We start from the raw sequence: 40,802 nt of genomic DNA on the forward strand, positions 1-40,802 counted from the left end.
ACGCTGGCCTGCAGCCTACGTGGTATGCGGCAATACTTTTCGTACAAAACCTAGTGAACGTGTGAAACGTTTTTTCGGTGTACGCATCATAAAAAAGTGCGTAAGCAGGTATGGTTTCCGGGGCGGTTGCTTCACATTGGGGCGAGGCGTATAACTTGATTATTCGCCAACGCCTTAGAGTTGAGGGCGAAACTGGATGAACTATTAGGCTAGTAGCAACGAAAAAGCTTTAGCGATTGAAATAGCTTATCCATACAGAGACTGGCGTCCCCTGTGCAGTGTTAACAGAGGCCGCCGCAGGAGGATATCGCTCATGATCGCATGTACCCTGTCGAACCTTGAACTGCGCAGTATTATAGAAAGCGCATTTTTGCCCAAGCGCTGCAACTGCACGATCATTGATGACGCTATGACCGTTGAGGTTATTGACCCTGTTACCGATCGCGTCGACCTACTGGCGAGTGGTATCAGGCTCGACACGCTGGACACCAGCCGCGCGCTTTGCGAGCTTATCTTGAAGCTGCGGGCCGATATAGGAGCACCGCAACACGTACAGCGGCATACCCTGGTAGGCTGATTGCTTAGCCGCCATAAATAAGTTCTTGCCTCTCATGCCCACGACATATCCGTCGTGGGCTTATTACATAGCGACGCGCTAGACCTCGGGGATTATTAACTTCAATCGTTATAACTGAGCTGAGTATTCAGTCCAGCAACCGGGTATAGGGTATTCGCGGCGAAACGATCATTGTAATGACAGACAAATCGGTTATATCGAGCGGCACTGATATTATTAGCCGCACTTCATACCTGAAAGGTTCGGCCATTGTACGCACGTACAGCATCCGGTATCCGACAGCTTACCGGGGGGGATGCATCAAAAGCCGTTGGCAATGCGTCCATTACCTTTTATCTTAAGGCCGCACGCTGCGGCGCAACGCCATAACGATTTCAAGGGGAATGCATGGCTGAGAATCAGTCCGAGGGCATCAGGGTAACTGCACAAGGTGCGCATACCCGGCGCATGCTACGCCGACGCAAAGTAGTGCTTGGCGTGGCGCTGCTGCTAGCTATCGTTATTGTATGTGTCACGGCCATCGGCTTTATGTTGCAACGCCTGGAAAGCCGTAATGCCTCTTTTCAGCCACCGATGACTGCATTGGAGCGCCAGCGCCTTTTGCCGCCCGACCCGGTGCTGGACGCCGCACCCCGCCTTGACGGCTTGCGATACCGTCAGCAAGTTGAACGTAAAGTCGAAGGCTACGCTCCCGTTGATGTCGAGCGGGCTGACGTGCAGGGTCCGCTCAGTCCTGCATTGATGCTTGACGGTGGGAATCTGCATGCCGACGCCCATTCCGGCCTGCGACCGGGCATGCGGTCGCAATAACCTGCTCGTGCACCGATCATCATACGCAGGCGTCCGTCCTGCGCAGGTGGCAATCAATGCACTCGCTGCGGATGTTCGTCCTCGAACAGCAGCCTGAATTGCTCTTCGCCGCTGTCCTGAGTCGCGTAATGATCACGGACCGGACCCGCCTCTATCCTGCCATCCAGCGCTACCCGAATGATGGACGACTTGGATAGGAAGTCAGGAACGTCGCCAATTATCGTCAGCTCGCGCAGCGTGTGACCGTCTTGTTCGATAGTGGCCAGCCTCACCCGGCAGGTCGCCTGCATGGGAATCGGACCGAAAAGGGTGTCTCGGGAATAATCGATTTCGGCAATGCTAGACCGGCGGTTTTTTTCAGCATTCATGTCTGCGACCTCAATGTCCATTCGAAAGTGAGCGTAAGCCTGATAATGGAGGCGGATGCGATTGAAATAGTTCTCTTTTTTCGGCGAACGTTCTGACCGTTCATCGGTTGCAAAAATGGCGTCAGCTGATTGCTAGGTCATTGCTGATAGATCGCTGACGTCATTATTTTGATTGGGCGGATATTACAGTCGATAAATCGAGAGTCTTTTGTAGCGTTGAACTAACGCCGGGAAAAGTGTCAGATTTATGTCTTTAGCTTAAAAAGCGGGGTGCGAACTTAATGGATGATAAGTTAGGCAGCAATAAACCATCGATTTCGATTTTAAAAAAGCATGGCCGTCGAGATGAGCGCCTTTAATATGGCGCCAAGAAAAATAAAGGTTTAAATATCAACAAGTTAAACGTACCGTCGTTGGTTTTTTGGGTTTTCTCGAAAATTTGACACTTCCCCGCTTTTTTGAAACTATCGCTTTACAGTTTTAAGTTGTAACCATTTGTGGCAAACCTGGTTTGTTCATGATTTTCTCTCATGCCAGCGCTCCAGGCATTCTGTGTAACGGCAGTAGTGCCTCCGGGATCCGAGTGAGTCAACTCATTGATTGGCGAGGTTTTTTACCATTGCTTGTCGATCGGATCAGGTGGCCGGGTTTGCGTGCCAAGCGCGCGGCCCCACGCCGAATAAACTTGAGCGAATAACAACTCGATCTTTTTCGACCGGTGCGCGCACGCTCATCGTGCCATTAATGCCCCACGTTGCATCAACTTTGCCAGTCAGTATCCAGTGTGAATAAAAGGAAGTTAGGTCAGGGCGGGCGTCCAGGGATGCCTGTCACTCAGGGTCAGTCGTTAGGCTGCACTCAACGCATCGACTAAGTTCGGAGTCAAGATTATGTATGGAGATCATCTGGAAACCGTATGCGGTTGTGTTGTCGGAGGGGCCGGACCGGCAGGGATGGGGCTGCTTTTCAATGCGTTGAAAAGTGGAGCAATGCCTGAGCTGGCCAAGGACGGGCTGATCATTGTCGATGCAAGTCCCCATCCCGGAACGGGCCGACTGGGGGATTACCGGATCACCGCTAACTCGGTTGGCGATGTGTTCCTTGACTGTCTGCGCGACCCGGCGCTGCGCGATGTATTCGAGCCTCTCGAACATTCCCCGGCGTACTGGCGAATCCGACGCCAGGCGCACAGTGCGCCGCAGCTCGCCGATGTCGCCGAGCTGCTGGCGGAAGCGTCGACCCTGGTGCTGAACTTCGTCGTCGAGCACTACGGCGTGAAACTATGGACCAGTACCACCATCACCGAAGTTGTCAGCCAGGATAATGAGTATCAGGTTTGGGTTGAGTCCGAAGGACGCTCTCGGCGCATTCGTTGCCGCTCAGTGGTCTTGAACCTGGGTGGGCGGCAGGATCCGCAGCACCTGCTCAATAGCCTTGCCGACCAAGGCTTGGCAGTGCCACCTGCAGCCAGGGTGTTGAGCGCCGACTTGCTGTTGCGCATGAACGGCGTGCAACTGCGCGATTATTTCGCACCCATGCTCGCGTGTAATGGCCGGGTAAGCGTGGTAGGCGGTTCTCACAGTGCTTTTTCCGTACTTGAAAACCTTGCCGATGCGCTGGAGTTCGCCGGGTTGCGTGAAGTAACGCTGGTACACCGCTCCCCCATCCGGCTGTTCTACGAAACAGCCGAGGCGGCGCTCGCTGCCGGTTACATGTTCGATCTAATCAAGGACGTATGCCCGGTCTCCGGCAGGGTCAATCGTTCAGGGGGCCTGCGTTATCGCGCGCTGGACATTGGACGGGAAGCCTTGGCAAATGGGCATATCGGCAAAACCGGCGTGCGCGTGCAGATGCTGCAGACCCGGAACGGCCCCGAGGGTCATTTCGACAGAGCGCGCCAAGCCCTGGCTGAGTCCGACGTGGTGGTGCAATGCACCGGTTATCAGCCGTTGCTGCCTGCTTTGAGCTACGCCGGTGGCGAGGCCATCAACCTGATGGCGGTCAAGGGCGGCGTGGATTCGGACCCCTCCGGCTGTCCGCTGGACAGCACCGGGCAACGTCTTCATGGGCTGCATCTGTTCGGATTGGGCGCAGGCCTGGGCGTCGATCCGCGCCTGGGCAGTGAAGCGTCTTTCGACGGACGCATCTATGGCGTTTGGCAGTTTCACCATGACGCCAGCGGCGCAGTGATCGATGCAGTGCTGGCGCGGCTGCAGCAGCCAGTCCTCCAGCCGACCAGCGTCAGCCGCAAAGGGGGAGCCGATTGCGAAGAGCCGAGACAGCCGTTCCTCTGGCCGGCACTGATGGCCAACGCACAATCCTGATATTCATTTTTCGCACCTGCTTGCTTTCGATCGGCATGGGAGGTTCGGGAATTTCCCTTGGATCAAACAGGACGATGTACTGGACCAGATTCTATAGTCTGGCCGTCATCATGCTTTTGATAGAGTCCGGGCCGTGGCCTATGCTGGGGTCTTCGCACACCTGCGAGCGACTCGATAAGGAACCGGCACAAAATGCGTATTTTGATTGTGGGTGCAGGTGCTATAGGCGGCTATTTTGGCGGCCGGTTACTGGAAGCCGGACGCGATGTAACGTTCCTGGTGCGCCCCGGGCGGGCAGAGGAGCTTGACCGCGACGGCCTGGTCGTGCGCAGCCCGTTGGGCAATATCCTGTACCCGTCGGCGCCCCACGTCATGGCGCCGATGCTCGATCAGGTATTCGATCTGATCATCCTGTCCTGCAAGGCTTATGACCTGGATGCGGCGATGGACGCCTTTGCCGCTGCGGTGGGCCCCGATACGCTGATCCTGCCGTTGCTCAATGGCATGGCGCATCTGCAGCGCCTGGGCCAGCGTTTTGCGCCTGATAATGTGCTGGGCGGGCAGTGCCTGATTTCCCTGGACCGCGATGCCTCGGGGACGATCCTGCATCTGAACGAAACCAATCAGTTGTCATTCGGTGAGTTGAGCGGTGCCTTGACGCCGCGTATTCAGGCAGTGACGCACGTCCTTGCCGACGCAGGATTCGACGCCAGGCTGAGTCAGCAGATCGTTCAGGAAATGTGGGAGAAGTGGTGCTTCATCGCCACTGCTGCTGGCATCACGGGCGCCATGCGTGCCAGCATCGGGGATGTAATCGCCAGCGACGGCGAGGCTCTGGTGCTCAGACTGCTTGCCGAATGCGCCGACATCGCCGAAGGCGCAGGCTATACACTTCGAAGTGATGTGCGCGAGCGTTTCCAAAGCATGCTGACCACCCAGGGTTCGAAGATGACCGCTTCCATGCTGCGTGACATCGAGCGCGCAGCGCCGATCGAGGTCGAACACGTGATAGGGGACATGATTGCGCGGCGCTGCGATCCTGATAAGTCGCCCGATCAGCTGTCGGTGCTGGATGTCGTCTATCTAAATCTCAAGTCCTATGAGGCCCGGCGCTTGCGCCAGCAAGGCTAGGCTGGAATGGTCCGGTGCGGCAGCACGGCTTGCCGGCGGTGCTCGATGCCGGGGCACCGCTGGCAAGCGTGCTGCTAGGGACGGTCGCGAGTCGGCAACTGACTCGGGTTACGCATTACTTTGCCTTGGTCAGCTCCATGATCATCCGCGTCAGCAGATAGATCCTCGGCGAAACGCTGTCTACTTCGGCATATTCCTCGGGCGTATGAATGTTGCCACCAACGATGCCAAAGCCATCGAGCGTCGGTACGCCGACACCGGCCGAGAGGCTGGCATCCGCCGCGCCACCACTGCCTTCGACGGTCAGCTTGCGACCGATCTCACCGTAGATGCCCTGAGCGATGTCGACCAGCTTGTCGGATTCGGCCGTTTGCGGCATCGGTGGCAACCCACGCTCCAGGCGAGTCGTCACTTCGATTTCCGGTATCAGCTTGTCGGCCGACACCCGCGCCAGATCTTTCTCGATGCGATCAAACTCCTCCGGCACTGCCACGCGCACGTCTGCCTTGGCGGTGGCTTGATCTGGAATTACGTTGACCCGGTCCCCGGCGTTGAGCACCGTGAAATTGATCGTGGTTTTCTTCTCCAAATCGCCCAGCTTGCCCAGTTGCAGAATCTGATGCGCGGCTTCCATTGCGGCGTTACGTCCAAGCTCCGGCGCCACGCCTGCGTGGGATGCCTTGCCCTTAACCTCGACCACGGCGGTACCGCTGCCTTTACGCCACACCACCAGGCCATCGGCCGGACGCCCCGGTTCGAGGTTCAAGGTAACGTCATGCGCTTTTGCAACTTTTTGAATCAGCTCGGTGGCGGCCTTGGAACCGGTTTCTTCACTGGCATCCAGCAGGAATGTGATCTGCGCGTAATCCTTGAAGTCCAGGTTCTTGAGAATTTTCAGCGCATACAGGCCAGCAACGATCCCGCCTTTGTCATCCATCACGCCCGGGCCGTAGGCGCGGCCATCCTTGATAGTGAACGGGCGCGCGGCGGCGGAGCCTTCCTTGAACACGGTGTCCATGTGCGCCATCAGCAGGATTTTCGCCTTGCCGGTGCCCTTGAAGGTGGCGACCACATGGCTGCTTTTGTCCGGCGCGGTATTAGGGACGGTCTCGATGGTTGCGCCGAGTTTTTTCAACTCGTCCACAACGATGTCGCGCACCTGTGTCAGACCTGGTTCATAACCCGAGCCGGTGTCGATATTGACCAGCCGCTCCAGCAGTTTTAGCGCTTGTGCCTTGTATTGCTCGGCATCGGCCTGCACCTGTTTGTTGGGTTCGGCGAAGACGGGCCCGGCGCAACCGAAAGCCAGGCCCAGCGTCAGGGCACTGGCAAGTACGGAACGGGCAAACGGTGAAGTCATGAGTCGATCCTTGTTGTATGAAATTGTGTCCAACAACCCTATCGCGTTGAACAGGATCATGCATGTCCAAATGCGACGACGTTCGCCATCGACCGGCTGGCCGGCAAAAAGGTCGAACCTTCTGGGCCAGCAACCCTCAATAATTCATCATCAGTCGTCAGAGGAGCAGCGCACTATGCCGGTCAAGCACGATTTGTACGCGGATTTGGGCATCACCAGAGACTCTCTGGGCAAGCATCGCAGCGAGGATGCCAAGCTCAACAAGCTGGTGGAGGATTACGAAACGGTCGATGCAGACATTGTTAAAGCAGAAGAGGGATCTGCAGGCGACGTTTCGGATGATCAGCTCAAAAAACTCAAGGAGAAACGCTTGCTGGCCAAAGATAAGATTGTCCAGCACCTTCCTCCTTCAAGCTGATTGATCAAAACGATTAGTCTGTCCCAAGGGCTGGTTTTCCACGGAATGCCGGCCCTTTTTGTTATAAAAGCTGCTCGGGTTAGTTACAGGGATAAGGAAGGGCACAAGTAGAGATAATGGATCCAACATCAAGACGAAAAAAAACGGCGTCGCAGACTACGCCGTTGATTCCTGTCTGCTGCCGGGAAGCAGCAGACGAACTTGCTAAGAAGATGAACCGGTTGGTTCACTGCGGCTCTTGATTAGGCGCGATCTCGGCTTGGATACGTTTGTAGATTTCTTCACGGTGTACCGAAACGTTCTTCGGCGCGTTGATGCCGAGCCTGACTTGAAGGCCCTGTACGCCCAGAATGGTGACGGTGATTTCATCACCAATGTTTATGCTTTCGCCGACTTTGCGGGTGAGTATCAACATAATCTTTTCCTTGATGGCCTCTTGAAGCGCCTCTACCAGGAGGCTGGCGTTAGCCTTTGGGTGGTGGTGATTGCCGAGTGCATCCAAATGCGGTCATCAGTATGACGCCATTGGTACGAGTTTAATTCCCCAGGTTCATCTTCTTGTCATTGGCATGCTGTCTCCTGAGGCCAAACGACACGCGAATTTTGCCTGCTCTTTGGCATTACACCTCGAAATAATTGGCTATGACCTTGATAGCCGGATCCGAGGCGGCGCCTATTGCACACTCCTTTTGCACTTAATGCAAAGAACTCGTGCCGGGCGGCCATGAAATTTTCATTAAGCAGGCTGTAGGTGATTTCCTAGAGGATTGTAGGAGACTTCTGAAATGTGTGAGGGCGAACTGATAACGCTTGGAGAGAAATAGCCGCTAGCCAGTCGTTTGCAGGTATTGGCGGGGTGGTTATGAACGTTATGGTGCCTGTTTGAGGGACATTCAAGCGAAAGGCGGCTGCCCTAGGTTTTGTACGAAAAGTATTGCCGCATACAACGTAGGCTGCAGGCCAGCGTGACCATGGCTGCAAAGCTCCTGGCCAGCTTGTCGTAGCGAGTCCCTATTCTGCGGTTCTCTTTTAGCCAGCCAAACATCCGCTCAATGATGTTCCGCTGTCGATACTTTGGACGATCAAAGAGTCGGGACAAGCCCGGTCGGGGTTTGCGTGGCATGGCGCGCAGCGGGATCACCGGCTGCATTCGGTAACGGTCGCAGTAATGACGCAGGTGTTCTGCGTCATAGCCTTTGTCAGCCAGTAACCAGCGACTACGCTTGCGTGGTCGCCCCGGCTTACCGGGAATTCGCACCTGATCCAACAGCGGTTGGGCGTGGGCGATATCGCTGGCTTGTCCCGATGAAAGGATGAAGCGTAAGGGAACGCCATTGGCGTCGCAGACCATGTGGATCTTGGTAGTAAGGCCGCCTCGACTGCGTCCCAGGGCATGGTCTAGCGGTTCTTCAGGCCCCCCTTTTTCCCGGCGCCTGAAGAGGCTCGGGTTGCACGTACCGCTGTGGAATCGATCATCCAGGTGTCCAGATCAATCAGTCCTTCGCGGTTCAGTCGAATATGCAACCGCTCCAGTATTCGGTCGAATGTGCCGTCGTCGCGCCAGTCACGAAAACGCTGATACACCGTTGACCAGGGCCCAAAGCGTTCCGGCAGGTCACGCCAGGCTGCGCCAGAGCAAAGCACCCAAAGGATTCCGTGGAGTACCAGACGATCATCACTGCGTGGTCGACCCATTTTCTGCTCTGGAGAAACCAGATCCCTGATCAATTCCCAGGATGCATCGGAGAGTTCGTAACGCTTTGCCATGCGGGCCTCCAGCCAATCATGGCGGCAATTCTACCCGCACCGACTTTTCGTACAAAACCTAACAAAATGCCCACCGCGAGGGTGGGCATGGGTGCAGCAGTCAGCGAATCAAACCACCAGCGACAACAGCATGATCAGAATGATACCGACCACCGAAAGGATCGTTTCCATCACGGTCCAGGTTTTCAGGGTTTCGATCACGGTCATGTTGAAGTACTGCTTGACCAGCCAGAAACCGGCGTCGTTCACGTGTGACAGGATCAACGACCCCGCGCCGGTGGCCAACACCAGCAACTCGCGGTTGACACCCGGCACCAGGGCTACGACCGGCGCGACGATGCCGGCACCGGTGATGGTTGCAACGGTCGCCGAGCCGGTGGCCACACGAATCACCGCTGCGACCAGCCAGGCTAACAGGATCGGCGAGATCTGCGCCTGAACCGCCATGTGACCGATCAGGTTGCCGACACCGCTGTCCACCAGCATCTGCTTGAAGCCACCCCCGGCACCCACGATCAAGACGATCGCAGCCACCGGCGCCAGGCTCTGGTCCAGCAGCTTGATGATCTGCTCGCGGCTGAAGCCACGGGCCGAACCAAAGGTGTAGAACGCCAGCAACAGTGCGAACAGCAAGGCAGCGATCGGGTGGCCGATGAAATCCATCCAAATGCGAAAGATGTGGCCATTGGGCAACGCAACGTCGGCAAAGGTCTTGAGCAGCATCAGGAACACCGGCAGCAGGATGGTCACCAGTGTGACCCCGAAGCTTGGCAGGTTCTCGTTTGTCGACTCCTTGGCAATCTGGTCCATCAACTCCTTATTGGGGTTGCCAGGGATGCGTTTGGCAATCCACTTGCCGAAGATCGGACCCGCGAGGATCGCTGTCGGGAAGGCAACGATCAGACCGTAGAAAATGGTCTTGCCGATGTCCGCGTTGAAGATGCCGATAGCCAGCAACGGACCTGGATGCGGCGGCACCAGGCCGTGAACGGCGGACAGGCCTGCCAGTAGCGGAATACCGATCTTGACGATGGGCACGCCGCTGCGACGGGCAACGATGAACACCAGCGGGATCAGCAGCACGAAGCCGATTTCGAAGAACAGCGGGATACCCACCAGAAACGCCGAAAACATCATGGCCCAGTGCACCCGCTCCTTGCCGAAGCGACGGATTAGGGTCTGCGCGATCTGGTCGGCTCCACCAGAGTCAGCCATCAGTTTGCCGAGCATGGTGCCAAGGCCGAGGATGATACCGACGAAGCCCAGTACGCCGCCAAAACCGTCCTGAAACGATTTCATGACCTTGTCTACAGGCATGCCCGAGGTCAGGCCGAGGAAACCGGCGGCGATGGTCAGTGCAATAAAAGGGTGGACCTTGAACTTGGTGATCAGCAGCACGAGGCCAATGATGGTCACCAACGCATCGACAAGTAGATACGTGTCTTGAGTCATACCGAACATGGGGTGTCTCTCCGTTGTATTTTGTTTTTTTGGAGCTACTGCTCAGCGCTGGTGTTCACTGCCTTGTGTACATAAAAAGACAGCGCTGTCTTCGTCGCTCACGCAGGCTTGAAGATCAAGAGCCCGTCAGAGCGGTGGCAGATGAGGTTTGCGAGGCGTTCCACCACGTGGCCGCTTCGGCGCCGATGGACTCAATCGATTTGGTCGCGTCCACGACCAGCGTGCGATCTTCGCCATAGGGGGGTTCAAGGGTTGCGAATTGACTGTCGACCAGACTGGCCGGCATAAAGTGTCCTGGTCGATGCGAACAGCGCTCGGCGGCCAGTTCGCGGGTCAGCTCAAGAAACACGAAGCCCAGGCCCGGCACTGCGGCACGCAGACGGTCGCGATAGCTGAGCTTGAGGGAAGAGCAGGTCAGGATAGGTTTTTCACCGTTGCGCACGGCAGTCGCAACTTCTTCGCCCAGGCGCGTCAGCCACCCGGCGCGGTCTTCGTCATTAAGAGGATGGCCAGCGCTCATTTTGTCGATGTTGGCTTGCGGGTGAAAGGCGTCGCCCTCGATCAGGCGGCCGCCGCTGTTCTGGGCGATTTCAGCGCCAACGGCGCTTTTGCCGCAACCGGAAACACCCATCACCACGACGGCGGAAATAGCATGTGGAGCAGTAGTCATAAAAACCTCGTCCCGAAGACAGCGCTGTCTCTGCCGCAAGGTGTGCAAAACCGGCAAGACTGTTTCCGGGTGTAGTCATTGTTATGGGTATCTCGCTGATCCATGAGATGCACCCTCCGGCGTGGTTAACACGAGCGAAGAAAGTTGCGGGCCTCCGTGAGATAGCGCTACCTTAGAGCCCATCCCACGCAATCGCAACCCCCTCGGCTTATCCTTCCAACCAGTTGGCAACGCATGACACGCATTGGTTCCCGATCCACCGGTCGTCCTACCCTAAACGAAGTCGCAAGGCTGGCCGCTGTCTCGCCCATCACAGCCTCGCGAGCCCTGCGCGGCGTGGCGACGGTCGCCCCGGAAATGGTGGCGAAAGTGCGCGCTGCTGCGCAGAGTCTAGGCTACGTCGCCAATCCTGCAGCGCGGGCGCTGGCCTCCTCGCAGAGTCAAACGGTGGTGGTGCTGGTGCCATCGCTGTCCAACCAGTTGTTCATCGAGACACTTGAGGCCATCCAGAACGTTCTGCGCCCCCGTGGTCTGGAAGTGGTGATCGGTAACTATCACTACTCGCCCGCAGAGGAAGAAAACCTGCTGCGCAGCCATCTGGCAAACCGGCCACGGGGCATCATCCTGACCGGCTTTGACCGCAGTCAGGCGGCGCAGCAGTTGTTAGCGTCCAGCGGCGTGCCGTGCGTACACATGATGGAACTCGATCCGAGCCGTGCCGAGCCTTGCGTAGGGTTTTCCCAGCAGCAGGCCGGGGCGGCTGCGGCGCGGCATCTGTTGAATCGCGGGCGGCGGCGCCTGGCCTATGTGTCTGCTCAGCTGGACCCGAGGGTGATTCAGCGCGGCGCGGGTTTTCGCAGCGCGTTAGAAGCAGAAGGGCTGTACGACGAAGCCCTGCAGATGGCTTCGCCACTGCCGTCGTCGATCGGTCTGGGAGGGGAGTTGTTTGCTCGTCTGCTGGCCGAGCATCCGGACGTGGACGGGGTGTTTTTCTGCAACGACGACCTCGCCCAGGGTGCCGCTTTGGAAGCGCTTCGCCGCGACATCAAGATTCCTGAGCGGGTGTCGCTGATCGGCTTCAACGACTTGCCCGGCTCGGCGCACATGGTGCCGCGTCTGACCTCGATCCGCACTCCCCGCGAACAGGTTGGCCAGCGTGCCGCGCAATTACTGCTCGGGTTGCTGGACGGTAATGTGCAGCAAGCACAGGTGGATCTGGGCTTTGAGCTGGTGGTGCGGGAAAGTACCTGAGACGGTGGAAGCGTCTGCGCGCACGGTGAGCGCAATGGAGGCGCTTCTACACGTTACGACGGCGACGACGGCGGTCTGTCTGACACCGCGCTCGATCATTCCCTCGTTCGCAGGGGTAGCGCAGCCCGGTACACTGCGCGTGGCTTGACGCTGAAGGAGAATGTCACGGGATGCATGCCCACCCATAGCGTGGGCATGATCGGCAGATTGATGCTGATTATTCCTCCTTTTTGAACGCCAGGCGGAACTTGTGCAGCAATGGCTCTGTGTACCCGCTCGGTTGCTCGCGCCCTTTGAACACCAGCGCGCATGCGGCCTGGAACGCTACCGACTTTTCGAAGTTCTCCGCCATCGGCGTGTAGGCCGAGTCACCGGCATTCTGCTTGTCCACGATCTTGGCCATGCGTTTGAGCGTTTCCAGCGCTTGATGCTCGTGTATCACGCCATGGCGCACCCAGTTGGCAATGTGCTGGCTGGAGATGCGCAAGGTGGCGCGGTCTTCCATCAGGCCGACGTTGTGAATGTCCGGTACTTTCGAACAGCCAACGCCTTGCTCGACCCAACGCACTACATAACCGAGCAGGCCCTGCGCGTTGTTTTCGACTTCTTCAAGAATCTGCTCTTCGGTCCATTTCGGGTCGGCGGCTACCGGAATGCTCAGCAAATCCAGCAGGATATCCTCGCTGACGCTGTCTAGGTCGACCTGTTCCAGTTCCTGTTGTACCGACTTTACGTCCACCTTGTGGTAGTGCAGCGCGTGCAACGTTGCGGCGGTCGGTGATGGCACCCAGGCTGTGGTCGCGCCCGCTTTGGGATGAGCGATTTTCTGTTCCAGCATGTCCGCCATCTGATCCGGCATCGCCCACATGCCCTTGCCGATCTGTGCCCGGCCACGCAGACCGCAGGCCAGACCCACCAGCACGTTGCTGCGCTCGTAAGCCTTGATCCAGGGCGTAGCTTTCATATCACCCTTGCGCAGCATCGGCCCCGCTTCCATGGAGGTATGCATCTCGTCGCCGGTGCGATCGAGGAAGCCGGTATTGATGAACGCCACCCGGGCCGATGCCGCAGCGATGCACGCCTTGAGGTTGACGCTGGTGCGCCGCTCTTCGTCCATGATCCCCATCTTCAGGGTGTTGCGCGGAATCTTCAGCACGTCTTCGATACGGCTGAACAATTGATCGGCGAACTTCACTTCGTCCGGGCCGTGCATCTTCGGTTTGACGATGTATACGCTGCCCGCTCGCGAGTTGCTGCGGTTGTGCAGGTCATGCAAGGCGATAAGGCTGGTGATCACACCGTCGAGAATGCCCTCGGGGATTTCCTTGTTGCCGTCGTAGAGAATCGCCGGGTTGGTCATCAGGTGGCCGACATTGCGAATGAACAGCAATGAGCGACCGTGCAGCGCGATGTGACTGCCATCGGCGGCAGTGTATTCCCGGTCGGGATTGAGCCGGCGCGTCAGGGTTTTGCCACCCTTGACCAGTTCTTCGGTAAGGTCACCCTTCATCAGGCCCAGCCAGTTACGGTAGATCACCAGCTTGTCGTCCGCGTCGACAGCGGCTACCGAGTCTTCGCAGTCGATGATGGTCGACAGCGCCGCTTCCAGCAGCAGGTCCTTGATGCCCGCAGGGTCCGTGCTGCCGATCGGGCTGTTTGGGTCGATCTGGATTTCGATGTGCAGGCCGTGGTTCTTCAACAGAATCGCATTGGGCTGCGCCGGTTCACCCTGATAACCGACGTATTTTTCCGGCTGCGCCAGACGTGACTGGCTGCCATCGGCGAGCGTGACCAGCAGTTCGCCGCTGTCTACGGTATAGGCCTTGGCATCGAGGTGGGAGCCGCTCGACAAAGGTGCCGCTTCATCCAGCAGCGCGCGGGCGAAGGCGATGACTTTGGCGCCCCGCAGCGGGTTGTAGCCCGCCTTGATTTCCGCACCGTTGGCACTTGAAATCGCATCAGTGCCATACAGCGCGTCGTACAACGAGCCCCAGCGCGCGTTGGCGGCGTTCAGCGCATAGCGTGCGTTGGCGGCGGGCACGACCAGTTGCGGACCCGCCTGTTCGCTGACCTCAATGTCGACCTTGCTGGTGGTCGCCTGAACTTCGCCCGGTACCGGTTGCAGGTAGCCGATGGAATCCAGAAACGCGATGTATGCGGGCATGTCGGTGACCGGGCCCGGATTGGATTTATGCCACTTGTCGAGCTGGGTCTGCATGCGCTCGCGCTCAGCCAGCAGCTCACGATTGATCGGCGCGAGGTCGTGAACCAGGGAGTCGAAATCGGCCCAGAAAACCTCCGCGCTCAGCCCTGTTCCGGGAAGCACGTCCTCGTCGACAAAGCGTTTCAGATCGGCTGCCACCTTGAGGTTGTGGCAGTTGACGAATTCGGTCATCTCGGGCTCTCCGTTAAAAAACATGTGATGTGACGCCAGGCTCGCATCTGCCCCGCAGGGCGCGGAAGCTGGCTTGCCTGCGACCCGTCGGTAACCGGCAGTGAAATTCAGGCGCCGGGTTTACCTGACGCTCGGCAGCCTCTGGGTGCTCAACCGGTTCGCAGCGAATCGCAGGCAAGCCGGGTTCCTACGCCCTGCAGGCAGAATCTGGCACTACTGCGCGTTTACTGCCGCGACACCGGCCTTGGCCACCTGAGCATCCTGATCGGCCTTCACCCCGGACACGCCCACCGCGCCGATGGTCTGGCCATCGACAATCACCGGCACGCCGCCTTCCAGCGAGGTCAGCAAGGGCGCGCTGACGAACGCGGTTCGGCCGCCATTGACCATCTCTTCATAGCCTTTGGACTCGCGACGACCGAGGGCCGAGGTGCGGGCTTTTTCGATAGCGATATAACCGCCGATCGGTGCACAGTCGTCCAGACGCTCGAAACCCAGCAGGTGGCCGCCGTCGTCGGTGACGGCGATGGACACGGCCCAGCCGTTGGCCTGGGCCTCTTTACGGGCGGCGGCGAGAATTTGGGCGACTTCGATCTGGGTCAGTATGGATTTGCTTTTCATGCAGCTCTCCTTAGGGGGCGTGTGTGGTCAAGACGGCCTGCGATCAACTTGGATGCAGGGCGTCCTCGATGAGTTCGATCCAGTGTTTGACGGGTGTGCGTCCCGCGCTGGCAAGGTGGGTCTGGCAACCGATGTTAGCGGTAGCGATGACTTGCGGTCTGCCGCTCTCCAGCGCATTCATTTTATTGTCACGCAGCTGCCTGGCGAGCGCCGGCTGGGTAATGGCATAGGTACCCGCCGAGCCACAGCATAGGTGACTGTCGGGCACCGTGGTCAGATTGAAGCCCAGCCGGCTCAATACCGACTCCACCGCGCCGCCGAGTTTCTGCGCATGTTGCAGGGTGCACGGGCAATGGAATGCCAGCTTGGCGCTGGTACAGGCGCCGAGCATTTCCAGCGGTTCGGCACGCAGCACTTCCACCAGGTCTTTGGTTATTGCGCTGACCTTCGCGGCTTTTTCGGCGTACTCCGGGTCGTCGCGCAGCATATGCCCGTAATCCTTGACGAAGGCGCCGCAGCCGCTGGCGGTCTGCACGATCGCTTCGGCGCCAGCCTGAACGCCAGGCCACCAGGCGTCGATGTTACGCCGGGCACGCTGCAGGCCCTGCTCCTGTGCATTAAGGTGATAGTCCACCGCGCCGCAGCAACCGGCCTGGGCGATGGATCGAACGCTGATCCCCAACCGGTCCAGCACTCGCGCCGTTGCTGCGTTAGTGTTCGGCGACAGGCCAGGCTGCACGCAACCTTCCAGAATCAGCACCTGGCGTGCATGTTGCCGGGTCGGGCGCGCTTTGGCCGGGCGAATATCAGCGGGCAGCTTGGCTTGCAGATTGCCGGGCAGCAGCGGCCGGAACGCATTGCCAATCTGGGTCAGGCGCTTGAACAGCCCGGGATTTGGAACCACCGCGCGCAGGCTTTCGCGCAGCAGGCGCTGACCGATTGGCCGGGGTACGGCGGCATCGACCACGGCACGGCCGATGTCCAGCAGGTTGTGATAGTCGACCCCCGAAGGGCAGGTGGTCTCGCAGTTGCGACAGGACAGGCAGCGGTCCAGGTGCAGCTGGGTTTTTTCGGTGACTTCGCACCCCTCGAGCACTTGCTTGATCAGATAGATACGTCCACGCGGGCCATCCAGTTCGTCGCCCAGCAACTGATAGGTCGGGCAGGTGGCATTGCAAAAACCGCAGTGCACGCAACTGCGCAGGATGCTCTCGGCTTCTTCGCCACGGGGCAGGCTTTTGGCGTATTCACTCAGGGTGGTCTGCATGATTCAAATCTCTGCGTACATCCGGCCCGGATTGAACACCCCGTGCGGATCGAGTTGCGCCTTGAGCTGGCGGTGATAGCGCAGCAGCGGGGCGGGCAGGGGCTGGAACGGGACGTCGTCCAGGCCGTGGCTGTAACAGGTGGCATGGCCGCCGACGGCGCCGACGATGGCGCGAATCTCGCTGCCGCAGGCGCAGGTCTTCAACCAGCGTTGCGCGCCGCCCCAATCGATCAACTGATCGCCCGGAAGGTTTAGCACACCGGTGCTGGTCGGCAGCGACAGGCGCCACAGCGGTCGGCCATCGGTAAAAAAGTCCAATCGATGTTCGTTCAAAGTGCGCCAGTACACCGGATCGATGGCATCGCCACCCAAACGATCCTGGGCTGCCGTCACCGACCCTTCACCTCCCTCAAGACGCAGGCGCAGCAGCCGGCCGTCGTGACTGGCGGCGCTGATGGGTAATGGCTGTTGACCCCATTCGGCCAGGCGGGCAAGAGCACGGGGCAGGTCCATTTCCATGGCAATGCTGGTGCACAGCCGCGGCTTGGGCAATACCTTCAACGAGACTTCTGTGATCACGCCCAGGCAGCCAAAACTGCCGGCCATCAAGCGCGACAGGTCGTAACCGGCGACGTTTTTCATCACCTCACCGCCGAATTTCAGATGCTTGCCCAGGCCAGTGATCACTCGGGTGCCCAGCACGAAATCGCGCACCGAACCGGACCACGGTCGACGCGGGCCGGACAACCCGGCTGCGATCATTCCACCGACAGTTGCATCGCCGACGCCGCCGTCGCTAAAGGTCGGCGGCTCGCAAGGCAGCATTTGTCCGGCCTGTTCCAGCGCCGCGTTCAGCTCGCTAAGGGGCGTGCCAGCCCGGGCGGTGATCACCAATTCGGTCGGGTCATAGGTAACAATGCCGCGATGAGCCCGCGTATCGAGCACTTCCCCAGCCACTTCGCGACCGAGAAATGCCTTGCTGTTAGCACCCTGGATGCGCAGTGGCAAGCCGAGTTGAATCGCCTCGTTGACCTGTTCCAGCAGTCCCTCGCTGGCGTCTCGATCCTGAGCGCGGATATAGGATTGTCGTTCGCCACCCATCAGAAACGCTCCAGTTCAGGGAAGGGCAGCTTGCCCATGTGTACATGCATCGCGCCGAATTCCGCGCAGCGGTGCAGGGTTGGAATGTTCTTGCCGGGGTTGAGCATGCCGCTGGGGTCGAACGCCGCTTTCACGGCGTGGAATAGCGTCAGTTCGTCGCCGTTGAACTGCGCGCACATTTGATTGATCTTCTCGCGGCCTACACCGTGCTCGCCGGTGATGCTGCCGCCGACCTTCACGCACAGTTCGAGAATCTTGCCGCCCAGCGCTTCGGCGCGGTCCAGCTCGCCGGGCTGATTGGCATCGAACAGGATCAGCGGGTGCATGTTGCCGTCGCCGGCGTGGAAAACGTTGGCAACGCGCAGGCCGTATTCCTCGGACAGTGCGGATATGCCCTTCAACACGCCCGGCAATTCCCGACGCGGTATGGTGCCGTCCATGCAGTAGTAATCCGGCGACAGCCGACCGACCGCAGGGAAGGCATTCTTGCGTCCGGCCCAGAAGCGCACCCGTTCGGCTTCGTCCCTTGCCTGGCGCACTTGCGTGGCGCCGGCCTTTTCCAGCACCGCGCGGACCCGGTCGCAATCGTCGTGAACGTCGGCTTCCACACCATCCAGCTCGCACAGCAGAATCGCTTCGGCGTCTACCGGATAGCCCGCGTGGATAAAGTCCTCGGCGGCGCGTATTGCCAGGTTGTCCATCATTTCCAGGCCGCCGGGGATGATGCCCTCGGCAATGATGTCACCCACGGCACGACCGGCTTTTTCCACGGAATCGAACGCAGCCAGCAGCACCCGCGCGACTTGCGGTTTGGGCAGCAATTTCACGGTGACTTCGGTGATGACGCCGAGCATGCCTTCGGAGCCGGTAAACAGCGCCAGCAGGTCGAAGCCGGGGGTATCCAGCGCGTCCGATCCCAGCACCAGACGCTCGCCTTCAACCGTGAGAATCTCGACGTTGAGCAGGTTATGCACGGTCAGGCCGTATTTGAGGCAATGCACACCACCGGCGTTTTCGGCAACGTTGCCGCCGATGGAGCAGGCAATCTGCGAGGAGGGGTCAGGGGCATAATACAGGTCATAAGGGGCCGCAGCCTGGGAGATAGCCAGGTTGCGAACGCCGGGCTGGACTCGAGCGAAGCGACCGGCCGGGTCGATGTGCAGGATCTTGTTGAAGCGCGCCATCACCAGCAGCACGCCTTTTTCCAGCGGCAAGGCGCCGCCCGAGAGCCCCGTGCCCGCGCCACGCGCCACCACCGGAACGCCGCGCTCGTGGCATACCTTGAGCAGTGTCTGCACTTGCTCGACCCGCTGCGGCAGTACCACCAGCATCGGTGTGGTGCGATAGGCGGACAAGCCGTCGCATTCGTAAGGGCGCAGTTCTTCCTCACGGTGGAGAATGTCCAGATCAGGCAGCCGCGCCTGCAAGGCCTGCAGCAATTGGGTCTTGTCAATGACGGGCAATGCGCCATCGACGCGTTCGTCGTACAGAATATTCATGATGGGCTCGCGATCCCTCTTGTTTTTATAAAGGGTTTTATATGAGGCCCGTCCCTGAGCGGAACGTTCTACGGCTGACTTGCATCATTGGCCGTACGGCCTTTACTGTCCATGTCTGAACGCACTGGTCGAACCAGTTTATTTTGGCATTTGCACAACGATTTTTAACAAAAACGAACTAATTCAAAGAGTTGTTGTGCGTAGGTGCGTTGGTTATTCGTGAGGGTAGTACTGGTCATACCAGTGAAGGGCCCTTGCCAGTCTCCGCTTGCTGGTTCATTGCGGCTCGCCAGCGGCAGCGGCAGCGGTTGAGTGAACGCCATTGCCGGCGATTGATACAGCTACACGATTGGCGCAGTTCGTTTGCCTTGCCTTGGAGCCAAAATCCCATGGAACCCTCCGTCAAAATACGCCCTCAACAAGTGGCTGACGTGGTCAGCGAACGCATCGAACGACTGATCGTCGATGGCGTGCTCAAGGTCGGGCAGTTGCTGCCTTCCGAGAGACGCCTGACAGAAAAGCTCGGCGTCTCGCGCACGGCATTGCGCGAAGGCCTGAAGCTGCTGCGCGCCCGCGGAATCATCGAAACCCGACACGGTCAGGGCTCATTCGTCGCGCGGATGGGTGGGCTGGGAATCACTGACGCCTCGCCGCTGATGCACTTGTTCGCCTCGCAACCTCGCACCCTGTATGACCTGTTTGAAGTGCGCAGCCTGCTAGAGGGCGAGTCCGCGCGGCTGGCAGCGCTGCGTGGTACCGATGCGGACTTTGTACTGATTACCCGCGCCTATGACGCCCTGGTCGCCGCCCACGATCACCCACTGGCTGCTTGCGAGCATGCGCGACTGGACCACGCTTTCCATCTGGCGATCAGCGAGGCTTCGCACAATCCGGTGTTGGTGCAGACCTTGCGTTCCCTGACCGACCTGCTGCTCAACACGGTGTTCGCCTCCGTCAACAATCTTTATCACCGAGATGCGCAAAAGCGTCAGATCGACCGGCACCACGCCCGGCTCTACACTGCCGTCATCGGGCGTCTGCCGGAGCAGGCACGCAAGGCCGCTGTCGCCCACATCCAAAATATCTGCGAAAACCTGCGGGAAATCGAAAACGAAGAGCAGCGTCTGGTCAGAGCAACATTACGGTTGGAGGGTTGGACCTGACCTTGACAGTCGGCAGGGAATCGCGCAGTTTACGCGTTGCGTAAGTCGTTTACGAAAATAACAACAATGACAGGCCATGCCGTGGATCTTTTTACCTACTACCGCTCAACCTCCAGTTATCGGGTGCGCATTGCCCTGGCGCTGAAGGGCCTTGAGTTCAACTCGATTCCAGTCAACCTTATCCGTGACGGCGGCGAGCACCGCAAAGCCGCGTATCTGGCAATCAATCCCCAGGGGCGGGTACCGGCGCTACGAGTCGACGCGGGCGAGGTGATCATTCAGTCGATGGCGATCATCGAGTACCTGGAAGAGCGGTCGCCCACGCCGCCCTTGCTGCCCGTCGATCTGCTAGAGCGTGCGCGACATCGTGAAGTGGCCGCGTTGATCGGCTGCGATATTCACCCTCTGCACAACGCTGCCGTGCTCAACCGCCTGCGCGGCCTGGGCCATGGCGAAGGGGACGTGACCGCCTGGATCGGCCATTGGATCAGCGAAGGGTTGTCGGCCGTAGAGGCGTTGATGGGGGATGAAGGTTTCTGCTTCGGCGCGGTCGGTCTGGCAGACGTTTACCTGTTGCCGCAACTGTATGCAGCCCGCCGTTTCAATATCGATTTGAGTGCCTTCCCGCGCATCTGTCGAGTAGAGGCGCTGGCGTTGCGGCATCCTGCTTTCCAGCAAGCCCATCCTGACGCCCAGGCCGATAAGCCGGAGTAACGCTTCCTCAATGAAAATTCTCGGCTTGCAACTGATTTTCGGCGACTTTCTCGCCCGCAGCGTTCGGGGTATTCCGTGCGCGCCACCCGCTGAACAGTGATCTCCGCCGCCGTGCATTTCACTTTTTAGCAGGAGCAGGACCGTGACTGATCTCTACGAAAATCCAATGGGCCTGATGGGCTTTGAGTTCATCGAGTTCGCCGCACCGACGCCTGGTACCCTGGAACCGGTTTTCCAGATGATGGGCTTCACCAAGGTTGCCAATCACCGTTCCAAGAACGTGGCGCTGTATCGCCAGGGTGCGATCAACATCATTCTCAATAACGAGCCCAACAGTGAAGCGTCCTACTTTGCCGCTGAGCATGGTCCTTCCGTGTGTGGCATGGCCTTCCGGGTCAAGGATTCGCAGGCCGCCTACAAACGCGCGCTGGAACTGGGTGCGCAACCGATCGAAATCGCCACTGGCCCGATGGAACTGCGTCTGCCAGCGATCAAGGGCATCGGCGGCGCGCCGCTGTACCTGATCGACCGCTTCGGCGAAGGCACATCGATCTACGACATCGACTTCGTGTTCATCGAAGGCGTCGACCGTGACCCGCAAGGTGCAGGCCTGAAGTTCATCGACCATCTAACCCACAACGTCTATCGCGGACGCATGGCGTACTGGGCCAATTTCTATGAAAAGCTGTTCAACTTCCGCGAGCTTCGCTACTTCGACATCAAGGGCGAATACACCGGCCTGACGTCGAAAGCGATGACGGCCCCCGATGGCATGATCCGCATCCCGCTCAACGAGGAATCTTCGAAAGGCGCCGGGCAGATCGAAGAGTTCCTGATGCAGTTCAACGGCGAAGGTATCCAGCATGTCGCGTTCTTCACCGAGGACCTGATCGATACGTGGGATCGCTTGAAAGCCTTGGGAATGCGCTTCATGACCGCGCCGCCGGACACCTACTACGAAATGCTTGAAGGGCGCCTGCCCAATCATGGCGAGCCGGAGCACGAACTGAAGGCACGGGGCATTTTGCTGGATGGAACGTCCGAAAGCGGCAGCCGGCGGCTGTTGTTGCAGATTTTCTCGGAAACCCTAATGGGCCCGGTGTTCTTCGAGTTCATTCAGCGCAAGGGCGATGACGGCTTCGGTGAAGGCAACTTCAAGGCGCTGTTCGAATCGATCGAGCGCGATCAACTGCGCCGTGGCGTGCTGACAGCCGACTGATTGAAAAGCCCTGCTCCGCAACCCCCTGTAGCAGCGCGGCCGTGCTGCTACAGGGCATAAGGCCAGCCTTGGCTCAGGCGTGAGCGAAGCCTTCCATCAATGAGCCGCTCCTCGGTAGAACCGCCCCTGACGCTCACCTTGCAGTATTCCGTCGGCGTAACTCAAATGTCCGTTCACCCACACACGCTCGATGCCCTGCGCGGCGCGCTGGGGTTGCTTGAAGTCGGCAACGTCGCGAACGGTGGCTGCATCGAACAGCACCAGGTCCGCCCAATAGCCTTCACGAACGAAACCGCGCTGATGCAGGCCGAAGCGCGTGGCGCTCAGGCCGGTCATCTTGTGGATGGCCCTGTGTAGCGGGAACAGCCCCAGATCACGGCTGAAATGCCCCAGCACCCTGGGGAACGCTCCCCACAGGCGCGGATGTGGAAACGGGTCTTCCGGCAGGCCGTCCGAGCCGATCATCGACAGCGGGTGTTTCATGATGTTCTGCACATCGTTTTCATCCATGCCGTAATACACCGCGCCAGCCGGTTGCAGTTTGCGCGCGGCTTCCAGCAGTGACAGGCCCCAATCGGCAGCGATCTGCCCAAGGTCGCGCCCGCCTTGATCTGGGTACGGTGTGGACCAGGTAATGGTGATAGGAAACGCGTCGGTGACTTGCTTCAGATCAAGCGTCGAAGAGCTGGCCGCGTAGGGATAGCAGTCACAACCCACCGCTTGAGTCAGCGCGGCTTTTTCCAGCGAAGCGAGCAGCTGTGGGCTGCGGCCCCAGTTGCCCGCACCTGCGCATTTGAGGTGTGAAACCACGACAGGCGAGCGGGCGTGTCGGCCGATATCGAATGCTTCGTCCATTGCCTCCAGTACCGGCTCGAATTCGCTGCGCAGATGGGTGGTGTACACCGCGCCAAACGCCGTCAGCTCCTCGGCCAGTTGCTTGACTTCATCGGTTGCTGCCGAATAAGCCGACGCGTAAGCCAGACCGGTCGACAGCCCCAGCGCGCCTTGCTGCAGACTTTCGCGCAGCTGTTCGCGCATGGCGCTAATTTCTCCAGCGCTTGCGCTGCGCAACAGATCGTTCATATGGTTGCTGCGCAACGCTGTATGGCCGACCAGCGCCGCTACGTTAACGCTGGGGCGCGCCCGATCCACGGCCTGGCGATAGTCGCTGAAGCGCGGATAAGCAAAGGCGGCGGCCGAGCCAAGCAGGTTCATCGGGTCCGGCGGATCGCCCTGCAGCGTCACCGGCGAAGCGCTGATGCCGCAGTTGCCGACGATGACCGTGGTCACGCCCTGGGTGATCTTCGGCAGCATTTCGGGGTGGCGAATCACCACCGTGTCGTCATGGGTATGAACGTCGATGAAGCCCGGTGCCAACACCCGGCCAGCGGCGTTCAGCTCTTCCCGGGCCGGCACACCGTCGAGCTCGCCGATGCGTTGAATACGCCCGTCGCCGATGGCCACGTCGCTGCGGTAGCCGGGGCTGTCGCTGCCGTCGATCACCAGCGCGTCGCGAATGATCAGGTCGTAAAGCATGCTTCAGTCTCCAAGCGGCAAGCCGTCTTCGCCGCCGCGGTAGTCGTCGAGTGCCAGCTTGATGCGGCGCAGACGTTCCTGATTGTCATCAGGGGCGATCAGCGCCAGTTCCGTGGCCAGCACATCGATGGTCAACAGCATGCCGTAGCGTGCCGCCGTCGGTTTATAGATGAAATTGGTTTCGGCGATCTGCAGTGGCAGCAGCACATCGGCAAGCTCTGCCAACGGTGAGCCGGGCAGGGTGATCGCCAGAATCTTCGCGCCGTAGCTGCGGGCCAGTCCCACGGCGTCCAGCAGCTCCGGCGTGCGCCCGCTCAGGGAGCAGACGATCAGGCTGTAATCGGGGCCAAGGGTGGCGGCGATCAAGCGCATCATGACCGGGTCGCGGCAGGCAGCAATGGGATAGCCGAGACGCACGAGGCGGGTCTGCAATTCTTCGCTGCACAGGCTGGAGCAGCCACCCATGCCGAAACTGTGGACCATGCGTGCTTGGGTTAGCAGGGCGACCGCGGCCTTGAAGCGGGTGTCGTCGAAACCCGCCAGATGCTGGCGCAGGGTGGATTCGATATCGCTGACGATCCGGGTGAAAAACGCTGACTGATCCGGCGCCTGTTCAGGCTTGAGAAAGCGACTGCCCACGCCGCTGGCCTGGGCCAGTTGCAGGCGCAGGTCGCGCAGGTCCTTGCAGCCAACCGAGCGGGCGAACCGCGACAGCGTGGCGCTGCTGACTTCGGCGCGCGTGGCCAGCTCGTCAAGGCTGGCGCCGGCGCAAAAGGCAACGTCGCTGAGAATCAGCCTGGCGATTCGCCCTTCGCCGGCGCTGAATGCGTCCTGGCGCGCGCGGATCTGATAAAGAATGTCCACTTAAAGCACCTGTGCCAGACCCAGGGTCAGGACGAAGGCGATCACCGAGATCAGCGTCTCCAGCACCGTCCATGTCTTGAAGGTTTGCGCCACGGTCATGTTGAAATACTCCTTGATAAGCCAGAAACCGCCGTCGTTGACGTGGGAAAAGATCACCGAACCGGCGCCGGTGGCCAGCACCAGCAACTCGGGGTGCGGGTAGCCAAGCCCCGTCGCCACGGGTGCCACGATACCGGATGCAGTGGTCATCGCGACCGTCGCGGAGCCCGTCGCTACCCGCATCAACGCTGCAAACAGCCAGCCCATGAGCAGCGGCGAAAGGTGGAAGTCCTGTGCCAGCCCGACGATTTCGTTGGTTACACCGCTGTCGACCAGGATTCGGTTCAGGCCGCCACCGGCGCCGACTAGCAGGGTAATGCTGGCAGTAGGCGCCAGGCATTGCTGGGTGAACTTGAGGATCGAGTCACGATTGAAGCCTTGGGCGATGCCCAGGGTCCAGAAGCTCAGCAAAGTCGCCAGCAGCAGGGCGATGACCGAATTGCCGACGAACAGCAGCAAACTGTTGAAGGCGCTCCCGGGTGTAGAAATCAGATTGGCCCAGCCGCCCAACAGCATCAGCACCACCGGCAGCAGGAGGGTCGCCATGGTAATGGTGAAACTCGGCAGTTGCTGGCGTGGCTCGCGTTCCAGAAACTGTTTGGCCAGCGGGTTTTCATCAGGCAACTGAATGCGCGGGGCGATGAATTTGGCGTAGACGGGGCCGGCAATGATCGCGGTAGGGATGCCGATCAGGATCGCGTACAGCAGCGTCTGGCCCACCGAAGCCTGATACACCTGCACGGCCAGCATCGCTGCGGGGTGGGGTGGCACCAGCGCATGGACCACCGACAGACCGGCGACCATCGGCAGGCCAACCATTAGCAGTGAAACCCCTACCTGGCGCGCCACTGTGAACGCAATCGGTACCAACAGCACGAAGCCGACTTCGAAAAACAGCGGCAGGCCGACCAGAAAGGCGATGCAGACCATTGCCCAGTGTGCATTTCGCTCACCGAAGCGGGCAATCAGCGTGCGCGCCACCTGCTCGGCGCCTCCGGACTCGGCCATCATTTTGCCCAACATAGTGCCCAGGGCAACCACCAGCGCGATATGCCCGAGCGTCTTCCCGACCCCGCCTTCATAGGAGGCGACCACTGACGTTGCAGGCATTCCGGCAACGAGCGCCAGCCCGACCGAAATGAGGGTGATGACGACGAACGGGTTAAGACGAAAGCGCGCGATCAGCACGATCAGGGCGATGATGGCGACGGCGGCATAGATCAACAGAGACAAGCCGGTAGAGGGAGGCATGCGACGGTTCCTTGCAGAGAAAGTGAGGAGTCAGGGCTTGGCACGCCACTCAGGTCGGGCGCGGACAAGCGGTGAAAACAGTCTCGGCAGTAGGTCTCGCAAAGGGTTCGCAAAGCGCAATAGCAGGTAGGGAGCGACGATCACAGGCAGTCATTATTGTTATCTCTGATTTCGTGGTGAAAATTAAATTACACGAAGGCAGATAAATATATCAATTTATGAAAATTAATTTCTTTCTTTGGCCGGGATTCCGGTGGCAGCGCTGGTTGCCGACGAGCATGGGTCGCAGATTGTCACCGTCGGCCAGCAGCACCGCTGGCCGGGATCACCCTGGCGGATGGATCATCCTGCGCTGAACCTGTCGCGATAGGCCTGCGGCGTCACCGATACAGTGCGCAGGAAGCTGCGGCGCAGCGTCTCTTCGGTGCCGAAGCCGCACCGGGCGGCGATACGTTTGATAGGCAACGCGCTGTCTCCCAGCAGGCGGCGCGCCGCCTCAACGCGCAGTTGTTCGATCGCCCTCGCCGGGGTATGGCCGGTGTGGGCGCGGTAGTGGCGCACGAAGCTGCGTTCGCTCATCCCGACCTGCGCGGCGAGGGTCGCAACCGACAGATCGCTGGCCAGGTTGTCGAGAATCCACGCGTGCAGATCACCGAAACGGCTGTCCTGGCCCCGCGTGGCGTGTTGCATCGACAGCGCGGTGCTGAACTGGGACTGACCGCCGGGGCGCTTGAGGAACACCACCAGATCCCGCGCCACTGCCAGGGCGACACCGCGCCCCAGATCGGCTTCCACCATTGCCAGCGCCAGATCGATGCCCGCCGTCACGCCGGCTGAGGTCCACAATGCGCCTTCGTTGATGAAGATCGGCTCGGGATCAACCTGCACACCCGGGTAGCGGCGGGCCAGCTCGTCGCAGCTGTCCCAGTGCGTGACCACCCGGTGCCCCTCCAGGATGCCCGCTTCGGCGAGCAGGAATGCGCCAGTGCACACCGAGGCGATCCGCCGCGCACTTGCCGCTCGATCGCGCACCCAGCGCAACAGGTTTTGATCCCGCACCGCGGCGTGCACCCCGCGGCCGCCAGCGATGATCAGTGTGTCCGAGGGCGTTGCCGGCAGCGGGTGGGTGTGCAGCCCCAATCCTGCAGAAGAGACGACGCAGCCCTTTTGGTGGGCAATGACGCTGAGTGAGTAGGGCGCCGCACGTCCGTGTTGCGCCGCATGAACATTGGCCGATGCGAAAACCTGCAGCGGCCCGGTGACATCGAGCAACTGCACGTTAGGGAAGGCCAGGATGTGAATCGACCTGAGTGCGATAGTCATGGGTGAGCGCCGCCTGGAAAACAGAAATATCCTACGTCAACACTGTTTTTGTACAGACCACATCCACCGAGCATAACGATAAGCGCCTCATTGTTCGTGGGTTATACCTGCTCCGAGCCGTCGTATGGCGACGGAGAGAAACCCCATCAGGCAAACGAGTCCTCCAACGATCCCCATCACAACAAATAGCCAGCGTATGTCGATCAGCTCCCCCAAAGGGGTGATCAATGCCAGTCCGAGCGGAGCACCCAGTCCCAGCAGCATATTCATCAACGAAAGAACCCGCCCCTGCTGGTGATTGGGAATACTGCTTTGCAGAAGGGCCGTCAGCGGAGCCTCTCCCAAAATAAAGGTCAGACTGCTAAGCATCCAACAGACAGTGGCAATTCCAAACAGACTGGCTGGCATCAGACCCGTCAGCGCGATGGCAAAGCTTGAGACTGAAAGTCCCAGCATCCAGGAAATTTTTTTGCGTGGCGCGAAGAAGGCCACAACGAGCCCCCCGACGATTATCCCTGCGCCCGCCATGCCCTCAATTAGCGCAACATCCGGCGCGCTACCGCCAAAGTGCGTCTTCACAAGCAAAGGAGCTAATGTGAATGCGGGCGAGGTCGTCAGCATCAAAACGCCAATCATCAGGTAAAGGCGCCGTAAGCCGGGATGACCCCAGACCACATTCAAGCCTTCTTTAAACTCCCCCCATAGGCCTGACAGGCCAGCACGACTGTGGGTCAAGATTTGCGGAATACGGTAGATAAGCAAAGGCAAACATCCCAGCAGCGCTGTAAAGACGTCGATGGACAACGCCCAGCCCAATGGCATCACACTCATGGCGAGTGCCCCCAAAGGGGCGGCCGCAACCAGCGTTATTCCCTGCATAGTCTGGTTCAGACCTGCGGCTCGGGATAAGAAGCTGCGCGGTACCAGCATGGCAACACTGGCTGATGCGGCCGGCATCTGAAAGGATTGCATGGAACTGCGTATAAATAGCATGGTGAAAACGTGCCATAACTCAATACGTTCACTCAGAAACAGCGCTATCAATACCAACATACACAGGGCGCTTACTGTATCAGCGACGATCATCAGCATACGCCGGCTATAACGGTCAGCGAATGTGCCACCCAGCGGACTTATTAGTGCCTGTGGCAATAACGCTGCCGTACCGGCAATGGCCAATGTCGCGATACTGCCGGTGGTATCTGTTATCCACCAAATAAGAATAAATTGGGTTAATGCTGAGCCAACCAAGGACAGCGCTTGCCCGGAGAATATGGCCCAGAAGCGCAGCCGCCACTCGGGATTGGAATCGTAAAACGAATCCGCGAGCGACGTATCTTTTGCTCCGGAAATACTGGGTGTGGTCATGCTGGGAAAGCCTGTTAATCATCGTAGGCAGAAAGTGCAAACACATAGATGTCCGCATTCGATTCGGCATGTTGATAACCCGTCCGGCCTGGGAGCGGTGAGCTGATTGTCAGATAATTAAATTCGCCAACATGCAAACCTCGACAGTAAGAAAATGCGTTGGCGATGATAACAGCGGAGTTCCATGATGAAAAAAGCGATTTATTGTAACGAGCCTTATCGGTAAAAATCACATAGGTGGCAGCCAACCAGCCACGTTTAAGAACAATGCAGAAACGCGTTATCTGTGCCTTTAGTTCAGGAACTTCCGTTTTCCAGGCGAACCTCGGGCGATATCTTCGCTGAATTGGCGGAAACTGTTGGGTTAATGGCGTAACCGCCAAAATGGATCTGGCTACAGTGAGCGCGTTCACTGACTCAAGTACGAAAATCCCCACCCTACAGGAGCGCACTTTATGACTCTGCACATCGGTCTGCTGGTATTTCCCAAGGTTCAGCAGTTGGATCTGACCGGTCCTTACGACGTTTTTGCCAGCATACCCGGCGTGACCGTGCACCTGGTCTGGAAGAACCTCGATTCGCTGCTGTCTAGCACCGGACTGAATCTGCTGCCGACCCGGACTTTCGACGATTGCCCCGATCTGGACGTGATCTGTGTGCCAGGCGGCCTTGGCATTGATGCCTTGCTGGAGGACGCAGAGACACTGAACTTCATCAAGCGACAGGCAAACAATGTGCGCTACGTGACGTCAGTGTGTACCGGGACGCTGGTATTGGGGGCGGCCGGCCTACTTGAAGGCAAGCGTGCGACCACGCACTGGGCGTCTCATGATTTGCTAGAGCAATTCGGCGCGATCCCGGTTCAGGAGCGTGTGGTGCGCGACGGCAATCTGATGACCGGTGGCGGGGTGACGGCAGGCATTGACTTCGCGCTGACCCTGATCGGCGAGCTCTTCGATACCGACATTGCCCAGACTATCCAGCTGCAAATCGAATATGCCCCGGCGCCGCCTTTTGATGCTGGTCGTCCGGACACCGCGCCTGCCGCTGTGCTGGCTGTCGCAAAAGAGCGTGCGGCGCCAGGGCTCGAAGCGCGTCGACGGATCGTCGAACGAGTAGCGGCAGTGCGTGGTCAAGCCTTTGGCGGTTGAGCCTTGATCTCGTACCAGCAAAGAAACAGATCCAGGGCCGACTCCACCACGGGCAGCTGTTTGTCAGGTGCCAGTAGCGGTTCGTTCAGGGTGACCTGAGGCCAGAAGGCAAACGCCTTGAGCAGCGCGTGAATCTGAGACGCGGCGAAACCCGGGTCGACGGCCTTGAGGCGGCCGTCCTGCTGGGCACCGCGGACCCAGACGGTGAAGGTCTCTTCGCGCTCATTGAGGCGATTGACCCAGGCCTGCGCACGTTCGGGAGAGTGGATGGTGGCGCCAATAGCGACCCGCGCAAGGTCAATGAAGTTGCTGTCACCGAGCGTTTTCATCTTGGCGCTCAGCAGTTCGCGCAGTTGATCACGCAGCGGGACGTCGCAGCGGTAGGCGGCATCAGGTTGCGCGGTGGCCCTGGCCCAAAGACGCTGGAGCATCTCCGAAAACAGTTCTTCCTTGCTCGGGAAATGGTTGTAGACCGTGCGTTTTGAAACTTCCGCCCGGGCCGCGATGCGGTCCATGCTGGTGACTTCGAAACCGTTGTCACGGAATTCGGCAATGGCCGCCTGCACGATGGATTCGCGTTTACGGTCGGTCAGGCGCAGCGGAAGAGTCATGGCATCGCTTCTAAGGGGTTGGGTCAGGCCAGGGGATCACTGGATACACTGACAGTAAATTACACCGAGCAGTTTACTTCCGTTTGCGGATCGTTCAAGCTAGAAACTACACCGTGTAGTGTAAAATCCTGTTACAACTTCCTCCTTACTTCTTCGCGTCGTATGCAACATTCTGCAACGCCTCCGCCGTTGCAGAAACCTCCACCCGTTTCATGGAGTCAGCACCTCATGGCCTCGCTCGAAAAAAACCTCGATAACGTTGCTCCGTTGCCCGTCCTTTCCCGAAAGGAGGGCCGCTATCGCAATCACAAGCCGATGAAGCGTTCCGGGTTCTTCAAGACCATGCGTATTTTCTGGAACGCCATGGTCAACAAGCCTCGGCACACGCGTCCGTTGGGCGAGATTCCGGTCCAACCGCTGTCCCGCCAACAGTTGCTGGCCGCGCCAAACAACACGGTGTATCGGCTTGGTCACTCCACGGTGCTGCTGAAACTGCGCAATCAGTATTTCCTTACCGACCCGGTGTTCGCCGAACGCGCATCGCCCATTCAGTGGGCCGGCCCTCGGCGTTTTCACCAGCCGCCCATCAGCCTGGAAGATTTGCCGCCATTGAAGGCCGTGATTCTTTCGCACAATCATTACGATCACCTCGACCACATGAGCATTCAGGTGCTCAAAGACAAGGCTGAGCACTTCATCGCGCCGCTTGGGGTGGGCGACACGCTGATCGAGTGGGGTGTTCCTGCAGCGAAGGTGCAGCAGTTGAACTGGTGGCACTCAACGGAAATACACGGCATTCGTTTCGTTGCCACGCCCGCCCAGCACTTTTCCGGGCGCAGCTTGCGCGACGCCAACCAGACGCTGTGGGCATCGTGGGTGATGATCGACGGCCAGCAGCGGATTTTCTTCAGTGGCGACACCGGCTACCACGACGGCTTCAAGATGATCGGCGAGCAATACGGGCCGTTCGACCTCACCCTGATGGAAACCGGCGCTTACGATGCCGAGTGGCCTGATGTGCACATGCAGCCGGAAGAAACATTGCAGGCGCATATCGACGTGCGCGGCAAATGGCTGCTGCCGATTCATAACGGCACGTTCGATTTGGCCATGCACGCCTGGCACGAGCCGTTCGACCGGATCCTGAACCTGGCCTGGGACCGCAGCATCAGTATCACCACGCCGCAAATGGGCCAGGCGTTCTACATCGATTATCCCAGTCGGGGCGAAGCGTGGTGGCTGAAAGTCGAGAACGCGGTCGAAAGCGGCAATCCGACATCACCACGTTGTGGGCGTCGTTGCAATCGCCGGCCAGAACGGGCTGCCAGTCGCGGATAGGCTGCGAGATTCCAGAATGGCGTTGCTCATGCAACGCTCTGTCGCCATTCAGGGGTGTGAAACATTGATTCCGGCCATCCTGATTTTTAAATCGCTCTCGGCAGTTTTCAGTTTGTCGCGTACCTGACCCTCGCTGCCTAATGACGATCCGATCATTTCAAGGCGAGCACTATGCAAAGCAGCGACATGGAAAGTACGCAACGCACACATACTGGCCTATCGTCTACTCAAGCCTTGTGCCTGATGAGCGCGGTCGTGCTCGTGGCATTGAATCTTCGTCCGTCGATGGCTGCCGTCGGGCCGCTGCTGTCGGCTATTCGGGATGACGTGCCTTTGAGCTTTGGCGCGGCATCGCTACTCACCATGCTCCCGGTCATGGCCATGGGCGGGGCAATGTTCTTTGGGCTGCGCATCGGCCAGTGGATGGGGCAAGACCGCGCCATCGCGGTATCGCTGTTGGCCATCGGCGTCGCGACGCTGGGTCGGCTGTGGCTGGACAGTGCCTTTCAGTTGATTCTCAGCGCAGTGCTTGCCGGTCTCGGTATTGCCCTGATCCAGGCGCTGATGCCGGTGCTGATCAAGTCGCGATTCAGTCAAAATATTGCGTTGTGCATGGGCCTGTATGTCAGCTCGATCATGGGCGGAGCGGCGTTGGCGGCGTCATTTTCCCCGTTGGTGCTGCAGAGCACCGGCAGTTGGCGCGCCGGCATGGCGATCTGGGCCGTGCTGGCGTTGGTCGCTCTACTGGTCTGGATGGCGCAGCGTTCAGCACCTGCACAGCTAAAACCCTCGTCTGCCAAGGTTGGTGAGTCATTTTTCCGTAGTCCCCGGGCCTGGTTGCTGGGCCTGTTCTTCGGCCTGGGCACTGCGTCTTACACCTGCGTATTGGCCTGGCTGGCGCCGTACTACGTCGAGCAGGGCTGGAGCGAACAGGACGCGGGGCTGGTGCTGGGGTTTCTGACTGCGATGGAAGTCCTGTCCGGCCTCATAGCGCCTGCCCTCGCCAACCGTAGTCGCGACCGGCGGTTGGTCATAGCGGTACTACTGATCTTGATGGCTGCCGGTTTTTGCGGGCTGACCCTCATTCCCCGGACACTGCCGCTGATCTGGCCGTGCCTGTTGGGTATGGGTATTGGCGGTCTGTTCCCGATGAGCCTGATCGTCTCGATGGATCACCTTGATGAACCGCGTCGGGCAGGCGCACTGACTGCGTTCGTTCAAGGCATCGGTTACCTGATTGCCGGGCTGTCGCCGTTGTTGGCAGGGATGATTCGCGACATCACCGGCAGCTTCGAAGGCGCTTGGTGGTCGCTGCTGACAGTGATCGTGCTGATGTTGTTGATCGTTGTGCGTTTCGATCCAAGGCACTACCGGCAACGTCTTGAATGAAGGGTCGGTGGCTGCGGGTTTGATGCTATGGTGCGCCGTTTCTACCCAGCCTCGCAGCCGGGGGGGCTCAAAGGACGGATACGATGCTGAGCAGTAACTCCCTGAGGAAAATCGACGTTCAAGACCTGATGGTGTTCGTCGCGGTGTACGAGCGCGCCACGCTCACCGAAGTCTCCGACGTCTTGCACGTTAGCCCGTCGACGGTCAGTTATTGTCTGAAAAAGTTGCGAGTGGGCTTTGAAGACGAATTGTTCATCAGCACGCGCAGCGGGATGCAGCCACGCGCAAGGCCGCGGCGATGTTCGGCCATGTACAGCAGATCCTGCACTCGCTCAACCTATGCCACTCAGGCCTGCGCACGTTCGATCCCGGCAGCCGGGCGTGGACCTTCAGTGTGAGCGCTCCGGAATATTTTGAGCTGCTGATTCTGCCGCCCTTGGTGCGCCGCTTTGTTGCCGGCGACCATCAGGTGGTGATCAACGTGCTTCAACCCGAGAAGGATCTGCCGTTAGACGCACTCAATGACGGGCAGCTCGATCTGGCGCTGTGTTTCGGACCGGGTTTCAATCGCTTGCCCAATGGCCTGAACTCTCAGACTCTGCTGAAGGATGACCTGGTCTGCGTGGTGGACAAACATTACGCACCGCAAACCGCGGTGGTGACTATCGACACGTTTGTCACGCGTCACCACGTCTATCCGACACCTTGGGTGTCCGACGCCAATCTCATCGACCGCTGGCTGACTGGTCAGGGCAGAGAACGGCACATCGCGGCCCGCGCGAATACCTATGGCTCGGCGCTGCAACTGGTGGAGGGCACCGACCGCTTCCTCACGCTGCCCCGACGTATTCTCGCCGTACTGGGCACGCCGCCATGGCTGGCGGTGCGAGAGTTGCCGAACGATCTGCCCACGTTTTCACTGGAAATGGTCTGGAGCGAGCGTGCCAACCAGGACCAAGCCAATGGCTGGCTTCGCGAGCAGATTCTGGGCGTGTGCGCAGATCAGGGTTTGTTCTGATTGCGCTCCTTATCCTGATCCTGGACTTTAGGCGGTTCTGGACGTCGAGTTTGTTCGCCTTGCTGGTTGGCCTGCTTGTGTTTTTCGCCGACCTTGCTGGCATTTTCCGGTTTGTGGTCCAGGTCTTCACGGTTTGATTCTTTGGGCATCATTCACTCTCCTGTAAGTGTTGCGACCCGCGACCTTACGCACAGTCGCTCAGCCGATTGATCAACATCAGCGCTTCGTCTTTGAACAAGGGTTGCTTCATACGTTCGGCGAGTAGGGCCAACTCGCGTTCGTGCTGGCAGCCAACCACCGCTGCCACCACGCCCTGTTTGCAGATCAGCGCAAGAAACTCGAAGGTCTCCGGCTCACCCAGATAGACGATCTCGTCCCATTCATCAGCGTGCCCCAGATAGTCCAGGCGCTTGCCGAAATGAAAGGTCCAGAAGAACGGCACGTCGGTGTAGTGCTTGTCCTCGCCTAGCATATTGCTCGCGGCGATGCGCGCATGTTGCTGAGCCAGACGCCAATGCTCGATCCGTTGAGGCTGGCCGTTGATGGGGAAAGTGGCGATATCGCCCGCCGCCCATAAATCCTTGCCGGCCTTCATCCCGGAATCCACCGCCAGCGATCCGTCCTTTTCAAGCTCAAGACCGTCGATGAATTGTGTGGAGGGCGTGACGCCGATGCCGATCAGTGCGAGGTCCACCGGCAAACGCTCACCATTATTGAGCACTGCAATCTTCAGGTTTCTGTCTTGCGAATCCGCATCGCTTTCGAACCGGCTGACGTCGACGTGGGTGCGGAACAGCACGCCGTTTTGCTCATGCAGCGAACGAATAGCCTTGCCAATCCGCTCACCCAGTTGTGCAGCGAACGGCACCTCGTGACGGGCGAGTACAGTGACGTTGACCCCATGCTTGCGCAGGGCAGATGCAGCCTCCAGCCCGATAAAGCTGTCGCCGACGATCAGCGCCTGTTTGCCAGGGGTGGCGGCAGTGAGAATCTTTTTCGCATCGTCCCGGGAGCGCAGCGTTAGCACTTGCGCAAGATCGGCGCCAAGCAGAGGCAGGGCGCGAGGCTCACCGCCGGTCGTGATCAGCGCCGCGTCATAGTCAAAGCGGCGACCATCGGCCAGTGTCAAACGCTTGTTGACGACATCCAGTTTCATCACCTCGCCCTGAATGCGCTCGATCCGGTTCTCAGCATAAAATGCATCTTCGCGCAGAGGCGGTGTGTCGTCAGGGCCCATGTCTGCCGAGAGTACGAATTTGCTGAGCGCCGTTCTGTCGTAACCGGGCGTGGTCTCTCGATCCATCAGCAGCAGGCGGCCGTTGAAGCCTTTTTCACGCAGGGCGCAGGCGGCTGCCGTTCCTGCAGCTCCGGCGCCTATCACGATAAAGCAACGTGGGTCGTCCGGCAGAAGGGTGCGTTGTGTTTGCATGGCCTGATCGTCGACGTGAATCTGATCGTCGACGATCTGCAGGGGGTAGCGGGTAAGGGCATCCAGTGCAGGCGGTTCGCACAGATGCCCATCGGAGATGGCGAACTCTGCCTTGTGCCACGGACAGATCAGGTGACCGTTGCAGACCGCGCCGTCGGCCAACGGTGCGCCCGCGTGCGGGCATTCGGCTTGATAGGCACGGACCTCTTCGCCATGGCGCACCAGCAGGATTTTTCTTTCGCCAGCTTCAACCTCAATTCCACGATCTTGACGAAGATCGGCCAGGCTAGCGACTCGATGCATTGGCATTGTAAGTTCCTCCCAGGCTTTATTCTGGGAGTAGGCGGTCGATAAGGAGGTTCAGCGAATTTGATGGACCGTCGAGCGGTTGGCTCAAAGCCTTTGACGACAAGCTCGATCGCACGTATTTCGCCTGCAACGTGCCGCTTGCCACTCATGATTGTCGTGAGCTGTCAGCGCACTAACCCCAATCGCTCATGCCATTGGGCAATCGACTCTTGCGGATACTGCTCGAACTGCTGATCGTTCGGGGCCTCCTGCACTTCGACCCACGATGCCTTCGAATCCAGCAACAGGTGCGTGTGCTCGGGCGGGGTCGGCAGGGGCGTATCTATGGCCGAGGCGAACGGATGGATCAGGTCTGGCCATTGCGGGCTGAACAGCCATAACGCGCTGCCACAATGCTTGCAGAAATGCCGCTCGGCACTGCTGGTGTGAACGTGCTTATGCTCCGCGTCGCGCATTTTCGCGTGGTAGATGGCAATGCTGTCCTTGCCCTTGATCTTCAGGCTTTTGGCGTCGCCGCCCAGGTTGATCGAGTAACCGCCTCCGCCCTGCGTCTTGCGACAGATCGAGCAGTAGCAGCGTTGATAAGGGTAGGGGTGGGCGCTGGTCAGACTGAACTCTACTTCGCCGCAATGGCATGAACCTTCCAGATGCATGGTGGCCTCCGCGTTAAGGGACAGGATCTCTTAGCTCTAGACCGCACCCGGCACCGGGGTTCGATGTTTTCTCGAACGCTCGTTCGGTTTGTTGCCTGACGCAGTTGCATGAACCACGCTGCTTAAAGGTTTCACCTCAATCGCTTGCCTGCACCCGGCCTTGGCTTGCATGATTCTCCCCGACTAATAATTCCTGGCGGGCTGAACCTGCCGAACAGATAGGTGACAAGGCAATGGACGATGTGAATCGTGATTTCAGCAGCTGGCTGCGTTCCCCGGGTCACCAGGCCTGGCTGGCGCAAGAGGGCAATCGCCTGCTGGCGTTCGCCAAGGCAGCCAGGCTGCCCCAAGGGTTCGGCAATCTGGACGACCAAGGGCGGCTGCCAGCAGACGCGGTCGCCGAGACCATGAATACCGCGCGCATGACCCACAGTTTCGCCCTGGCCCATATCAACGGTATCCCCGGCTGTGCCGAGCTGGTCGATCACGGTATCGCCGCGTTGGCCGGACCGCTGCGTGATGCCGAGCACGGCGGCTGGTTTGCCAAACCTTTGCAAACGGGCGACGACACAGGCAAGGCTGCCTATCTGCATGCTTTCGTCGCGCTGGCCGCCAGTTCTGCCGTCGTCGCCCAGCGTCCTGGCGCCAAGGCCCTGCTGGAGCAAGCTATCCATGTCATTACCCGGCACTTCTGGAGCGAAGATGAGGGCGCCATGCGCGAATCCTTTTCTCGCGACTGGCGTGATGAGGAGAGCTATCGCGGTGCCAACAGCAACATGCACAGCACCGAGGCGTTTCTGGCGCTGGCCGATGTGACCGGCGACGCGCGCTGGCTGGACCGGGCGCTGAGCATCGTCGAACGGGTCATTCATCAACACGCCGCTGCCAACCACCATCAGGTGATCGAACACTTCACGCTGGCGTGGCAACCGGTCCCGGAATACAACGTCGACAAGCCCGACGACGGTTTTCGCCCTTATGGCACCACCCCCGGGCACGCCTTCGAATGGGCGCGGCTGGTGCTGCATCTGGAAGCGGCGCGGCATAAAGCCCAGTTGCAGACCCCGGCGTGGCTGGTGGAAGACGCGCGATTGCTGTTCGAAAACGCCTGTCGCTATGGCTGGGACGTCGATGGCGCGCCGGGCATCGTCTACACCCTCGATTGGCAGAACCGGCCGGTGGTTCGCCATCGCCTGCATTGGACCCACGCCGAAGCGGCGGCGGCCTCGGCAGCGCTGCTGCAGCGCACTGGCGAGCAACAGTATGAAAACTGGTATCGCACGTTCTGGGAATTCAACGAAACCCTGTTTATCGACCGCGAGCGGGGCAGCTGGCGCCACGAACTGAACCCGCAGAATCAGCCAAGCGCCGATATCTGGGCGGGTAAACCGGACCTTTATCACGCCTATCAGGCCACGCTGCTGCCGGTCCTGCCACTGGCGCAAAGCCTGGCCACTGCGCTGGCGCGTCTGCAGTGATTGGTATGGGCGATTCATCGAATCGATGGACACCTTGGCCTTGTAGAGCTAGGCATCGTTGCCGCCTTGGAAGCTTGTCACTCGCGCGTCTGAAATCGTGCGCGAGTTGCTACTGACGCTGCGCGATGGCTATGCAATTCGCGGTGAGATTGTCGTGCATAAAACTGTCGTCGTCGAACAGGGCGCCGCGCTCAAGGGCCCGCTGATTATTGGCCCGGATTGCTTCGTCGCCAGCGGCGCTTGTCTGCGCGGCGGTTGCTGGGTCGGTATCTTCGGCCCCGGCGCGGAACTGAAAACGTCGTCGGTGTTTGACCGCACCAAGCGGGCGCATTTCAACTTTGTCGGCGATTCGGTACTGGGGGCGGGGGTCAAGCCAACCGCTCTGTCACCCGTATCACCTGCCGGGCGATGTAGGCGCCGGTAACGATCACGCCAAACAGGCGCAGGGTCTGCATCGCCAGCACGAAGCCGACATCCGAGTGCGTGTCAATGGCAATGATCGCCATGGCGTCGAGCCCGCCGGGACTGGTGGCCAGGTACACCGATAGGAAGTCCTTGCCCATCATCTGGGCAATCACCCCTGCGGACATCGCGCACAGCAGAATCAGCAGCAGCGCAGCGGCGATCATGGCCGGCAGACGCCGCCATACGTAGCCGATGGTGACGCGGTCAAAACGCAGCCCGATGTAACCGCCGATGGCGCCGTAAGCGATTGCCAGCAGCCAGGTCGGCAGGGTGATCTGCAGCAGGCCGCTCAATTGCAGGGCGCCCCCAAGCAACAGCGGCACCAGCAAGGCCCCGGCAGGCACGCGCGCGCCGAGGGTGACGCCGACCACGATCACCAACAGGCTGAGCCCCAGATTGAGCAGGTTGAACGCCTGCAGGACAGCATCGGTACTGTGGGCATCGGTGCCGCCGGTGCCCGCGCCAATGAAGCGGCTGACCAGCGCGCCTACCATTACCACGCAGACCACCCTTACGTACTGCATGGTCGCCACGACCCGCGAGTCAGCACCGTAATCCTCGGCCATCGCCACCATCGCCGAGGCTGCGCCCGGCGACGTCCCCCAGGCAGCGGTGCTGCCCTGAAGACCACCCCAGCGCGCGAGCCCCACCCCCACCGCTGCGCTCAGCGCGACTGTGAGCAGGGTGGCGAAGACCATCACATGCCACGAATGAAGTGCCGTGATCAGCACCCCCATAGTCATCGAATGGGCCACCAGCACGCCCACCGTACCCTGGCCCAGGCGGAAGGCATGCTTGGGCATTCGGATCGAGGCGCCGGACACGCCGAAGCCGATCGCAACCAGCATCGGGCCGAGAAACAGCGCGGCGGGAACATCGAAAGAGCGGAACACCTGACCGGCGCTACCGGCTAGCAGTATGAGCAACAGCCATTGCACCCACGGCTGCAGGGTTTGAAGGGAAAACGAGACGGAGCGTGACAACGAGGATCTCCAAAGCATGGGCTGTTTCCTGGTGGAATTTCGTCCATTGCCGCGAAGTATCGACAGTTGAATCGATCAAGTCTATTTTCTAATAATCATGAATCGATAACTTTGGTTGATATATGGACCTGCGCGACTTGACCTATTTCGAAACCATCGCCGAACTCGGTCACCTGGGGCGTGCCGCGGAAAAGCTCAACCGTAGCCAGCCCGCACTGACCAAGAGCATTCAACGGCTGGAAGCTTCGTTCGGCACCAGGTTGTTTCAGCGCGATGGACGCCGGATCAAGCTGACCCCGGTGGGCGAGTTGCTGCAAGCCCGGGGCAAGATGCTGCAGCAGAGCATCGCCCAGACCCAGCGCGAAGTACGTGACTTCGCTAGCGGCGCAGTGGGGGAGATCCGCTTGGGATGTGCGGCGACCATGGCCGAGTACCTGTTGCCGGAGTTGACCGATGCCTTACTCAAACGCTCGCCGGACATCGTTCTCAAGTTGGTGATCGGTCAGGATGACATGCTCCGCGAGCAACTGCGTTCGGGGCATCTGGACATGATCATCTGTTCCCAGCGCGGTGTTGAAGACGAATTCATCGCGCATCCGATCCTGACCGATGAGGCGGTGGTCATCGCCAGTCGCAACCACCCGGTCTTCAATGGGTCGTTTCAGATGAGCGATCTGTGCAACTATCGCTGGGTCTTGCCGCCGTCGGGGGTGTCGTCACGGATGTGGGTCGACGAAGCTTTTACCCGTCACAACCTGCCGCTGCCGGTGGTGCAGATCGAGGCCAACTCCATTTCCCTGCTGCCCAGGCTGATTGCCCAGACCCGGTTGTTGAGCTTTATCGCTCGGGAAACGTTGGAGTATGGCAAGAACATGCAATACCTGCGCGAGGTGCCGCTGGAATCGACCACCATGACGTGGACCATCTGCGTCATCCTGCGCCGCGAAGGCTATCTGTCGCCCGCAGCCCATGCGATGGCGCAGATGCTGCGCGACGACGGCGGGTCGTTTTTCAGCTGGGTGTGATCCCGGCACGATCAGGAGTAGCCTTGAACGCCTGCCGACACCAATCGAATCGGCATCGATCGACACCGGACAGACTGTTGGAGAAACCTGTCATGCATGCACAAACACATGTAAGCACCACGCGCAACGTCAACTCGTACCTGCTGAGCGACGAAGACGAACACTTCGGTGGCGACCAGTCACCGCTCAACGATGCCGACGCCGACGAAGACCGCGATCCGGAAGCCGAGCTGGATCTTGGCGAGCTGCAGCTTGATGAGTTTGAGGATTCGGACAAGCTGGATATCGGGTCGTCGACGTTGGGGTGAAGCGTTACATGATGAAGTCCGAAGGCATGGCTGCCACGCTTTAAAAGCGGATTGTGGCGCGGTCTAGTTTTGATTCTGCCCGCAGGGC

37 protein-coding genes and 2 pseudogenes are annotated in these 40,802 nt (G+C 59.5%); 16 read left to right on the forward strand and 23 right to left on the reverse strand.

All coding sequences use genetic code 11. The features are described from left to right. The first annotated feature begins 313 nt into the window (after positions 1 to 313). Together B3I26_RS02025 and B3I26_RS02030 are read left to right on the forward strand one after the other, a co-directional pair. Entirely contained in the window at positions 314 to 577 is a 264-nt protein-coding gene (locus B3I26_RS02025) for a DUF1652 domain-containing protein (protein WP_296254614.1), read from the forward strand. Positions 578 to 964: 387 nt separating this feature from the next. Beyond that, a complete protein-coding gene (locus B3I26_RS02030; RefSeq protein ID WP_296254616.1) occupies positions 965 to 1,387 on the forward strand; it encodes a hypothetical protein in 423 nt (140 codons plus the stop codon). 53 nt (positions 1,388 to 1,440) lie between these two features. Here B3I26_RS02030 and B3I26_RS02035 read toward each other — a convergent pair whose 3' ends face one another. Continuing rightward, the gene (locus B3I26_RS02035) at positions 1,441 to 1,755 is read right to left on the reverse strand and encodes a hypothetical protein (RefSeq protein ID WP_296254618.1); all 315 of its coding nucleotides are present in this window, start codon (positions 1,753 to 1,755) and stop codon (positions 1,441 to 1,443) included. 890 nt (positions 1,756 to 2,645) lie between these two features. On the opposite strand from B3I26_RS02035, the gene B3I26_RS02040 reads away from it, so the two are divergent. Together B3I26_RS02040 and B3I26_RS02045 are read left to right on the forward strand one after the other, a co-directional pair. Further along, positions 2,646 to 4,079, forward strand: coding sequence for a pyridine nucleotide-disulfide oxidoreductase (locus tag B3I26_RS02040; RefSeq protein WP_296254620.1), 1,434 nt, complete (start codon positions 2,646 to 2,648; stop codon positions 4,077 to 4,079). A gap of 192 nt (positions 4,080 to 4,271) precedes the next feature. After that, positions 4,272 to 5,210: a ketopantoate reductase family protein gene (locus tag B3I26_RS02045; RefSeq protein WP_296254623.1), complete on the forward strand. Its 939-nt coding sequence runs from the start codon at positions 4,272 to 4,274 to the stop codon at positions 5,208 to 5,210. 115 nt (positions 5,211 to 5,325) lie between these two features. Here B3I26_RS02045 and B3I26_RS02050 read toward each other — a convergent pair whose 3' ends face one another. After that, a complete protein-coding gene (locus B3I26_RS02050; RefSeq protein ID WP_296254624.1) occupies positions 5,326 to 6,570 on the reverse strand; it encodes a M20/M25/M40 family metallo-hydrolase in 1,245 nt (414 codons plus the stop codon). Here B3I26_RS02050 and B3I26_RS28665 point away from each other — a divergent pair. After that, positions 6,569 to 6,988 (forward strand): DUF465 domain-containing protein, encoded by a 420-nt coding sequence (locus B3I26_RS28665; protein WP_313484019.1) that lies wholly within the window; start codon positions 6,569 to 6,571, stop codon positions 6,986 to 6,988. The two genes, B3I26_RS02050 and B3I26_RS28665, sit on opposite strands and share 2 nt — an antisense overlap. A gap of 226 nt (positions 6,989 to 7,214) precedes the next feature. Here the strand turns inward: B3I26_RS28665 and csrA are convergent, their stop codons facing one another. From csrA to B3I26_RS02075, 4 genes are all read right to left on the reverse strand, one after another. Then, a complete protein-coding gene (gene csrA, locus B3I26_RS02060; RefSeq protein ID WP_062380972.1) occupies positions 7,215 to 7,403 on the reverse strand; it encodes a carbon storage regulator CsrA in 189 nt (62 codons plus the stop codon). A gap of 498 nt (positions 7,404 to 7,901) precedes the next feature. After that, a protein-coding gene (locus tag B3I26_RS02065; RefSeq protein WP_296254626.1) for an IS5 family transposase occupies positions 7,902 to 8,755 on the reverse strand; the annotation gives its coding sequence in 2 pieces (ribosomal slippage) (positions 7,902 to 8,413 and positions 8,413 to 8,755; 855 coding nt in all). Positions 8,756 to 8,863: 108 nt separating this feature from the next. Further along, a complete protein-coding gene (locus B3I26_RS02070; protein WP_296254628.1) occupies positions 8,864 to 10,216 on the reverse strand; it encodes a GntP family permease in 1,353 nt (450 codons plus the stop codon). 115 nt (positions 10,217 to 10,331) lie between these two features. Then, on the reverse strand, positions 10,332 to 10,847 hold the full coding sequence (locus B3I26_RS02075; protein ID WP_296254672.1) for a gluconokinase: 516 nt from the start codon (positions 10,845 to 10,847) through the stop codon (positions 10,332 to 10,334). A 273-nt stretch (positions 10,848 to 11,120) separates the two neighbouring features. On the opposite strand from B3I26_RS02075, the gene B3I26_RS02080 reads away from it, so the two are divergent. Beyond that, on the forward strand, positions 11,121 to 12,137 hold the full coding sequence (locus tag B3I26_RS02080) for a LacI family DNA-binding transcriptional regulator (protein ID WP_296254630.1): 1,017 nt from the start codon (positions 11,121 to 11,123) through the stop codon (positions 12,135 to 12,137). 217 nt (positions 12,138 to 12,354) lie between these two features. Here the strand turns inward: B3I26_RS02080 and B3I26_RS02085 are convergent, their stop codons facing one another. The 5 genes from B3I26_RS02085 to glcD form a co-directional block, all read right to left on the reverse strand. After that, positions 12,355 to 14,532, reverse strand: coding sequence for a malate synthase G (locus B3I26_RS02085; protein ID WP_296254632.1), 2,178 nt, complete (start codon positions 14,530 to 14,532; stop codon positions 12,355 to 12,357). Positions 14,533 to 14,745: 213 nt separating this feature from the next. After that, positions 14,746 to 15,153, reverse strand: a complete 408-nt coding sequence (locus B3I26_RS02090; protein ID WP_296254634.1) for a heme-binding protein — start codon at positions 15,151 to 15,153, stop codon at positions 14,746 to 14,748. A gap of 43 nt (positions 15,154 to 15,196) precedes the next feature. Next, positions 15,197 to 16,420, reverse strand: a complete 1,224-nt coding sequence (gene glcF / locus B3I26_RS02095; RefSeq protein ID WP_296254635.1) for a glycolate oxidase subunit GlcF — start codon at positions 16,418 to 16,420, stop codon at positions 15,197 to 15,199. A gap of 3 nt (positions 16,421 to 16,423) precedes the next feature. Then, positions 16,424 to 17,521 carry a glycolate oxidase subunit GlcE gene (gene glcE, locus B3I26_RS02100; protein WP_409522072.1) on the reverse strand — a complete coding sequence of 366 codons (1,098 nt, stop codon included), beginning with the start codon at positions 17,519 to 17,521 and terminating at the stop codon, positions 16,424 to 16,426. Further along, positions 17,521 to 19,020: a glycolate oxidase subunit GlcD gene (gene glcD / locus B3I26_RS02105; RefSeq protein WP_296254637.1), complete on the reverse strand. Its 1,500-nt coding sequence runs from the start codon at positions 19,018 to 19,020 to the stop codon at positions 17,521 to 17,523. Before glcD ends, glcE begins: the two co-directional genes overlap by 1 nt. 389 nt (positions 19,021 to 19,409) lie before the next feature. Between glcD and glcC the strand changes: the two genes are divergently transcribed. The 3 genes from glcC to hppD all read left to right on the forward strand — a co-directional run bounded on the left by glcC (position 19,410) and on the right by hppD (position 22,116). Then, a complete protein-coding gene (gene glcC / locus B3I26_RS02110) occupies positions 19,410 to 20,183 on the forward strand; it encodes a transcriptional regulator GlcC (protein WP_296254639.1) in 774 nt (257 codons plus the stop codon). Positions 20,184 to 20,264: 81 nt separating this feature from the next. Beyond that, entirely contained in the window at positions 20,265 to 20,897 is a 633-nt protein-coding gene (maiA, locus tag B3I26_RS02115) for a maleylacetoacetate isomerase (RefSeq protein ID WP_296254676.1), read from the forward strand. Positions 20,898 to 21,039: 142 nt separating this feature from the next. After that, a complete protein-coding gene (gene hppD, locus B3I26_RS02120; RefSeq protein WP_296254641.1) occupies positions 21,040 to 22,116 on the forward strand; it encodes a 4-hydroxyphenylpyruvate dioxygenase in 1,077 nt (358 codons plus the stop codon). Between the two features lie 73 nt (positions 22,117 to 22,189). Here the strand turns inward: hppD and B3I26_RS02125 are convergent. From B3I26_RS02125 to B3I26_RS02150, 6 genes and pseudogenes are all read right to left on the reverse strand, one after another. Next, positions 22,190 to 23,652 (reverse strand): annotated as a pseudogene (locus tag B3I26_RS02125) (N-acyl-D-amino-acid deacylase family protein). Between the two features lie 3 nt (positions 23,653 to 23,655). Further along, positions 23,656 to 24,516 (reverse strand): MurR/RpiR family transcriptional regulator, encoded by an 861-nt coding sequence (locus tag B3I26_RS02130; protein WP_296254643.1) that lies wholly within the window; start codon positions 24,514 to 24,516, stop codon positions 23,656 to 23,658. After that, positions 24,517 to 25,866 (reverse strand): gluconate:H+ symporter, encoded by a 1,350-nt coding sequence (locus B3I26_RS02135; RefSeq protein ID WP_296254646.1) that lies wholly within the window; start codon positions 25,864 to 25,866, stop codon positions 24,517 to 24,519. Positions 25,867 to 26,208: 342 nt separating this feature from the next. Beyond that, entirely contained in the window at positions 26,209 to 27,189 is a 981-nt protein-coding gene (locus tag B3I26_RS02140; protein WP_296254648.1) for a GlxA family transcriptional regulator, read from the reverse strand. Between the two features lie 87 nt (positions 27,190 to 27,276). Next, a complete protein-coding gene (locus B3I26_RS02145) occupies positions 27,277 to 28,557 on the reverse strand; it encodes an MFS transporter (protein WP_296254649.1) in 1,281 nt (426 codons plus the stop codon). 14 nt (positions 28,558 to 28,571) lie between these two features. Further along, entirely contained in the window at positions 28,572 to 28,970 is a 399-nt protein-coding gene (locus tag B3I26_RS02150; RefSeq protein WP_296254651.1) for a hypothetical protein, read from the reverse strand. 42 nt (positions 28,971 to 29,012) lie between these two features. Here B3I26_RS02150 and B3I26_RS02155 point away from each other — a divergent pair, with 42 nt between their 5' ends. Beyond that, positions 29,013 to 29,708 (forward strand): DJ-1/PfpI family protein, encoded by a 696-nt coding sequence (locus B3I26_RS02155; protein ID WP_296254653.1) that lies wholly within the window; start codon positions 29,013 to 29,015, stop codon positions 29,706 to 29,708. Here the strand turns inward: B3I26_RS02155 and B3I26_RS02160 are convergent. After that, positions 29,690 to 30,319, reverse strand: coding sequence for a TetR/AcrR family transcriptional regulator (locus B3I26_RS02160; protein ID WP_296254655.1), 630 nt, complete (start codon positions 30,317 to 30,319; stop codon positions 29,690 to 29,692). The two genes, B3I26_RS02155 and B3I26_RS02160, sit on opposite strands and share 19 nt — an antisense overlap. A gap of 228 nt (positions 30,320 to 30,547) precedes the next feature. Here B3I26_RS02160 and B3I26_RS02165 point away from each other — a divergent pair, with 228 nt between their 5' ends. The 3 genes and pseudogenes from B3I26_RS02165 to B3I26_RS02175 all read left to right on the forward strand — a co-directional run bounded on the left by B3I26_RS02165 (position 30,548) and on the right by B3I26_RS02175 (position 34,064). Then, positions 30,548 to 31,657: an MBL fold metallo-hydrolase gene (locus tag B3I26_RS02165; protein ID WP_296254657.1), complete on the forward strand. Its 1,110-nt coding sequence runs from the start codon at positions 30,548 to 30,550 to the stop codon at positions 31,655 to 31,657. Between the two features lie 186 nt (positions 31,658 to 31,843). Then, positions 31,844 to 33,046 (forward strand): CynX/NimT family MFS transporter, encoded by a 1,203-nt coding sequence (locus tag B3I26_RS02170; protein ID WP_296254678.1) that lies wholly within the window; start codon positions 31,844 to 31,846, stop codon positions 33,044 to 33,046. A gap of 83 nt (positions 33,047 to 33,129) precedes the next feature. Then, a pseudogene (locus B3I26_RS02175) lies at positions 33,130 to 34,064 on the forward strand (LysR family transcriptional regulator). On the opposite strand, the gene B3I26_RS02180 reads toward B3I26_RS02175, so the two are convergent. The 3 genes from B3I26_RS02180 to B3I26_RS02190 form a co-directional block, all read right to left on the reverse strand. Further along, entirely contained in the window at positions 34,049 to 34,216 is a 168-nt protein-coding gene (locus tag B3I26_RS02180) for a hypothetical protein (RefSeq protein WP_296254681.1), read from the reverse strand. The pseudogene B3I26_RS02175 and the gene B3I26_RS02180 sit on opposite strands and share 16 nt — an antisense overlap. A gap of 32 nt (positions 34,217 to 34,248) precedes the next feature. Continuing rightward, positions 34,249 to 35,802: an FAD-dependent oxidoreductase gene (locus tag B3I26_RS02185; protein ID WP_296254660.1), complete on the reverse strand. Its 1,554-nt coding sequence runs from the start codon at positions 35,800 to 35,802 to the stop codon at positions 34,249 to 34,251. Between the two features lie 164 nt (positions 35,803 to 35,966). Next, entirely contained in the window at positions 35,967 to 36,455 is a 489-nt protein-coding gene (locus B3I26_RS02190; RefSeq protein ID WP_296254662.1) for a GFA family protein, read from the reverse strand. Between the two features lie 233 nt (positions 36,456 to 36,688). Here B3I26_RS02190 and B3I26_RS02195 point away from each other — a divergent pair, with 233 nt between their 5' ends. Next, entirely contained in the window at positions 36,689 to 37,933 is a 1,245-nt protein-coding gene (locus B3I26_RS02195) for an AGE family epimerase/isomerase (protein WP_296254664.1), read from the forward strand. A gap of 109 nt (positions 37,934 to 38,042) precedes the next feature. Here the strand turns inward: B3I26_RS02195 and B3I26_RS02200 are convergent, their stop codons facing one another. Together B3I26_RS02200 and B3I26_RS02205 are read right to left on the reverse strand one after the other, a co-directional pair. Continuing rightward, positions 38,043 to 38,264 (reverse strand): hypothetical protein, encoded by a 222-nt coding sequence (locus B3I26_RS02200; protein ID WP_296254665.1) that lies wholly within the window; start codon positions 38,262 to 38,264, stop codon positions 38,043 to 38,045. A gap of 37 nt (positions 38,265 to 38,301) precedes the next feature. Next, a complete protein-coding gene (locus tag B3I26_RS02205; RefSeq protein ID WP_409522071.1) occupies positions 38,302 to 39,399 on the reverse strand; it encodes an AbrB family transcriptional regulator in 1,098 nt (365 codons plus the stop codon). A gap of 104 nt (positions 39,400 to 39,503) precedes the next feature. Here B3I26_RS02205 and B3I26_RS02210 point away from each other — a divergent pair, with 104 nt between their 5' ends. Both B3I26_RS02210 and B3I26_RS02215 read left to right on the forward strand, forming a co-directional pair. Next, the gene (locus tag B3I26_RS02210) at positions 39,504 to 40,406 is read left to right on the forward strand and encodes a LysR family transcriptional regulator (protein WP_296254667.1); all 903 of its coding nucleotides are present in this window, start codon (positions 39,504 to 39,506) and stop codon (positions 40,404 to 40,406) included. A gap of 92 nt (positions 40,407 to 40,498) precedes the next feature. Then, complete coding sequence (locus tag B3I26_RS02215; protein ID WP_296254668.1) at positions 40,499 to 40,714, forward strand: hypothetical protein; 216 nt, start codon at positions 40,499 to 40,501, stop codon at positions 40,712 to 40,714. Positions 40,715 to 40,802 lie beyond the last annotated feature (88 nt).

It is taken from the genome of Pseudomonas sp. UBA5706, assembly GCF_002419965.1.
Classification (GTDB): Bacteria; Pseudomonadota; Gammaproteobacteria; order Pseudomonadales; family Pseudomonadaceae; genus Aquipseudomonas.

Excerpts from the sequence above, each read along its gene's own strand:
- B3I26_RS02185 (WP_296254660.1), bottom strand. The coding sequence starts at position 35,802 with ATGCCAATGCATCGAGTCGCTAGCCTGGCCGATCTTCGTCAAGATCGT.
- B3I26_RS02190 (WP_296254662.1), bottom strand. The coding sequence starts at position 36,455 with ATGCATCTGGAAGGTTCATGCCATTGCGGCGAAGTAGAGTTCAGTCTG.
- B3I26_RS02160 (WP_296254655.1), bottom strand. The coding sequence starts at position 30,319 with ATGACTCTTCCGCTGCGCCTGACCGACCGTAAACGCGAATCCATCGTG.
- B3I26_RS02070 (WP_296254628.1), bottom strand. The coding sequence starts at position 10,216 with ATGTTCGGTATGACTCAAGACACGTATCTACTTGTCGATGCGTTGGTG.
- B3I26_RS02195 (WP_296254664.1), top strand. The coding sequence starts at position 36,689 with ATGGACGATGTGAATCGTGATTTCAGCAGCTGGCTGCGTTCCCCGGGT.
- B3I26_RS02170 (WP_296254678.1), top strand. The coding sequence starts at position 31,844 with ATGGAAAGTACGCAACGCACACATACTGGCCTATCGTCTACTCAAGCC.
- B3I26_RS02045 (WP_296254623.1), top strand. The coding sequence starts at position 4,272 with ATGCGTATTTTGATTGTGGGTGCAGGTGCTATAGGCGGCTATTTTGGC.
- B3I26_RS02135 (WP_296254646.1), bottom strand. The coding sequence starts at position 25,866 with ATGCCTCCCTCTACCGGCTTGTCTCTGTTGATCTATGCCGCCGTCGCC.
- glcF (WP_296254635.1), bottom strand. The coding sequence starts at position 16,420 with ATGCAGACCACCCTGAGTGAATACGCCAAAAGCCTGCCCCGTGGCGAA.
- B3I26_RS02090 (WP_296254634.1), bottom strand. The coding sequence starts at position 15,153 with ATGAAAAGCAAATCCATACTGACCCAGATCGAAGTCGCCCAAATTCTC.
- B3I26_RS02030 (WP_296254616.1), top strand. The coding sequence starts at position 965 with ATGGCTGAGAATCAGTCCGAGGGCATCAGGGTAACTGCACAAGGTGCG.
- B3I26_RS02025 (WP_296254614.1), top strand. The coding sequence starts at position 314 with ATGATCGCATGTACCCTGTCGAACCTTGAACTGCGCAGTATTATAGAA.
- B3I26_RS02085 (WP_296254632.1), bottom strand. The coding sequence starts at position 14,532 with ATGACCGAATTCGTCAACTGCCACAACCTCAAGGTGGCAGCCGATCTG.
- B3I26_RS02080 (WP_296254630.1), top strand. The coding sequence starts at position 11,121 with ATGACACGCATTGGTTCCCGATCCACCGGTCGTCCTACCCTAAACGAA.
- B3I26_RS02200 (WP_296254665.1), bottom strand. The coding sequence starts at position 38,264 with ATGCGCCCGCTTGGTGCGGTCAAACACCGACGACGTTTTCAGTTCCGC.
- B3I26_RS02155 (WP_296254653.1), top strand. The coding sequence starts at position 29,013 with ATGACTCTGCACATCGGTCTGCTGGTATTTCCCAAGGTTCAGCAGTTG.
- glcE (WP_409522072.1), bottom strand. The coding sequence starts at position 17,521 with ATGGGTGGCGAACGACAATCCTATATCCGCGCTCAGGATCGAGACGCC.
- csrA (WP_062380972.1), bottom strand. The coding sequence starts at position 7,403 with ATGTTGATACTCACCCGCAAAGTCGGCGAAAGCATAAACATTGGTGAT.
- B3I26_RS02215 (WP_296254668.1), top strand. The coding sequence starts at position 40,499 with ATGCATGCACAAACACATGTAAGCACCACGCGCAACGTCAACTCGTAC.
- glcD (WP_296254637.1), bottom strand. The coding sequence starts at position 19,020 with ATGAATATTCTGTACGACGAACGCGTCGATGGCGCATTGCCCGTCATT.
- B3I26_RS02035 (WP_296254618.1), bottom strand. The coding sequence starts at position 1,755 with ATGAATGCTGAAAAAAACCGCCGGTCTAGCATTGCCGAAATCGATTAT.
- B3I26_RS02165 (WP_296254657.1), top strand. The coding sequence starts at position 30,548 with ATGGCCTCGCTCGAAAAAAACCTCGATAACGTTGCTCCGTTGCCCGTC.
- B3I26_RS02075 (WP_296254672.1), bottom strand. The coding sequence starts at position 10,847 with ATGGGTGTTTCCGGTTGCGGCAAAAGCGCCGTTGGCGCTGAAATCGCC.
- B3I26_RS02145 (WP_296254649.1), bottom strand. The coding sequence starts at position 28,557 with ATGACCACACCCAGTATTTCCGGAGCAAAAGATACGTCGCTCGCGGAT.
- B3I26_RS28665 (WP_313484019.1), top strand. The coding sequence starts at position 6,569 with ATGAGTCGATCCTTGTTGTATGAAATTGTGTCCAACAACCCTATCGCG.
- B3I26_RS02205 (WP_409522071.1), bottom strand. The coding sequence starts at position 39,399 with ATGCTTTGGAGATCCTCGTTGTCACGCTCCGTCTCGTTTTCCCTTCAA.
- B3I26_RS02180 (WP_296254681.1), bottom strand. The coding sequence starts at position 34,216 with ATGATGCCCAAAGAATCAAACCGTGAAGACCTGGACCACAAACCGGAA.
- glcC (WP_296254639.1), top strand. The coding sequence starts at position 19,410 with ATGGAACCCTCCGTCAAAATACGCCCTCAACAAGTGGCTGACGTGGTC.
- B3I26_RS02140 (WP_296254648.1), bottom strand. The coding sequence starts at position 27,189 with ATGACTATCGCACTCAGGTCGATTCACATCCTGGCCTTCCCTAACGTG.
- B3I26_RS02050 (WP_296254624.1), bottom strand. The coding sequence starts at position 6,570 with ATGACTTCACCGTTTGCCCGTTCCGTACTTGCCAGTGCCCTGACGCTG.
- B3I26_RS02210 (WP_296254667.1), top strand. The coding sequence starts at position 39,504 with ATGGACCTGCGCGACTTGACCTATTTCGAAACCATCGCCGAACTCGGT.
- B3I26_RS02040 (WP_296254620.1), top strand. The coding sequence starts at position 2,646 with ATGTATGGAGATCATCTGGAAACCGTATGCGGTTGTGTTGTCGGAGGG.